Origin of the sequence: Bifidobacterium pullorum DSM 20433, assembly GCF_000771405.1 — a bacterium.
Taxonomy (GTDB): domain Bacteria; phylum Actinomycetota; class Actinomycetes; order Actinomycetales; family Bifidobacteriaceae; genus Bifidobacterium; species Bifidobacterium pullorum.
On record NZ_JDUI01000007.1, the window covers coordinates 115,344 to 173,014 of the forward strand.

The 57,671-nt window shown below is 63.8% G+C and carries 51 protein-coding genes and 6 tRNA genes (2 of these 57 cut by a window edge); 44 read left to right on the plus strand and 13 right to left on the minus strand.

Annotated elements, in window-relative coordinates:
• The 3 genes from OU11_RS04010 to OU11_RS04020 form a co-directional block, all read left to right on the plus strand.
• On the plus strand, window positions 1–587 hold the 3' portion of the coding sequence (locus OU11_RS04010; protein WP_081963432.1) for a D-alanyl-D-alanine carboxypeptidase family protein. It extends 403 nt beyond the left edge of the window; only the last 587 of its 990 coding nucleotides appear in the window; its start codon lies off the left edge, out of view; it ends in the stop codon at window positions 585–587.
• 177 nt (window positions 588–764) lie between these two features.
• Window positions 765–1,607, plus strand: a complete 843-nt coding sequence (locus OU11_RS04015; protein ID WP_033514620.1) for an ABC transporter ATP-binding protein — start codon at window positions 765–767, stop codon at window positions 1,605–1,607.
• Window position 1,608: 1 nt separating this feature from the next.
• Window positions 1,609–2,358, plus strand: a complete 750-nt coding sequence (locus OU11_RS04020) for an ABC transporter permease (RefSeq protein ID WP_033514621.1) — start codon at window positions 1,609–1,611, stop codon at window positions 2,356–2,358.
• Here the strand turns inward: OU11_RS04020 and OU11_RS04025 are convergent.
• Window positions 2,269–3,081, minus strand: a complete 813-nt coding sequence (locus OU11_RS04025) for an ABC transporter permease (RefSeq protein WP_033514622.1) — start codon at window positions 3,079–3,081, stop codon at window positions 2,269–2,271. The genes OU11_RS04020 and OU11_RS04025 overlap by 90 nt on opposite strands.
• 99 nt (window positions 3,082–3,180) lie before the next feature.
• Here OU11_RS04025 and OU11_RS04030 point away from each other — a divergent pair, with 99 nt between their 5' ends.
• Both OU11_RS04030 and OU11_RS04035 read left to right on the plus strand, forming a co-directional pair.
• Window positions 3,181–4,137, plus strand: coding sequence for a LytTR family transcriptional regulator DNA-binding domain-containing protein (locus OU11_RS04030; RefSeq protein ID WP_033514623.1), 957 nt, complete (start codon window positions 3,181–3,183; stop codon window positions 4,135–4,137).
• 182 nt (window positions 4,138–4,319) lie between these two features.
• Window positions 4,320–5,474 carry a helix-turn-helix transcriptional regulator gene (locus OU11_RS04035; RefSeq protein WP_033514624.1) on the plus strand — a complete coding sequence of 385 codons (1,155 nt, stop codon included), beginning with the start codon at window positions 4,320–4,322 and terminating at the stop codon, window positions 5,472–5,474.
• Window positions 5,475–5,719: 245 nt separating this feature from the next.
• On the opposite strand, the gene OU11_RS04040 is transcribed toward OU11_RS04035, so the two are convergent.
• From OU11_RS04040 to OU11_RS04050, 3 genes are read right to left on the minus strand one after another with little or no spacing between them, the layout of a single operon-like run.
• The gene (locus OU11_RS04040) at window positions 5,720–6,646 is read right to left on the minus strand and encodes a LysR family transcriptional regulator (protein ID WP_033514625.1); all 927 of its coding nucleotides are present in this window, start codon (window positions 6,644–6,646) and stop codon (window positions 5,720–5,722) included.
• The gene (locus OU11_RS04045) at window positions 6,643–7,275 is read right to left on the minus strand and encodes an HAD family hydrolase (protein ID WP_033514626.1); all 633 of its coding nucleotides are present in this window, start codon (window positions 7,273–7,275) and stop codon (window positions 6,643–6,645) included. The genes OU11_RS04040 and OU11_RS04045 overlap by 4 nt, the downstream gene beginning before the upstream one ends.
• Window positions 7,276–7,295: 20 nt before the next feature.
• Window positions 7,296–9,068 (minus strand): bifunctional ADP-dependent NAD(P)H-hydrate dehydratase/NAD(P)H-hydrate epimerase, encoded by a 1,773-nt coding sequence (locus OU11_RS04050; RefSeq protein ID WP_033514627.1) that lies wholly within the window; start codon window positions 9,066–9,068, stop codon window positions 7,296–7,298.
• Between the two features lie 151 nt (window positions 9,069–9,219).
• Here OU11_RS04050 and OU11_RS04055 point away from each other — a divergent pair, with 151 nt between their 5' ends.
• Both OU11_RS04055 and OU11_RS04060 read left to right on the plus strand, forming a co-directional pair.
• On the plus strand, window positions 9,220–10,263 hold the full coding sequence (locus OU11_RS04055; RefSeq protein ID WP_052122613.1) for a zinc-dependent alcohol dehydrogenase: 1,044 nt from the start codon (window positions 9,220–9,222) through the stop codon (window positions 10,261–10,263).
• Window positions 10,264–10,268: 5 nt separating this feature from the next.
• Window positions 10,269–10,637, plus strand: a complete 369-nt coding sequence (locus tag OU11_RS04060) for a metallopeptidase family protein (protein ID WP_033514713.1) — start codon at window positions 10,269–10,271, stop codon at window positions 10,635–10,637.
• Between the two features lie 16 nt (window positions 10,638–10,653).
• Here the strand turns inward: OU11_RS04060 and OU11_RS04065 are convergent, their stop codons facing one another.
• From OU11_RS04065 to OU11_RS04075, 3 genes are all read right to left on the minus strand, one after another.
• A complete protein-coding gene (locus tag OU11_RS04065) occupies window positions 10,654–12,315 on the minus strand; it encodes a serine/threonine-protein kinase (RefSeq protein WP_033514628.1) in 1,662 nt (553 codons plus the stop codon).
• 69 nt (window positions 12,316–12,384) lie between these two features.
• Entirely contained in the window at window positions 12,385–12,816 is a 432-nt protein-coding gene (locus tag OU11_RS04070; protein ID WP_033514629.1) for a helix-turn-helix domain-containing protein, read from the minus strand.
• A 216-nt stretch (window positions 12,817–13,032) separates the two neighbouring features.
• Window positions 13,033–13,554, minus strand: a complete 522-nt coding sequence (locus OU11_RS04075; protein WP_223224096.1) for a helix-turn-helix domain-containing protein — start codon at window positions 13,552–13,554, stop codon at window positions 13,033–13,035.
• A gap of 210 nt (window positions 13,555–13,764) precedes the next feature.
• Between OU11_RS04075 and OU11_RS04080 the strand changes: the two genes are divergently transcribed.
• The 4 genes from OU11_RS04080 (at window position 13,765) to OU11_RS09370 (ending at window position 17,437) form a co-directional block, all read left to right on the plus strand.
• Window positions 13,765–15,228 (plus strand): DUF6591 domain-containing protein, encoded by a 1,464-nt coding sequence (locus OU11_RS04080; protein WP_052122614.1) that lies wholly within the window; start codon window positions 13,765–13,767, stop codon window positions 15,226–15,228.
• 45 nt (window positions 15,229–15,273) lie between these two features.
• The gene (locus tag OU11_RS04085) at window positions 15,274–15,513 is read left to right on the plus strand and encodes a hypothetical protein (RefSeq protein ID WP_033514630.1); all 240 of its coding nucleotides are present in this window, start codon (window positions 15,274–15,276) and stop codon (window positions 15,511–15,513) included.
• Between the two features lie 36 nt (window positions 15,514–15,549).
• Window positions 15,550–16,728 (plus strand): SPFH domain-containing protein, encoded by a 1,179-nt coding sequence (locus tag OU11_RS04090; protein WP_033514631.1) that lies wholly within the window; start codon window positions 15,550–15,552, stop codon window positions 16,726–16,728.
• Between the two features lie 223 nt (window positions 16,729–16,951).
• Window positions 16,952–17,437, plus strand: coding sequence for a DUF6591 domain-containing protein (locus tag OU11_RS09370; protein WP_033514632.1), 486 nt, complete (start codon window positions 16,952–16,954; stop codon window positions 17,435–17,437).
• 87 nt (window positions 17,438–17,524) lie between these two features.
• On the opposite strand, the gene OU11_RS04100 is transcribed toward OU11_RS09370, so the two are convergent.
• Together OU11_RS04100 and OU11_RS04105 are read right to left on the minus strand one after the other, a co-directional pair.
• Window positions 17,525–18,031: a hypothetical protein gene (locus OU11_RS04100; RefSeq protein ID WP_033514633.1), complete on the minus strand. Its 507-nt coding sequence runs from the start codon at window positions 18,029–18,031 to the stop codon at window positions 17,525–17,527.
• Window positions 18,032–18,295: 264 nt separating this feature from the next.
• Window positions 18,296–19,897: an ABC-F family ATP-binding cassette domain-containing protein gene (locus OU11_RS04105; protein WP_033514634.1), complete on the minus strand. Its 1,602-nt coding sequence runs from the start codon at window positions 19,895–19,897 to the stop codon at window positions 18,296–18,298.
• Window positions 19,898–20,094: 197 nt separating this feature from the next.
• On the opposite strand from OU11_RS04105, the gene OU11_RS04110 reads away from it, so the two are divergent.
• From OU11_RS04110 to OU11_RS04165, 12 genes are all read left to right on the plus strand, one after another.
• Entirely contained in the window at window positions 20,095–21,300 is a 1,206-nt protein-coding gene (locus OU11_RS04110) for an MFS transporter (RefSeq protein WP_223224095.1), read from the plus strand.
• A gap of 104 nt (window positions 21,301–21,404) precedes the next feature.
• Window positions 21,405–24,401: an excinuclease ABC subunit UvrA gene (gene uvrA, locus OU11_RS04115; protein ID WP_033514635.1), complete on the plus strand. Its 2,997-nt coding sequence runs from the start codon at window positions 21,405–21,407 to the stop codon at window positions 24,399–24,401.
• Between the two features lie 137 nt (window positions 24,402–24,538).
• A complete protein-coding gene (gene uvrC, locus OU11_RS04120; protein WP_420885322.1) occupies window positions 24,539–26,881 on the plus strand; it encodes an excinuclease ABC subunit UvrC in 2,343 nt (780 codons plus the stop codon).
• A 94-nt stretch (window positions 26,882–26,975) separates the two neighbouring features.
• Window positions 26,976–27,956 carry a shikimate dehydrogenase family protein gene (locus OU11_RS04125; RefSeq protein WP_033514636.1) on the plus strand — a complete coding sequence of 327 codons (981 nt, stop codon included), beginning with the start codon at window positions 26,976–26,978 and terminating at the stop codon, window positions 27,954–27,956.
• Complete coding sequence (gene rapZ / locus OU11_RS04130) at window positions 27,953–28,885, plus strand: RNase adapter RapZ (protein ID WP_033514637.1); 933 nt, start codon at window positions 27,953–27,955, stop codon at window positions 28,883–28,885. The genes OU11_RS04125 and rapZ overlap by 4 nt, the downstream gene beginning before the upstream one ends.
• 166 nt (window positions 28,886–29,051) lie before the next feature.
• On the plus strand, window positions 29,052–29,999 hold the full coding sequence (gene whiA, locus OU11_RS04135; RefSeq protein WP_033514638.1) for a DNA-binding protein WhiA: 948 nt from the start codon (window positions 29,052–29,054) through the stop codon (window positions 29,997–29,999).
• Between the two features lie 141 nt (window positions 30,000–30,140).
• Entirely contained in the window at window positions 30,141–31,346 is a 1,206-nt protein-coding gene (locus OU11_RS04140) for a phosphoglycerate kinase (RefSeq protein WP_033514639.1), read from the plus strand.
• A gap of 94 nt (window positions 31,347–31,440) precedes the next feature.
• Complete coding sequence (gene tpiA, locus OU11_RS04145) at window positions 31,441–32,244, plus strand: triose-phosphate isomerase (protein ID WP_033514640.1); 804 nt, start codon at window positions 31,441–31,443, stop codon at window positions 32,242–32,244.
• A gap of 114 nt (window positions 32,245–32,358) precedes the next feature.
• The gene (gene secG / locus OU11_RS04150) at window positions 32,359–32,586 is read left to right on the plus strand and encodes a preprotein translocase subunit SecG (protein WP_033514718.1); all 228 of its coding nucleotides are present in this window, start codon (window positions 32,359–32,361) and stop codon (window positions 32,584–32,586) included.
• An 85-nt stretch (window positions 32,587–32,671) separates the two neighbouring features.
• Window positions 32,672–33,622, plus strand: coding sequence for an L-lactate dehydrogenase (locus OU11_RS04155; protein WP_033514641.1), 951 nt, complete (start codon window positions 32,672–32,674; stop codon window positions 33,620–33,622).
• A gap of 63 nt (window positions 33,623–33,685) precedes the next feature.
• A complete protein-coding gene (locus OU11_RS04160; protein WP_033514642.1) occupies window positions 33,686–34,525 on the plus strand; it encodes an HAD family hydrolase in 840 nt (279 codons plus the stop codon).
• Window positions 34,526–34,645: 120 nt separating this feature from the next.
• A complete protein-coding gene (locus OU11_RS04165) occupies window positions 34,646–36,154 on the plus strand; it encodes an aminotransferase class I/II-fold pyridoxal phosphate-dependent enzyme (RefSeq protein WP_152597061.1) in 1,509 nt (502 codons plus the stop codon).
• 225 nt (window positions 36,155–36,379) lie between these two features.
• On the opposite strand, the gene tal is transcribed toward OU11_RS04165, so the two are convergent.
• Entirely contained in the window at window positions 36,380–37,483 is a 1,104-nt protein-coding gene (tal, locus tag OU11_RS04170; protein ID WP_033514643.1) for a transaldolase, read from the minus strand.
• A 143-nt stretch (window positions 37,484–37,626) separates the two neighbouring features.
• Complete coding sequence (tkt, locus tag OU11_RS04175) at window positions 37,627–39,723, minus strand: transketolase (RefSeq protein ID WP_033514644.1); 2,097 nt, start codon at window positions 39,721–39,723, stop codon at window positions 37,627–37,629.
• 281 nt (window positions 39,724–40,004) lie between these two features.
• Between tkt and hrcA the strand changes: the two genes are divergently transcribed.
• Both hrcA and dnaJ read left to right on the plus strand, forming a co-directional pair.
• Window positions 40,005–41,090 (plus strand): heat-inducible transcriptional repressor HrcA, encoded by a 1,086-nt coding sequence (gene hrcA, locus OU11_RS04180; protein ID WP_033514645.1) that lies wholly within the window; start codon window positions 40,005–40,007, stop codon window positions 41,088–41,090.
• A gap of 52 nt (window positions 41,091–41,142) precedes the next feature.
• Window positions 41,143–42,285: a molecular chaperone DnaJ gene (gene dnaJ / locus OU11_RS04185; protein WP_033514646.1), complete on the plus strand. Its 1,143-nt coding sequence runs from the start codon at window positions 41,143–41,145 to the stop codon at window positions 42,283–42,285.
• A gap of 207 nt (window positions 42,286–42,492) precedes the next feature.
• Here the strand turns inward: dnaJ and OU11_RS04190 are convergent, their stop codons facing one another.
• Window positions 42,493–43,290, minus strand: a complete 798-nt coding sequence (locus tag OU11_RS04190; protein WP_033514647.1) for a fructosamine kinase family protein — start codon at window positions 43,288–43,290, stop codon at window positions 42,493–42,495.
• Window positions 43,291–43,481: 191 nt separating this feature from the next.
• Here OU11_RS04190 and OU11_RS04195 point away from each other — a divergent pair, with 191 nt between their 5' ends.
• Window positions 43,482–44,360, plus strand: coding sequence for an undecaprenyl-diphosphate phosphatase (locus OU11_RS04195; RefSeq protein ID WP_033514648.1), 879 nt, complete (start codon window positions 43,482–43,484; stop codon window positions 44,358–44,360).
• Between the two features lie 101 nt (window positions 44,361–44,461).
• Here OU11_RS04195 and OU11_RS04200 read toward each other — a convergent pair whose 3' ends face one another.
• Window positions 44,462–45,301 (minus strand): PAC2 family protein, encoded by an 840-nt coding sequence (locus tag OU11_RS04200; protein WP_033514649.1) that lies wholly within the window; start codon window positions 45,299–45,301, stop codon window positions 44,462–44,464.
• 195 nt (window positions 45,302–45,496) lie between these two features.
• On the opposite strand from OU11_RS04200, the gene OU11_RS04205 reads away from it, so the two are divergent.
• From OU11_RS04205 to sucD, 18 genes are all read left to right on the plus strand, one after another.
• A tRNA-Gly gene (locus tag OU11_RS04205) sits at window positions 45,497–45,569 on the plus strand.
• 29 nt (window positions 45,570–45,598) lie between these two features.
• Window positions 45,599–45,669, plus strand: a tRNA-Cys gene (locus tag OU11_RS04210).
• 40 nt (window positions 45,670–45,709) lie between these two features.
• Window positions 45,710–45,781, plus strand: a tRNA-Val gene (locus OU11_RS04215).
• A 36-nt stretch (window positions 45,782–45,817) separates the two neighbouring features.
• Window positions 45,818–45,890 (plus strand) — tRNA-Val (locus tag OU11_RS04220).
• Window positions 45,891–45,923: 33 nt separating this feature from the next.
• Window positions 45,924–45,999: transfer RNA gene (locus OU11_RS04225), tRNA-Gly, on the plus strand.
• Between the two features lie 45 nt (window positions 46,000–46,044).
• Window positions 46,045–46,116, plus strand: a tRNA-Val gene (locus tag OU11_RS04230).
• 289 nt (window positions 46,117–46,405) lie between these two features.
• Window positions 46,406–48,109: an ATP-binding cassette domain-containing protein gene (locus tag OU11_RS08795; RefSeq protein ID WP_052122616.1), complete on the plus strand. Its 1,704-nt coding sequence runs from the start codon at window positions 46,406–46,408 to the stop codon at window positions 48,107–48,109.
• Between the two features lie 111 nt (window positions 48,110–48,220).
• Complete coding sequence (gene thrS / locus OU11_RS04240) at window positions 48,221–50,278, plus strand: threonine--tRNA ligase (protein WP_033514650.1); 2,058 nt, start codon at window positions 48,221–48,223, stop codon at window positions 50,276–50,278.
• Between the two features lie 110 nt (window positions 50,279–50,388).
• The gene (locus tag OU11_RS04245) at window positions 50,389–50,982 is read left to right on the plus strand and encodes an HIT family protein (protein ID WP_033514651.1); all 594 of its coding nucleotides are present in this window, start codon (window positions 50,389–50,391) and stop codon (window positions 50,980–50,982) included.
• A gap of 121 nt (window positions 50,983–51,103) precedes the next feature.
• On the plus strand, window positions 51,104–51,754 hold the full coding sequence (gene pgsA, locus OU11_RS04250; protein ID WP_033514652.1) for a phosphatidylinositol phosphate synthase: 651 nt from the start codon (window positions 51,104–51,106) through the stop codon (window positions 51,752–51,754).
• A gap of 174 nt (window positions 51,755–51,928) precedes the next feature.
• On the plus strand, window positions 51,929–52,684 hold the full coding sequence (locus OU11_RS04255; protein WP_033514653.1) for a YebC/PmpR family DNA-binding transcriptional regulator: 756 nt from the start codon (window positions 51,929–51,931) through the stop codon (window positions 52,682–52,684).
• Between the two features lie 7 nt (window positions 52,685–52,691).
• Window positions 52,692–53,273, plus strand: coding sequence for a crossover junction endodeoxyribonuclease RuvC (gene ruvC / locus OU11_RS04260; RefSeq protein ID WP_033514654.1), 582 nt, complete (start codon window positions 52,692–52,694; stop codon window positions 53,271–53,273).
• 110 nt (window positions 53,274–53,383) lie between these two features.
• Window positions 53,384–54,001: a Holliday junction branch migration protein RuvA gene (ruvA, locus tag OU11_RS04265; RefSeq protein WP_033514655.1), complete on the plus strand. Its 618-nt coding sequence runs from the start codon at window positions 53,384–53,386 to the stop codon at window positions 53,999–54,001.
• A 14-nt stretch (window positions 54,002–54,015) separates the two neighbouring features.
• A complete protein-coding gene (gene ruvB, locus OU11_RS04270; protein ID WP_033514656.1) occupies window positions 54,016–55,080 on the plus strand; it encodes a Holliday junction branch migration DNA helicase RuvB in 1,065 nt (354 codons plus the stop codon).
• 72 nt (window positions 55,081–55,152) lie between these two features.
• On the plus strand, window positions 55,153–55,569 hold the full coding sequence (gene yajC, locus OU11_RS04275) for a preprotein translocase subunit YajC (protein ID WP_188599652.1): 417 nt from the start codon (window positions 55,153–55,155) through the stop codon (window positions 55,567–55,569).
• A gap of 58 nt (window positions 55,570–55,627) precedes the next feature.
• Complete coding sequence (locus OU11_RS04280; protein WP_033514657.1) at window positions 55,628–56,212, plus strand: adenine phosphoribosyltransferase; 585 nt, start codon at window positions 55,628–55,630, stop codon at window positions 56,210–56,212.
• A gap of 41 nt (window positions 56,213–56,253) precedes the next feature.
• The gene (gene sucC / locus OU11_RS04285) at window positions 56,254–57,450 is read left to right on the plus strand and encodes an ADP-forming succinate--CoA ligase subunit beta (protein WP_033514658.1); all 1,197 of its coding nucleotides are present in this window, start codon (window positions 56,254–56,256) and stop codon (window positions 57,448–57,450) included.
• Window positions 57,447–57,671: the beginning of a succinate--CoA ligase subunit alpha gene (sucD, locus tag OU11_RS04290; RefSeq protein WP_033514659.1), read on the plus strand. It continues 702 nt past the right edge of the window; 225 of the gene's 927 nt are visible here — the first part of the coding sequence; the start codon lies at window positions 57,447–57,449; the stop codon falls past the right edge of the window. Before sucC ends, sucD begins: the two co-directional genes overlap by 4 nt.

The window sequence follows — 57,671 nt, forward strand, 5'->3', positions numbered from 1 at the left end:
GGGAGCAGAACGCCTCGATGGCCGGCCTGCAGCCGGGGGAGAGCGCCACCGTGGAGGATATGCTGTACGGGCTGATGCTGCCCTCCGGCGCGGATTGCGCCATCGCGCTGGCACGGTATGTGGCCGGCGGTGTCGAGGCGTTCGTCGAGCTGATGAACCGGACCGCCGCCGCGCTCGGCATGTCCGGCACGCATTTCACGAACCCGACCGGGCTGCATGACGCCGACCATTACTCGACCGCGCGGGACATGACCATGCTGTTTGCCCATGCGATGCGCAACGGCACCTTCCGCACCATCGCAGGCTCCCCGTCGCATACGATGTCCAGCGCCAGCCTGCACGACGGGGATTTGACCGTCGACAGCACCGTGTTCGAGGAACTGGGCACGCCGTTCTTCGCCGGCGGGTGGATCGTGGCCGGCAAAACCGGATACACGCCCGAGGCCGGCCTGTGCCTGGCCACCGCCGCTCGGTTCGGCGGCAGGACCTACATCCTGGTCACCGCGGGGGCGCCCGGCGACCACGCCACATCGCAGACGGATGTGGATGACGCGCGCTACGTCTACGGCCAGATCCCCGGACTGTGATCCGTCCGCGGTCCGGCGCCGTCGCAGGCCCGGCGCCGACGACACGTGTCGCCCTCGCTCCGTTCGTGCCCGCGTATGCTCCATTCGTCCGAAAACCGCCTCCCGTCAGGCATTTCCGCCGCGCGGAACGCCCCGATGGCGCAGGATGGTGGCATCGCCTCACGAAAGGAGCATACGATGACGACCATCATGTCGATGGATGGCGTCTGCCTGTCATTCGGCAGCAAGCAGGTGCTGCACAACCTCACCTTCGCCGTGCGGCGCGGCGAGACGTTCGGGTTCCTCGGCCCCTCCGGCGCGGGCAAGACCACCACCATCAAACTGCTGACCCGCCAGCTGGTCAAGGATTCCGGGCGCATCACGCTGTTCGGCCGTCCGATCGAACGCGCGAGCGAATCCGACTACGAACGCATCGGCATCCTCTCGGACACCAGCGCCCTGTACGAACGGCTGAGCATCGCGGACAACCTGCGCTTTTACGCACGGCTGCGCGGCGTGCCGGAGCGCGGCGTCCGGCCGCTGCTCACCCGCATGCGGCTGGACAAGGACGCCAAGACGCCAATCAAGAACTGTTCGAAGGGCATGCGTCAGCGCGCCGCCCTGCTGGCGGCGATGATCCATTCGCCCGAGCTGCTGTTCCTCGACGAGCCCACCAGCGGACTCGACCCCGCCACGCGGGCCGAGGTGCACCGCATGCTCGGCGAGCTGAAGGCCTCCGGCACCACGGTGTTCCTGACCACGCACGACATGGCCGAGGCGGACGCCGTCTGCGACCGCATCGGCATCCTCGCCGAAGGCCATCTGGCGGCCTGTGACGAACCGGAACAACTGAAACTGCGGTTCGCCCGCAACCACGTCACGATACGGACCCGCACGCACGGTACCATCGAAACGACAAAGGACACTGCGGCAGCCGAACAGGTAGCCGGATTGCTGCGGTCGGGGGAGATCCTCTCCATCCATTCCGACGAACCGAACCTTGAGGAGGTTTTCCTCGAACTGACCGGAAAGGAGTTCTGACATGAACGCGAACACCCGCAAGATCGCCGTGCTGTGCGGCAAGGACGCCCGCGACGTTCTGCAGAACCCGACCATGCTGGTCTCCTGCCTCATGCCCATCGGCTTCATGCTGCTGTACCGGTACATGATGCGCCGTATCGGCGGCGACGCGGTGGACACGTCGGCCGGCCGCACGCTCACCGACGGGTTCCTGATGTCCACGGCCGCCATCTTCACCATCGCCATGGTCGGGTCGATGGTGCTGCTCTACGGTCTGGCCGAGGAGAAGGAAAAGCACACGCTGCGCACGCTGATGCTGGCGAACGTGGGCGCCGGACAGATCCTTACCGCCAAACTCGCGGTGACGCTTGCGCTGACCGCGGTCACCGAGGCCGTCTGCTTCCTCATCATCGGCGCGCCGGCCCGCATGCTGCCGGCGTTCCTGGCGATCGGCGTCATCGGCGCGATACCGATCATGCTGGTCTCCGCGCTGCTGGGGCTCCTGTCCCGCGACCAGATGACGTCGGGCCTGTACGCGGTGCCGATGCTGCTGGTGGCGATCGCGCCGATGTTCTCGATGATCGGCGAGGAGGTGTCCAACGTGACGCGGTTCCTGCCGACGGGCGGCACGGATCAGTTGTTCAAGCTGCTGGCCGAGGACAGGCTGCTGAGTATGGACGCGTTACTGCCGGTTGTGGTGACCGTGGTCTGGATCATCGTCTGCACCGTGGCGTTCGGACTGCTGTTCAGACGACTCGCCCGGGACAACTGACCGCACAGTAGCGCGGAACCGCCGCAGGGACCAGCGGAACAGCATCAGGGAGGCCATGAGCCATATCAGGCTGATCGCCGCAACGGGCAACCACCCCATCAGCGGCGATTGGCCTGTGGCCATGGCCATAACCGTATCCATATACAGGTTCGCCGGCAGGAATTCGGACACCATCCGCAGGGAGTAATCCATCGGCGTCAGCATGCCGAACATCAGCAAGGTGACAATAATCGTGGAAGGCAACGATGTATCCGACTGACTGGCAACCACCCCGCCGAACGCCGTGGCCGCGCCGGCGATCGCAACCGCGGCGGGCAGGCACGACAGCCACAGCGCCACGGTGCGCATCACGTCGAATGGGGAGAGCACGGCCAGGGCGATCGCCGACAACGCCATGCTCCAGACGACACCGGCGGCGAACTTCGAACACATCACCATTGCGGGGGAGACACCGGTTCTCGCCAATGTCCGGCAACTGCCGCGTTCACGTTCCTCGACCAGAAGATACAGCCCCGGCAACGTTCCGGCCATCGCGATCGCGAACAACACCGTCAACAATAGCGTGAACGCCACGCCCAGCTGGTCGTCGTCACCACCGGCGACCAGCGTCCGGAACAGCAGTCCGGCAATCAGCGGTATCAGCAGATACATGAGATACGCGGAACGCAGCATCATCGTGATGTCATGCCGCAGCAGCACCAAGAACGCTCGTGGTGCGGTCATGTGATTGCCTCCTGCCTGCGGTTCCCGGTCACGCATGTTCCATCGTAACCGTTTGTTAGGCTGAATCACGACCCCTGTCCGGTACGTGCAAGGAGAACGATGCACAGTTATGATTCCGTGGAATCGCTGATCGACGGTGAGCGCGAGTCGAACATCCATGTGGAATGCAGCCGGCCGGTCACGATGAGGGCGCTTGACACGGTCCGCGGACTGTACAAGAACCGGCGTTGCGCCTTCTATCTGCGCTCCGATCGCGGGTTCGACCGTGACAGCGTGCGCTCATACCTGCGCTTCTTCGGCGCGCTGTCCGGCACCAAGGCGGACGCCGAGACGGCGATCGACCATTTCGGATTGCGGCCCGTGGCGTCGAAACGCATCGGCAAGCTCGACGACGAGCAGCGGGCCATGGTGAATTTCGCCCGCATGAGCCTGGCCGATCCCGAGATCTGCTTCATCGAATACCCGCTCGGCTACCTTGGCTCGGCCGCGCGCTCATTGACGTTGCGATGGATCGCGGAAGCCAGCGAGCGCGGCACGTTGTTCATCACGACGGGACAGCCGTTGCGTGATGCGCTGCTGATGCCCGGCACGGCGTGGTGGATGGAGGACGACCGGTGCATTGCGGCGCAGACGGAAACCGGCGACGCCGACGGCGGGAGTCCGATACCCGGATCCGCGCAGGATCCACAGCAGGACGATGCGGAACCCGACGAGGTGCAGGTCGTCAAGATCGTCTGCAAAAGCGGCACGACGACGTTGCTGTTCGATCCGCGCGAGGTTGACTTCATCGAGAGCATCAGCCGGGCGAACTACGTATCGGTGCGCGGCCAGCGGTACCAGACCGCGCTGACCCTCGACGAGCTGGAGGCGATGCTGGAACGGTTCGGCTTCTTCCGCTGCCATCGTTCCTATATCGTCAACGTGCAGAAGGTCGCCAAACTGGAACGGTTCACCCGCAACAGCTACAACCTCACCCTGTCCGACGCGGCACAGTCCACCATCCCGCTCGCCAAAGGCCGCGTGGCCGACATGCGCGAACACTTCGGCTGCATCTGAAACCCTTGGAATTCCGCCGATGCAACCGCTAGTTGCGAGGAATCTGGTTGCGTTTTGCCGGTGCAACCGAAAGCTGGTGGCACGCAACCGGAGCATTCGGGCAGGATGGAACCATCTGAAGGGCCGACGTGCTCACTGAATGGCACAATGGACGGCATCGGATGCTTAAGGAGGCACCCACGATGAGTTTTCGGGATAATCTGCAGTACCTGCGCGCGCAGCGCAACTTCACCCAGGAGCGTCTGGCCATGCTGCTTGGCGTTTCCCGTCAGGCCATCTCCAAATGGGAATCAGGCAAGGCGTATCCGGAGATGGACAAGCTGCTGATGATGTGCGACCTGTTCGGCTGCACGTTGGACGATCTGGTGCTCGGCGATGTTCGCGTTCCCCGATCCGGGGCTGATGCCGAGCCGGCGCGGACCGATGGTGTGGCGTCGACGTCGACGGGAATCATGGCGGCGGACGCCGTCACCGGTCCGTCGAATGATCCGGCGACGGATCGGCCCTCGGTGCTTGGCGCACCGACGAACCTTTCCGCGGGGCAGCGGGCTATTGCGGTCGCCCTGCCGGAGGATCTGGCCGGATACGACGCCCATGTGAACTCGTTCGCCTGGAAGATCGCGGCCGGCGTCGCGGCGATCATCGCGGGCGTCGCCATCGGCGTGCTGTTCGACGGCAAGGGCACGGTTTCCGGCCTGTTGGTCCGGAGCGAGTTCCTCACCTTCGTCTGCACCATGATTGGGGTGATCGTCGGTCTGGCGCTGCTGATCCCGGCAGGCATGGCGCATGCGGAGTTCATGCGCAGGCACCCGTTCATCGAGGATTTTTACACCGACGATGACCGCTCCCGTCGCGCCAAGGAGCTTGCGGTAGGCGTGGTCGCGGGCATCGGTCTGATCCTGATCGGCGTGTCCGTCACCGTATACGGCGAGGAGGTCCTGGGCATCGAGGAGGGGTGGCCGGCCAGCGTGATGCTGCTGTGCGTGGCCGCGGGAGTGTTCTGCTTCATCTACTTCGGCATCCGCTACGGCATGATGAACATCGATGCATACAACCATGAGGCGGAATCCGACCGCAAGGAGCGTGAGCGTGAGGCACAGGGCGGCGATCTCTACGACAAGGTGACCGGTCTGGTGTGCGGCATCATCATGCTGATCGCCACGGTCGTCGGACTGTGGGTGCTGTTCGCCGGCGGGCCGATCGACGGCGACGGCGGCGAACGGTGGATGTCCGGCAACGGCCTGTTCTGGCTGGCCTGGCCGATCGGCGGCATCCTGTGCGGCGTGGCCACCTGCATCATCCAGATATTCCGTTCCTTCCACGACCACGAGCGCTGATACGACGATCGCTGTCATCGCTTGCACGCAGGTCCGATCGCACTGAAAGCGAGCGGCGTCTGCGCCTGCTCGGGATGGTGTACCGTACGGCAAAACATTCGCACACTGTTATAGCGGTGTGTATAACAGTCGTCCTACTGTTATACACACCGCTATAACAGTGTTCCGCGTTGAAAATACAAGGCAATGAGCGCCATACCGGTGCAATGGGGGACAGGCGGGGGCTGGTTTCCGTTCCTGTTTCGTCAATCCTCGATCAGGTCGTAGCCGTGGGAGGCGATGACCTCGCGCAGCCTGTCCAGGTAGGTCTCGGCCGCGGCGGACAGGCGCGCGCGCTCGTTGGAGATCCAGCCGACCGTCATCGTCTCGTCCGAGTCCAGCGGCACGGTGACGATCTTCTCGTTGTTGAGGTCGCCGTTGTCGATGCCGGTGCACACCGTGTAGCCGTTCAGTCCGATGATGAAGTTGAGGATCGTGGCCCGGTCGGTCACGTTGATCTGCTTGGGGGAGTTCTCCGGCCAGACCGCCTCCTCGGCGAAGAAGAAGCTGCCCTCCTCGCCCTGCTCGAACTGGATGAACGGATAGGGCTCCAGGTCCTTCATCGTCACCCTGTCCCGCCCGGCGAGCGGATTATCGCGCGAGATGAACACCTGCAGTCCGGAGCGGAACAACGGGTGGAACTCCAGGTGCTTCTCGCGCAGCAGCTTGCCGATGACCTGCCGGTTGAATTCCGACAGGTACAGGATGCCGATCTCCGACTGCAGGTTCGCCACCTGGTTGATGATGTCCCGGGTGCGCGTCTCGCGGATCGTGAACTCGTACTCGTCCGACTGCGTGGCGTTGATCATCTCCACGAACGCCTCCACGGCGAACATGTAATGCTGCGTGGCCACCGAGCACAGCTGCTTGCGCGGCTTGGCGTTCTTGTACCGTTCCTCGAGCAGCGCCGCCTGGTCGAGCACCTGGCGGGCATAGGTCAGGAATTCGGCGCCGTCCACGGTCAGCGCGATGCCCTGGGAGGAGCGGGTGAAGATCTCGATGCCCAGCTCCTTCTCCAGCTCGCGCACCGACGCGCTCAGCGCGGGCTGTGAGACATACAGCTCATGCGAGGCCTCGTTCATGGACCCGCATTCGACGATCTTGACGATGTACTTCAGCTGCAGCAGCGTCATAGCGTACAGCCCAACGAGCGCAGATCGGCACGCGCCTGTTCGGCGTCGACGAACCGGAAGGCGTGCCAGCCCACGGCCTGCGCGCCCGCCACGTTCCTGGCCGTATCGTCGAAGAACACGGTGCCGGCCGGCGTCAGACCGAACCGCTGTTCGGTCAGCCGGTAGATGTCGGCATCCGGTTTGTGCATCTTCTCCACGCCGGACACCACCGTGCCGCGCAGCAACCGTTCCAACTGCGGATACTTCTCGAATGCGATGTGGAACGTCTCATGTGACCAGTTGGTCAGCCCCCACACCCGGTATCCGGCGGCGTTCAGATCAACGAGCAGTCGTTCCATACCGGGCAGCATGCGGGGGAGCGCGTCCCCGTAATGCTCGATATAGTACTGGAACACCTGCGCCACCTCTTTGCCATGCTCGCGGACCACATCGGGATAGATGTCCGCGAAATCCTCGCCGGCATCCATGCGATCCTCATAGTGGAAGAACCCGCAGGGGTCATCGTCGGCACAGATCTGGTCCACGAACACTTGCGGCAGGACGCCTTCCAGACAGGCGCGCGTCTGCCAGTCGAGCAGCACGCCGCAGAAATCGAAGACGACATCGGTGATGGGGGTCTGTTCGTTCATACCGCCCAGTCTACCGGCGACTACTGGATAACCTCTTCGAACGCCCGCGGAATAGCCGCCACGATATCGGAGGCGATGACGGGGTGGCCGAGCGCAGGTGCCGGGTCCGCATGCTGCTGTCCGAACACCGTGGGTACCGACCAGCCACGCTGTTCGGAGTCGGCGGCGATGCCGGCGGCCAGACCATGCAGATGCGCGCCGACCGCGGCGAGTTCGATCGTCAAGGTGTCCGCGGGGGAAATGTCGGGGGAGTTCTGGGCGAGCAGCGCGCCGAGCATGCCGGCCAGCACGTCGCCCGCGCCGGCGGTCGCCAGCCAGGCCGGCGCCGAGCCCGCCAGCATGGTCCGCTCCTCGCCGTCCTCCTCGCCGACCAGAATCGTCACCGCACCCTTGAGCAGCACGGTGGCACCGGTCAACGCGTGGACGCGTCGGGCGTAATGCCACGGATCAGCCAACACGTCCTCCGTATCGACATCGTCGCCAAGCCGCTGCAGCAGACGCGCCAGTTCGGCGGCATGCGGGGTGATCAGCACCTGAGGCGGCACGCGATCGGGAAGCAGATCCAGCGCCCCGGCATCGACGACGATCGGCGGCATATCATAGGCGTCGCGCTCCGGTTTCATCCCGCTGGGCGCATCCGGCTCGCCGACGTCGTAATGCCGCAGCAGCCTGCCGATCGTCTCCCGCTGGATGTCGTCGCCGTCCGGATCGTCCGCGGCGGCCGGCACACCGGAACCCACCACCCAGGACTGCACATGCCCCTTGCCCAACACCGCCTCCGGCCGGGCGGCGAGCACCATGTCCTGCGCACGCTGCGGACCCAGATACCGGATCATCCCCACGTTCGCGCGGGAGGCCCCCTTGGCGGTCAACACCGCCGCGCCGGGATACCGGGTCGAACCGGTGACCAATCCGACCACACCGCGCGAATACTTCGAATCGTTCAGCCGGGGGAGCCGGACCAGTTCCCCGGCGATCTCATCGTCGACCATCTCCACTGCGGGATCGACGTCGTCGATAGCGAACCCGAAATCTACCAACGTCAACCGTCCCATGGCATAGCAGGCCGGCGGCATCATCGCGCAGGGTTTCATCGCACCGAACGTCACGGTCACGTCGGCGGGGATGTACGCGCCGGGCAACGTACCGTCGTTCACCCCCACACCGGACGGCGTATCGACCGCCACCACCATCGGGAACCGTCTCGCATTCGCGTAATCAGGCAGGGCGGGGCGTTCGGGCAGCGCTCCCTCCAAGCCGACCGACGCCGCAATCGATGCGGGAATGCCACGCAATCCACCTTCGATGCCGATGCCGGTCATCGCATCGATCAGCACATGCGACTGGGTGATGATCCGCAACGCGGTTTCGAACCGTTCCCCAGCCTCGCCTGCAGTAAAGCCGGCCGTAACACCGAGGATCTCGGCACGCGGATCCAGTACCAGCACCTTGCCGCCGGCACGCACCAATGCGGCGAACGCGGACTCATGCAGGGACCGGCCGACCGCGATCACGGTCACGTTCGCCCCAGCCTCGGCCAGACGTGCGCCCGCATACACGCCGTCGCCACCGTTGTCGCCGGCACCGGCCAGCACCACGATGCGCGCATCGGCCACATCCATATCCTCATCGTCCAGCAGGCGGGCGGCGACTTCCGCCACCGCGTTCGCGGCCATGCGCATCAGTGGCACGCCGTCGTCCAACAACGGACGCTCCATGGCGCGCACCGTGGCGGCATCATAGGCTGAGTGCAGCAGTGTTTCGCGACGGTTCTCATGCTGGTCCGGTACCATGGAATCCCCTTTCAACATCCATGTCGATGGAACACTACTGTACTCGGCCGCGCCGGGTCGTGCACGCATCGACCTGCATCGCGAAACTCCGAATCGTGTGAGGCGTACGACGACCGTAGAGTAGGTGGTAGTACATGGCGAAGGAGCGGATATGGCAACCTCGATTCCGGAAACGATGAAAGCGGTGGTGTTCGAACAGGTCGGACAGTGGGCCGTCAGGCGGGTGCCGACGCCCAAGCTTGAGAACCCCACGGATCTGCTGGTCAAGGTGTTGGCCTGCGGCATCTGCGGCACGGACAACCAGATCCTGCTGGACCCGCCCGGCGCGCACGCCACGCCCGGCGTGATCATCGGACACGAGATGGTGGCTGAGGTGGTGGCCGTGGGCAGTGCCGTGGACGCGTTCAAACCGGGGGACATGGTGGTGGGCGACAACAACCTGCCGTGCGGGCATTGCACGATGTGCCACGGCGGGCAGTACAACGAGTGCGCGTCGCTACGGTCGATGGGCGAGGACATCGACGGGTTCATGTGCCAGTACCAGGTCATGCCGCAGTCGCAGGCGATCAGGCTGCCGGCGGGGACCGCGGTGGACACGGCGGTGCTGACCGAACCGGTCAACTGCGCGATGGGTGCATTGCAGAAGCTCGACCTGCGGCCGGGCAAGTCGTATGCGGTGCTGGGCTGCGGGCCGATCGGACTGATGTTCGTGGCGTTGCTCAAGGCGTCGGGCGCGGCGCATATCGTGGCCAGCGACCTGTCCGCGGAACGGTTGGCGATGGCCGGCGGGCTGGGTGCCGACATCCTGTGCGCCAGCGGCGACGACCCGGCGGTCGCCTGCCGTGACGTGACCGATGGCATCGGCGTGGATGCGGTGATCGACGTGGTCGGCTGTCTGCTGCCGCAGGCGCTGGACTGCGTGCGCAAGGGCGGCGACGTGATCGCCTTCGGTCTGAACGCGCACAGCCGGCAGACCATTGACCAGGCGGATCTGGCGATGCGGGGAGTGACGATCCACGGCACGTTCATCGGCCATTTCACCTTCGAGACGACGGCGCGCATGCTGGCGGCCGGCGTGGTGGACCTGCGCCGGCTGATCACCGACCGGTACGACATCGACGACTTCGGTGAGGCATTGGCCGCGCTGCGCTCAGGTTCCAGCTGCAAGGTCGTGATCTATCCGAACGAACGGTGATCGGCATGCGGATCAGCGACGACGAGTTCGACGCCGCGGTCGCCGAAGCGTTGGACAGCGTGCCGGAACGGTTCAAGGCCGTACTGCACAACATCGCCATCACCGTGGCCGACGAGCCGACGGACCGCGAGCGCGGCACCATGGCCGACCCGCGCGGCGAACTGCTGGGCCTCTATCAGGGCGTGCCGCTGCCACAACGCACCACCGGCTACAGCGGCGTGATGCCGGATATCATCACGATCTTCAAGGGCCCGCATGAGCGGGTCTGCCATACCCGCGCCCAACTGGTCGCGCAGATCCGCCGAACCGTGCTGCACGAGATCGGCCACTACTTCGGTTTCGACGACGACTACCTGCACGCGCACGGATACTGATGCGTCGCGGCAGCCGTCACCACGGCTGCGCGTACACCTCGAAGGAGTCGTATGCCGGCGGGTCGAACACGTCCATCGAGAACGGGCGCGAACCGCCTTCCGGCGGCCAGTCCACGAATGTGGTGTACCCGTAGATGATGGCACCCGCATCGTCACGTAGCACCAACGACACGTTCAATTGGCTCGACTGTTCCCGCACGCGTTCCGAATCCTTGGTAACGAATATATCGCCCGAGAAAATCTCGCCGCCGTATCCGTCGGGTGCGGCGTTCAGGTTATCGACCTTGAAAGATGCGGATTCGCCGGAGTTCACATAGTTATAGTCCTCGGGCTCCAGAATGGTGAAGTCGACGGTGGCGGGAACGGTTCCGTTGCTGTTGCCGGCCTGGGAGCCGAAATAGGTGGTCTCGCCCGGGAACGCGACCATCAGCGCTTGCGTGTGGGAGAACAGCACGGAACCGTCCTCGCTCCTCCCGGTGATCTCGACGGACGGGAATTGTATGCACACACTGTCGCTGGTGTTCCTCAGGCCGAACGCGTAGTGCACGAGACCGGATTCATCCGCCGACCAACCGGTTTCCACCAGTTCGAGCGGATTGTCGTATGCCGCGTCGCCGCGCGTGGCATCGTCGTCCTCGGAATCCTGCGTGGACGAATCGGGGGAGGGAACCATATCGTCGTCATTGTCGTCGGGCGATGTGTTCGGTTGCGGCCCGGCGTTCTGGGAGGTTCCGTTCGCCGCGGTTCCCTCCGCGTCGCCGTTCGCGACCCAGCGCGGGATCAACGTCATCGCCGCCACCAGCGCGACGATGACGATGCCGGCGATTGCAGCGATGATGATGGCGCGCGTCCGTATCCCGCCGTTCGACGCACCCAGCATGGAAACGGGAGCGGGGACGACCGGATCGACCGGATCGGAGGGAGCCGTGAGGGCTTGCGCGAACTGCTGCACACTCTGGTACCGGGCACTGGGCTCGAACGCCGAGGCGCGTTCGACGACCGCGCGCAGTCTGGGGGTGATGTTCGGATCATCGGCCAGCAGTGTTGCATACGAGGCATCATCGGGGTAGATTCCGGTCAGCATGAAGCCGAGGATGCGCCCCAGCGAGAAGATGTCGGACCGGACGTCGGTAGGGGCGAATCCATACTGTTCGGGGGAGGCGAATCCGTAGGTGCCGAGGGCGGTGGTGTCGCGGTTCCGGTTGGCCGTATTGGTGAACGGTCTGGCGATGCCGAGGTCGATGATATGGGCGCCGTCGTCCGCGACGATGATATTCGCCGGGGTCAGATCGCGATGGAGGATGCCGAGCCGATGCAGTTCCTGAACGGCCTCGCAGATCTGCTGCGCGAGGCTGACGGCCTCGTTCTGCTGCAGCCGACCCCGTTCGGCGACGGCCTGTTCCAGGGTGAGGCCGGGTATGTAGTCGAGGACGACGGCCACGCAGTCGGGCAGTTCGTACGTGGCCTCGACGCGGGGGAGTCGCGGGCAGGTGCTGCCGCCCAGGGCCGACCATACGCCACGCTGAGCCAGCACGGTCGGGATCTTCTTGCGGACGAACGGGCCGACGCCGTCGATGGTGACCAGTTCGGTGACGCCGCGCGGACCGCGGGCCAGGACCTGTTCGACGTGGTAGGCGTCGTCGATGCCCATCGCGTGCATGGTCTGGGTGTCGTCCATGATGCTCCTTTATGTATCGCCTGCGCGGTGCCCCTCGTCGGGCGGGACGGCCTGCGCCATGGCATCGCCTCACTTCGATTGTAGGAGGGGTTGCTCGCCCAACCGTTGCAATTCGTTATCCGTGGCGGTCAGGTCGAAACTGTGGTCGATGCACCAGATGATGATGGCGTCGCGCCGCTGTTTGCACCACAGCTCGGAGACCCCCGCCAGCCGGAGCAGACGTTGGGTTTCACGCAGATCGCAGTTCAAACCGATGGAGAGCATGATGGCATGGTCGCGGCCGGGGCGGCTCTTGCCGGAGAAGATGTCATAGACGACGGTGGCGTTCAGACCCGATTCGCGGGCCACTGCGGAACGTTTCATATCGTTGGCTTCACGCAGTGATTCAAGAAATGCAGTCAGAGTCTGATTGCTTGTGACATCCTGATCGAGATACGACTGGATGTCGGAACTGGATATCAAACGATCGAGAAGTTCCTCCGTCAGCAGTTCCCGAGTCATATGCTCTCCTTGCGTTATCAACGTCCTCGTTCCGTCACTCGCCGCCCGTTTGCAACATATATACGTCAGCATATATGGAGCAGCCGGTCATCATCCGGTTTTCGACCGGTGTCGGCACGCGGCGATTCACGGTACGGATAGACACTCGTTCGGACATGACCTGTTGGGTTGTCTGACGATGCGTGATGGTATGTGACCGCTTCGACGGGTTTCCCGTCACACACGCTTCGACATCAAAGGCTTCTCGTTGAACCGAATCAGCTCATGATCTATGGCCACCCTGTCGTACCCCTTGTTCACACACCAGATGATGATGGCGTCACGGCGCTGCTTGCACCACAATTCGGAAACCCCAGCCAAACGCAGCAACCGTTGAGTCTCCTGCAGATCACAGTTCAACCCAATTGAAAGAATAATGGCATTATCCCTACCGGGACGGCTCTTCCCCGAGAACAGGTCATACACCACCGTCGGATTCAGTCCGGAAGCGCGAGCGACGTCGGCACGCGTCAATCCCTGCTGCTCCAACAGATTATGGAGATAGTCGGTCAATTCGATATCGGCAACATGTCCTTCGTCCAAAAATGCGCCGATATCGTTACTGCGAAGGAGTCTATCCAGTAAATCCTCGGTCAGGCGGGCATCAAGCATGACTTTGTCGATTTGAGAAGAAGGATTCTGCCTTGAATCGAATCGTGATTCCCTCTCTTCACGATTCGTCCCTTTGGTAGCAGTCATATCGGTGCTTCCTTCTATGCATACGCATCGTTACAGGGCTGCAGTCGTTAAAACAGTCGGTACCTTAACAAACTCCGAACCGTGCAAATTCAGTCAGCAACTGAATTCAAGCTGCAGGAATTCCGAGAGAATGGTGTCAGTTTTGCGTCCCGGAAACGAGAGAGGAACACCATCGTTTTCGGGCATGGACGACCGAGAGAAGGAACGAGGATGACCTCACCCAACGACGCACCGATGCCGGACAATCAGCCAACGAACGACGGCCAGCCGACAACACCTATGACCCCAGCACCTGCGACAACGATGCCGATTCCTCAAAATCCTGAGTCGACCAATTGCATCGAGCGTCGATACACCCTCAGTGTGCAACAGCTGTTCCAAGCCATTCACGATCAGCTGACAACCGGCGCAACATTCACCATGGACGACGAGGATGCACGCACCGGAACGGTTCGCTTCCACGCATTCGATGGCGCTCAGTGCACCGTGACCGTGACGGCGGAAGGCGCATTGGGTAGTGTCATTCGTTTGTCCGCCACCAACGATGACGGCAATAAGAGGTCCCAGGAATTCTTCGTCAAGCTTGATCAGCGACTTGGCGTGACGCAGACCATTGACCCCTCTGGCGGCAACACCTCGATTTACGCTCCCGTGATGCCGAAGAAGCCTACATCCAAGCTCGCCGTATGGGGCATCATCATCGGCGCGCTGTTCGCGTTTCTCGCGTTTACCTCAGACTCCGGGCCGTCTTGGTTCTTCGGCTTTATCGCGGCGTTGCTGTCGGGCATGTCTCTGTATGCAACTCGCACGAACGGCCCCAAGCAGGGACGGATTCTTTCGTACGTCGGCTTGGGACTTATCTCCATCGGCTTGGTTGTAGGTGGCATCAAAGCCATCGTCAGCAACGCGCAGGATAAGGCGGACCAGATGCCGGAATGCACCTCGTACACGTGGACCGATTCGGAGCTGGCCAAGATGCTTCCGGAACCGGAGTCGAAGCAGGGCGAAGTGACCCAGGATAGTAGCGACCACTTCAGTATTGAAATCTGCGACACCTCCGTTGAGCAGTTCAACACGTATGTCGCCGACGTCAAGGCCGCAGGATTCAACGTCGACTATTCGAAGAGCGACGACTCCTTCCATGCGGACAACAAGGAAGGTTATTCCGTTTCCATTGACTACGAGTTCCTAGACAAAAACGATGTCATGGAAATCAGCATCTCAGCCCCTCAAAACAATACCGATACGTCCACGTCGACGGATGAGGACACCAGTGATTCCGACACCGCGAAAAGCGATGAACCGTCGGATACCGAGGACACGACATCGTTGTCCGATGACAAGCAGTCGGGCTCCTCATCCGAGTCGGAACAGCCCGCTCAGACCGAACAGCCGAGCACCACGGCCGATGATGATTTCAAGGCGACCATGGACTCATACGAGGCATTCTTCGATGAGTGGATTGAATTCATGACCACGTACAACGCGGAAGGAAATCCACTGAGCATGCTGGCCGACTATACACAGATGATGGCGCAATACACCGAGACGATGTCCAAGATGGACGCCATTGATGAGACCACGCTGACTCCTGAACAGCAGCAGTACTTCCTTGAAGTGCAGGGGCGCATCAACGAAAAGATTCTTTCCGCAAACCTGCAACAACAGTACTGAACTGCGCAAAGCGTGCTCCTTCTCAACGGGAAAGGCAAGAATGACATGGCTCGACAACAGGACGACATGAGTCCCTTGGCGCAATTCCTGCCGGGCATCACCGAAGTCGTGGATTCCATCAAGGATGCGTTCGGCACAAGCCAAGAAGCATCGCCGAGTACGGGGCCTCGTACTCCGCGCAATGCCATGACCACGACCTGCGAAGGTTGCGGCGCGCCATTGATAGGGAAACAGCATAGCGTCGTGAAATGCGATTACTGCGACCGGGAAACTCGGTTGCAGTAATCGTTCCAACGACGTATCAGCAGAGGTGAAACGCACATGGCCATATTCAAAGCATTCGGCGGATCAATCAGCGGCGCGTTTGCGGACCTGTGGAAGGAAATCATCACAGCAGGCCCATTCCACGAGCATACGGCCGTGGCTCCGGGGGCTCTCAAACACGTCAACAATGAGCGTGGAGTCAACGAGAACGGCTCGGAAGGCATCATCACCAACGGCTCGCACATCTACGTTCCCGAGAATACCGCAGCGTTCATCTTCTCCGAATCAGGTATCGAGAACGTCATCATCGAACCCGGCGGATACGAGTATCGCAACGGCGAGGAGAGCGTTCTGGCCGGCGATGGCATCGGTTCACTGTTCAAACAGATCGGCGATCGATTTACGTTCGGCGGCCAACCGGTTGAGAACAAATACGTATCCTTTATCAACCTGCGTGAGATTCGTGGCATCAAATTCGGAACCCACGCTCCTGTGGCATATCACGACAAGTTCTACGGAACCGATTTGGAAATCCGATCTCGCGGCACAATGTCATTGAAGGTGACCGATCCGGTACGGTTCGTCCGCAATTTTGTGCCGGCCAACACCACCACGTACTCATTCGATCAGCCCGGAGCCCGCGAACAGATTCTTTCCGAATTCGTTCAATCCTTCATCGTGGCGATCAACTCGTTATCAAACGAATATCGCATCACCCAGCTACCGGCACAGGCCAACTCCATCGCAGAGCAAATCCGCAACGATCAAGCCAACGCCGGTATGTGGGAACAGCGGTTTGGTTTCCGGGTCGTCGGCGTCGGTATCGAAAGCATCGAGTTCACGGAACAGTCGCGACTGCTGGTACAGCAGTATGCGTCAACCAAGATGAACATCGCCGCCTATGAGGGAATCTCGCAACAGGCGGGCAATATCGCGGCTCAACAGCATATCGCGCGAGGTATCGAGCAGCATGGTCTGGGCGAAGGCGGCGGCATGCTGTTCGGCATGAACCTGGCCCAGGCGATGGATCCGTTGACAGCGGCGGCCGCCGGACGTCAACCAACTGTCGCGGCGGGCGCAACGGTGACAACAGACCTTCCGACGCAGGAACCGGATCCTCGGATGAGCATCGAACAACAGATCGATGCGGTGAAGAAACTCAAAGAGCTGCTGGATATCGGGGTTCTCACCCAACAGGAGTTCGATGCGAAGAAGAAGGACATCCTAGGATTGTAGATTCCGCAGGGAGGAACTTCCCTGCAGTGCAGTCGATGGGCACTATACACTTCCGGCGATCAACACATTCAGTTATCAACTGATTATCGGTTATCGGACAACATCGAGAATATGGTTAACCATTCAAATCAACGGCAACGGAACGTGCGAGGTGCAACAAGGCATCCTCGTCATTGTTCGGCGGCGACTAGCCGCACCGCAGCCTTTGAGGAAAGGAACGACCATGAAGAAACCATTGGCCGGCATGCTTGCCATCATCACCGCACTGTCCCTGGCAGCGTGTGGCACGGCAGAAAGCGACGACGCCGACACGCCTGATGAGTCGACGACGACTTCGCAGACTCAAACCAATGACGAGGATGCAGCCGATACCGCAGAAGAAGCGCCGGTTGAGGAGGAGTCGACACCCGACCCTGAACCTGAACCTGAACCTGAACCGGCCCAGTCCGACACTGGCAGCGACTTCAAGGCATACATGGACAGCTACGAAGCGTACATGGACGAATACGTTGCTTTCATGCAGGAATACCAGGACGGCGGCCAACCCGTCTCCATGCTGGCCGACTACATGGATATGCTGCAGAAACAGCAGGAGATGACCAATGAATTCAACAACTACGACCAGTCGCAACTCAGCAATGAGGAACTTCAGTACTACCTCGAAGTGCAGAACCGCGTGAATCAGAAGCTGCTCAGCGTGGCCATGTGAACGATCTCCTCACTCATAACAACAGGGCGTGTCCGCTTACGGAAGCGGCACACGCCCTGTTTCACATCACTGCGGCAGAACCCAGTGTCACGCCGCAGCGGTCTGTTTCCGCATCCGTCTCCGGTCAATCATCGTCCAGATTGCGCAGGCGACGGTAAGGATGAACGCCGCTACATACAGGTACGTTCCCCAGCCGCATGCAAAAGTGTCCGAAGGCACCACGCCACGGTCGGAAAAATCGTAATACTGCAATGCAAACGCGAGCAGCGACAATATATCGAACACCATAACGGCAATGGGCTTGCGCAACAGTGCGAACAGGAGCGCGAACAAAGCAAAAACGCCGATGGCTACGGTAATACCGAGCGTGAGATATGCCTGTCCGCCGGATGTGGACTCAATAGACATATAGATCCGAACGAAATCCACCATCGACGGATTAATCGCGTTCATACCCGTCTCTTCGGTGACATACGTGGCATATTCCATATCCTTGGCCGCGGCATACGGCAGGAACAACGCGATGATTTCAAGCAACGGTCCTGCGGATAATGCCAGCCGATGCAGCCGAGTCCTTGCAATCGGTTCTTTCATAACTGTTCCCTTCCATACTGTCATGTCGCCGCACGCGCGGCGACACCTGATCATGAGCAGCCCGCCACACGGTAATGAACCGCGAAACAACCGCTCATCCCCGTAATGGAAGCGCCTTGGTCAATATAGGCAAAGCCAATGGCCCGCCATTCAGTTGACGACTGAAATACAATTCCGTCTCCGGAGGATAACAGCGAACGCCCACAGGCATTCGCCGCCCACGGCTCAGTTCGAGTAACAGGTCAAGCAACCAGCGAGCGCTCGCTACTCCTCGGCCACCAGGTCCAGGTACTCGTCGTTCCAGAGGTCCTCGTCGCCGTCGGGCATCAGCAGCACGCGTTCGGGGTTCAGGGCCTTGACGGCGCCTTCGTCGTGGGTCACGAGCACGATCGCGCCCTCGTATTTGGCGATGGCCTTCAGGATCTCCTCGCGTGAGGCCGGGTCCAGGTTGTTGGTCGGCTCGTCGAGCAGCAGCACGTTGGCGCGGCTGGTCACCAACGTGGCGAGCGCCAGTCGCGTCTTCTCACCGCCGGAGAGCACGCTGGCCGGCTTGAACGCGTCGTCGCCGGAGAACAGGAACGAGCCCAGGATCGAACGGGCCTGTGTGTTGTCCAATTCCGGCGCCACATGCTGCAGGTTCTCCAACACGGTGGCGTTCAGATCCAACGTGTCGTGCTCCTGCGCGAAATAGCCGACCTTGCAGCCGTGCCCGTACTCCACCACGCCGGTATCCGGCTCCTCGATGTGCGCGAGCAGGCGCAGCGTGGTGGTTTTGCCGGCGCCGTTGTAGCCCAGGATCACCACGCGCGAGCCCTTGTCGATGGCCAGGTTGATGCCGGCGAACACGATGTTCGACCCGTACGCCTTGGAGATGTCCTTGGCCTGGATCGGCGTGCGGCCGCAGGGTGCGGGTTCCGGGAAGCGGATGTCCGCCACCTTCTCCTTCTTCTGCGCCACCTGCGTCCCTTCGAGCAGGCGTTCCGCACGGCGCATCATGTTCTGCGCGGCCACGGCCTTGGTGGCCTTGGCATGCAGGCGGATGCCCTGTTTCATCAGACGTTCGGCCTTCTTCTCGGCCACCTCGCGCTCGCGGCGACGACGCTCCTCGTCCACCACGCGCTGATGCAGATACGCCTTCCATCCCATCGAATACATGTCGATCTGCCCACGCTGCGCGTCCAGATGCCAGACCTTGTTCACCACCTCGTCCAACAGTTCGGTGGAGTGGGAGATGACCAGGAATCCGCCCTCATACCTCTTCAGGTAGCCGCGCAGCCATTCGATCGAGTCGGCGTCCAAGTGGTTGGTCGGCTCGTCCAGGATCATCGTGTCCGCATCGGAGAACAGGATGCGCGCCAGCTCCACGCGGCGGCGCTGGCCGCCGGAGAGCGTGCCGAGCGGCTGGTTCATGACCTCCTGCGGCAGTCCCAGCGATTCGGCCATCGCGTATGCCTCGGACTGGGCCGCGTATCCGCCGGCCTTGTCGAAGTCCTGCATCGCCTTGTCGTAGCGGTTCATGGCCTTGGTCATCACGTCCGGGTCCGGGTCGGTCATCTCCCGCTCGGCCTTGCGCATGCGGCTGATAATGGTGGCGATGTCGCGCGCGCTCATCATCCGGTCGAGCGCGGTCTGGTTCGGATCGTCCGCGTGCGTGTCCTGCGGCAGGTAGCCGAGTTTGCCGGAAACGCGCACCTTGCCGCCCGCGGGCAGCACCTCGCCGGTGATCACGCGCGTCAGCGTGGTCTTGCCGGCGCCGTTACGGCCGACCAGACCGATCTTGTCTCCCTTGGATACGTGGAAGTCGGTGGGGTGCAGCAGCGTGCGTGCACCGATCTGAATCTCCAATCCCTGCGCCTCGATGGCCATCGTCTCACCCTAACCTGCGACTCGTGTCCGTCATGTTCTGCATACAGTTTCTGCAACGCCAACCGTCCATCATACCGAACCCCGGATATCTGGCGGTTTGCCGTCCGACGTATCGTGGTATCCGCCCCGGACCGCACGGCATATGGTCGTCGGACGACGACCGTGCCGGAACGGGAGAGGCGGGAAGGAGACGCACGATGGGCGAACGGAGCGAGGAGCGGCTGTTGAACCGCGATGTGGTGCTGGTGATGGCGGCGACGTTCTGCTTCATGGCCAGCAATATGCTGGTGTCGCCGCTGATGGCGGGATTCTCCGAAAGCCTGGGCGCGGGCGGCGCGCTGATGGGATTGGTCACGGCTGCGATGAACTTCGTCTCGCTGTTCTGCCGTCCGATCGCCGGCAACCTGTCCGACCGCATCAGCAAGCGGACGATTGTGTCGTTCGGTTCCGCACTGTATCTCGCATCGAGCGTCTGGTATGCGCTGGCCTCCGACCCGGCATCGCTGATCGCGGCGCGCATGCTCAACGGTGTGGGCTTCGCGTGTTGCTCGGTCTGTCTGGCCGCCTGGATGGCCATGCTGCTGCCGATCCGCCACATGGGTGCCGGCATGGGCCTGTACGGCACGATGAACGCGCTGGCGATGGCGATCGGTCCGGCCGTCGGCATCCGCGCGCAGCAGGTCATCGGATACCGTCCGACGTTTCTGATTTCCGCGGCATTGGCCGTGCTCATGGTGGTGTCGGTGGTGTTCGTACGCAACGGAGGGCATCCCATACGGCAAGGCGGCGCGGATGCCGCCGGGACCGACGCAAGGCCCGCCGCACGCCGGTTCACGCTGCGTGCCATCGTCGAACCGCGCGTGGTGCCGTTGTCGCTGGTATTCATGTGTTTTTCGATCCCGTACTTCGCGAACCAGTCGTTCCTGGTCGAAGTCGCCGACGCACGCGGCCTGGATGTGGACGTCAGCCTGTTCTTCCCGCTGTACGCGGCGGCGCTGCTCGTGCTGCGGCTGGCGTTCAGGAACCTGTTCGACACCAAGCCGTTCCGTCTGTTCTTCATCGTGGGCACGGTGGCGATGGTGGGCATGCTGCTGTGCCTGGCGCTGATGCGCAACGACTGGGTGCTGCTGCTCGGCGCGGTCCTGACCGCGTTCAGCTACGGCATGATGAGTTCGGTCACGCAGGCCGAGGCCGTCGTCATCGCGGGCAAGGAGCGCAGCGGCATCGCCAACAGCACGTACTACATCGGCATCGACCTGGGCATGTCGCTGGGGCCGCTGCTGGGAGGCCTGATCTACGGCGGACTGCCGATCGCGTGGTTCTATCCGCTGTTCATGATTACGATGCCACTGGCTTGGATCATCCACCTGTCCACCGCGCGCTTCGTCGCCCGCCACGGATGACGCGGAACACGCCGTCGAACAACTGTTCGAATCATCGCGCCGAATGCGGTATCCTTGGCATGATATAACGGGCGACCAATCCATATCGGCATAAGGAGGCTGCGGTGGCTGCGAAACGTACGGCGTCGAAGAACGGCACGGTAACGGTGGAACGGGTGCTGACCAGCGACTCGTTCCTCGCGCGCGAGCTGGCCAAGGCCCCGATGAGGCAGAACGGCACCTCGCTGATCGCCGACCTGGGGCAACTGCCCAATGACCTGAAGATCGTGATCCAGGGCGCCCGCGAGCACAATCTGAAGAACGTCGACCTGGAAGTGCCGCGCAACCGCATGGTGGTGTTCACCGGCCTGTCCGGATCAGGCAAATCCTCCCTGGCGTTCGACACCCTGTTCGCGGAAGGCCAGCGGCGCTATGTGGAGTCGCTGTCCGCCTACGCCCGCCAGTTCCTAGGGCAGATGGACAAGCCCGATGTCGACTTCATCGAGGGTCTGAGCCCCGCCGTGTCGATCGATCAGAAGACCACGAACCGCAACCCGCGTTCGACGGTCGGTACCATCACCGAAATCTACGATTACCTGCGCCTGCTGTTCGCCCGCACCGGCATCCCGCATTGTCCGGAATGCGGCGCCTTGGTCAGCGCCCAGACCCCGCAGCAGATGGTCGATACGCTGTTGGCGTACCCGGAGCGTACCCGATTCCAGATCCTGGCGCCGGTGGTCCGTGGCCGCAAGGGCGAGTTCGAGGACCTGCTGGAGATGCTGCGAGGCGACGGCTACGCGCGCGCGTTGATCGACGGGCAGATGCATCAGCTGTCCGACGAGATCAAGCTGACCAAGCAGAAGAAGCATACGATCGAGGTGGTCGTCGACCGTCTGGTGATCCGTGACGGCATCCGCCAGCGTCTAACGGATTCGATCGAAACCGCGCTGCGCCTGGCCAAGGGCGTCGTCGTGGCCGATTTCGTGGATCTGGACGAGAAGGACCCGGACCGCCGCAAGCCGTTCTCGGAGAAACGCGCGTGTCCGAACGGCCACCAGTTGGAACTCGACGAGATCGAGCCGCGCACGTTCTCGTTCAACGCCCCGTACGGTGCCTGCCCGGAGTGCACCGGCATCGGCTACAGTCTGGAGATCGACCCGGAGCTGGTGATTCCCGATCCGGACAAGACGATCAACGAGGGCGCCATCGAGCCGTGGGGGCTGACCAAGGGCACCGGCGACTATTACCGGCATGTGCTCGAAGGGCTCGGCGACGAGATGGGCTTCGACCTGGACACCCCGTGGCGCGAGCTGCCTGAGGATGTGCGGCAGGCCATCATGTACGGCCGCAACTTCAAGGTCAAGGTCTCGTACCGTAACCGGTGGGGTCGTCTGCGTGAATATTCGACCGGATTCGAAGGCGTGGTGCGCACGCTGATGCGCCGCCACGAGGAGACCGACTCCGACCAGATGAAGCAGTACTACGAGTCGTACATGCGCGAGGTGCCGTGCCAGGCCTGCCAAGGCAGGCGCCTGCGCCCCGAGGTGTTGGCCGTCACCGTGGGAGGCAAGTCGATTGCGGACGTGTGCGACATGGCCGCCGAGAAGAGCCTCGCATGGGTCAACTCGCTTGAATTGGAGGGATCGGCCGCGCAGATCGCGGGGGAGGTGCTCAAGGAGATCCGTGCCCGTCTGGGATTCCTCAACGACGTGGGCCTGAACTATCTGACGTTGTCCCGCGCCGCCAAGACGCTCTCCGGTGGCGAGGCGCAGCGCATCCGTCTGGCCACGCAGATCGGCTCGGGATTGGTCGGCGTCATGTATGTGCTTGACGAACCGTCGATCGGCCTGCACCAGCGCGACAACGAACGCCTGATCGAGACGCTGCACCATCTGCGCGACCTCGGCAACACGCTGATCGTGGTGGAGCACGATCAGGAGACCATCGAGAAGGCCGACTGGCTGGTCGACATCGGCCCGGGTGCCGGCGAGCATGGCGGCGAGGTCGTGTATTCCGGCCCGGCCACCAAGCTGGTCGAGGCGCCGCGGTCGATGACCGGCGACTACATCGCGGGCCGTCGCCGCATCGCGGTGCCGGAGTCCCGACGCAAGGTGCATCGTACCAAGCAGCTCAAGGTGGTGGGCGCGCGCGAGAACAATCTGAAGAACCTCACCGTGTCGTTCCCGTTGGGCGTGTTCACCTGCGTGACCGGCGTCTCCGGCTCCGGCAAGTCCACGCTGGTGAACACGATCCTGTACCCGGTGCTGGCCGACAAGCTCAACGGCGCGCGCATCGTGCCAGGCAAGCATACGCGCGTGGAGGGGCTCGACCAGTGCGACAAGGTGATCCATGTGGATCAGAATCCAATCGGCCGCACGCCGCGGTCCAATCCCGCCACCTATACGGGCGTGTGGGACAAGATCCGCACGCTGTTCGCCAAAACCACCGAGGCGCAGGTACGCGGCTACGGCCCCGGACGATTCTCGTTCAACGTCAAGGGCGGCCGATGCGAGGCCTGCCATGGCGATGGCACGCTGAAGATCGAGATGAACTTCCTGCCCGACGTCTACGTGGAGTGCGAGGAATGCCATGGCAAGCGCTACAACCGTGAGACGCTCGAGGTCAAGTACAACGGCAAGTCCGTGGCCGACGTGCTGGACATGCCGATCGAGGAGGCGGCCCGCTTCTTCAAGGCATACCCCTCGATCTCACGGTACCTGGACACCCTGGTGCAGGTGGGACTGGGCTATATCCGCCTCGGCCAGCCGGCGCCCACCCTCTCGGGCGGCGAGTCCCAGCGCGTCAAGCTGGCCACCGAGCTGCAGCGCCGTTCCACCGGCAAAACCGTGTACATCCTGGACGAGCCGACCACCGGCCTGCACTTCGAGGATGTGCGCAAGCTGCTGCTCGTACTGCAGGGGCTGGTGGACAAGGGCAACACGGTCATCGTGATCGAACACAACCTGGATGTGGTCAAGTCGGCCGACTGGATCATCGATCTGGGGCCGGAGGGCGGCGACGGCGGCGGCACGATCGTGGCCGAGGGCACGCCCGAGCAGGTGGCCGGGAACCCCGACTCGTGGACCGGCCGGTTCCTCAAGCCGATGCTCGGCGGGAGGTGAACGGCATGACGTCGGGTTTGGTCGAACGGCACAGTCCCGAGGTATGGCGGAAAACCGCCGTGTCCCTGCAGTCGTCGTACGCCGGCGCGTCCGGCGCCGACGGTCCGGATACGGCGGCGCCGGACGCCGCCGCGGAGGTGAACGTCAACGGCGCGCCGCTGCTCGGCGACACCCGCGACCTGTTCCGTCCGAAAACCAGCGACATCCCCGCCAAACCCGGCGTCTACAAATGGCGCGACGGCGAGGGCCGCGTCATCTACGTGGGCAAGGCCAAGAACCTGCGCAACCGCCTGAGCAACTACTTCCAGCCCCTGTACCTGCTGCACCCGCGCACGCAGACCATGGTGCTCACCGCCCGCAGTCTGGAATGGACCGTGGTCGGCACCGAACTGGAGTCGCTCACGCTGGAGTACACGTGGATCAAGGAGTTCGAGCCGCGCTTCAACATCAAGCTGCGCGACGACAAGACCTACCCGTATCTGGCGGTCTCGATCGGCGAGCAGGTGCCGCGCGTATGGGTCACGCGCAGCCGCAAGCGCCATGACACCAGGTACTTCGGCCCCTACGCCAAGGTGTGGGATATGCGCAAAAGCCTGGACCGGCTGCTCAAGGCGTTCCCGGTGCGCACCTGTTCGCCGAACGTGTTCCACAAGGCGCAGCTGACGAACCGTCCCTGCCTGCTGGCGTCGATCGGCAAATGCTCCGCCCCCTGCGTCGGCCGTATCAGCCCGAAGGAGCATCGACGCATGTGCGAGCGGCTGGTCGGCGTGATGACCGGGCGTCTCGGCAGGTCGTACATCGCCCAGCTCACCCGGGAGATGAAACAGGCCAGTGCCGAGCTGGAATTCGAGAAGGCGGCGCGGCTGCGCGACGAGATCCAGATGCTCGGCAGCGTGGTGGAGCAGAACGCCGTCGCATTCGATCAGGATGTGGACGCGGACGTGTTCGGTTTCGCCTCCGACGAGCTGGAGGCCTCCGTCCATGCGTTCTTCGTGCGCGCCGGCGCGATCCGCGGCGAACGCAACTGGAGCGTGGAGCGGGTCGAGGACATCGGCGACGAGGATCTGATAGCGGAGATGATCACCCAGGTGTATGCCGACATCCTCAACGAAACCGACGCGGAGATGTCACGGCCCGCATCCGGGGCCCCCTCATCGGATGGCGACGACGACGCCCTCGACAGCGCCGCGGATGATGCCGTGCACCGCGCGACGTCCGATGCGCCGATCGTGCTGTCCACCATGCGCGACGCGATCGGCGTCACGCAGTCCGTCACCGCCGTCGACGCGCAGTCGCGGGCGCAGGCCACGCGCCGGCGCAACCAGCGGCAGGACCAGACCGGCCGCGACGATTTCCTCGCGCCGATCGCCCCGGTGCCGCGGGAGGTGATCGTGCCGATCGAACCCACCCGCCACGAGGAGCTCGAACGGTGGCTGAGCGACCGCCGCGGCGGCGCGGTGACGATTCGCGTGGCGGCGCGCGGCGAGAAGAAGGCCCTGATGGACCGCGCCAACGAGAACGCCGCACAGGCGCTCCAACGCAGCAAGATGAGCCGCATCAGCGACATGGCCACACGCAGCCGCGCCATGAACGACGTGGCGGATGCGCTGGGTCTGGACGAGGCGCCGCTGCGCATCGAATGCTATGACATCTCGAACACGGTGGGCGGCGCCTTCCAGGTCGCCTCGATGGTGGTGTTCGAGGACGGCATCGCCAAGAAGTCCGAATACCGGCGGTTCGCCATCCGCGGTGCGGACGGCAACGGCGCGCTCGACGATCTGAGCGCGCTGTATGAGACGTTGACTCGGCGGTTCCGGCACGGCAACATCGCCGGCGACTCCGGCGAAAGCATGGATGCCGAGCAGCGGGCGGCCAAGGCGATGCGGCAGCCGCGCGACACCGGCACGGATGACGCATCCGCGGATGCCGACACCGACCGGACCGCACAGCCGGACACAGCGATCATCCAGCAGAACACCAATCGCCGTCATTTCGCCTACCGTCCGAACCTGGTGGTCGTCGACGGCGGCAAACCGCAGGTCATGGCCGCCGCCAAGGCGCTTGAGGACTGCGGCGTGGACGACGTGGCGGTCTGCGGCCTGGCCAAACGGCTGGAGGAGGTCTGGGTGCCGGACGACGACTATCCGATCATCCTCAGGCGCCAGTCGGAAGGCATGTACCTGCTGCAGCGCGTCCGTGACGAATCGCACCGCTTCGCCATCACCTACCACCGCCAGACCCGGCGTAAGGGGGCGCTGCGATCGGCGCTCGACGATATCCCGGGCATCGGCGCGACGTACCAGAAACGACTGCTCAACCATTTCGGTTCGGTGCGCGCCATGCGCGAGGCCACCGTCGAACAGCTGGAACAGGTCAAGGGCATCGGCCACGCCAAGGCCGAGGCCATCTTCACCGCCCTGCACCCCGGCGACGGGGGAGCGGCGGCAACGTCCGAAGCCGGCGGTGAGGCATCGGACTGAGCCGCTGCGGGCGGCCGCGCCTGTCCACATTTACCTCCCCGAATCACAGGCGACATGGTTTTCGGCTAGCATGGATACCGATGGAAGGAGGGCTATGTCGGTAGTGAATCATCGGTGCGCGGTGCTGGGCAAACCGATCGCGCATTCGCTGTCGCCGGTGCTGCACAATGCGGCATACCGCGCGTTGGGGCTGGACGATTGGACCTATGACCGGCACGAGGTGGGACAGGACGATCTCGATGGTTTCCTGCACGGGCTCGACCCGAGTTGGGTGGGTCTGAGCCTGACCATGCCGTTGAAGAAGACCATCCAGCCGTACGGCGTCCCCACGAGCTTCTGGGCCATGCAACTGGGTGTGGCCAACACGGCGATGTTCGATTGGTCCGATATGGAACACGGGCGCGACGGCCTGCCGGCGATCCGCCTGTACAACACGGATGTCATGGGCATCGTGCTGGCCATCGACCATGCGCTGGATCGGCCGTCCTCAACCGACATCGATGCGTTGCTGGATGCGGATTCCTCCGGGCCGGCTTCCCGGCGGGCCGGGGACGACAGGCCGGCACGGGCCGTCATCCTCGGCAACGGCAACACCGCCATGTCCGCGGTGGCGGCCTGCACGATGGCGTTGGATTCCCGCATCGGCCATATCACCATCGCCGCGCGGCACCCGGATCGCAATCTCGGCCCGGCGGCCGACCTCGGCGCACGATTGGGCGGCGTCACCGTTGACGCCATGCCCCTGGCGGAAGCGGCCGCCACGGCCTGCGAGGCCGATCTGGTCATCAGCACGCTGCCCGCGCACGCCGCGGACCCCTTCGCACATGCCGTGGCCGACATGTCGGGCCCGGCCCCGCGCGGCATCCTGCTCGACGTGGTCTATGATCCGCGTCCGACGGATCTCATGCGGGTATGGTCGGACCGGGGCGCGCTGGCCGTCGGCGGGCAGGAGATGCTCCTGTACCAGGCCATCCTGCAAGTGGCGCGCATGACCGGATCGGGGTCGATTGCGGACCTGGAGGTTCTGGACACGATCGAACAGCCGATGAGGCAAGCATTGGAGGAGGCGCTATGACATCCGCAACGTCACGCGAACCGGCGAGCAGGGACGCGCTGTCGTCCGTGCCGGAGCCGGCCGACGGCTTCGAGGTCCTGCTCATCACCGGCATGTCCGGCGCGGGCCGATCGCAGGCGGCCAACAGCATCGAGGACATGGGCTGGTACGTGGTCGACAACATGCCGCCCAAACTGCTGGTGCCCCTGGTCGACATGATGACCAATTCCGTGTCCAAGATCCACAAGCTGGCCTGCGTGATCGACGTCCGGTCGCGCAGCTACTTCGATGATCTGGCGCAGGTGCTCGGCCATCTGGACGATCTGGGGGTCAAGACGCGCATCCTGTTCCTGGACGCCAACGACGAGGTGCTCATCAAACGCTACGAGTCGGTGCGTCGTCCGCATCCGCTGCAGCACGGCGCGCGCCTGATCGACGGCATCAACGAGGAGCGCGCCCTGCTGGCGAACCTGCGGGAGCGGGCCGACATCGTCATCGACACCTCGAATCTGAGCATCCACCAGCTGAGCACCAAACTGTACGAAGGCCTGCTGGGGGAGGGCCCCTCAACCGTGGCCGTGCACATCTTCAGCTTCGGATTCAAGCACGGCGTGCCGATCGACGCCGACTTCGTGGCCGACGTGCGATTCCTGCCGAATCCGTTCTGGGTGCCCGACCTGCGCGAACTGACCGGATTGGACAAGCCCGTGAGCGACTACGTGCTCGCCAGTCCGGGGGCCACGGCCTTCCTCGACGCCTACGAGCAGGCGCTCGCCGTGGCGATCGAGGGGTACGCGAAAGAGGACAAGCACTTCGTCACCATCGCCGTGGGCTGCACCGGAGGACAGCATCGTTCGGTCGCCATGAGCGAGGCCTTGGCCGCGCGACTGCGCGCACGGGGACTGCAAGTCACCGTTTCCGCACGGGAGCTATCCAAACGGCACGGGTGAATCTGGTACGGTAGCCGTATGGCGGACGCAACGGGACCGAACTGTGAGAAGGACGACCGGCCTTGTCCAAGTCGTTGGGTATCACAGATTCCCGGTACGTTCGCGGAAACGGGCACCGTAACCGATGGAGTACACAGAGAAGTATGGGATAGTAGGAGGTTGGCTCTTGGCTCTTCTGGATGACGTCAAAAGCGAACTGGCTGCAATCGACAACGAGCTGCCCGCCGCCAAGAAGGCACAGGCCACGGCGATGATCCGCTTCGGAGGAGGCTTGCGCCTCGTCCAGCGCCAGATCATCGTGCAGGCGCAGTTCGATTCGTTGGATGCCGCCAAGTGGCTGCAGTCCACCATCAAGAATCTGTATGGCCATGAAGCCACGCTGACCCAGGTGGCCCGGCAGACCCCCAACGGCATGGTCCAGCGGTATCTGGTGCAGGTCGAACGCGGCGGTGCGGCATTGGCGCTGCAGACCGGCCTGCTCGACAGGCGCAAGCATCTGGTGCTGGGATTGCCGGCCGACATCATCAGCGGCAACATCGCGCAGGTCAAGGCGGCATGGCGAGGTGCCTTCCTTGCCCATGGAGGCCTGTCCGACCCGGGCAAGGCCAGCTATCTCGAAATCGTCTGCCCCACCAATGAGGCCGCGTTGGCGCTCGTCGGCGCCGCCCGCCGCCTGGGGGTGACCGCCAAGCCGCGCCAGCTGCGCAGCTCCGAACGCGTGACGCTGAAGGACCCCGACGCCATCGAACGCATGCTGATGCTCATGGGGGCCCCGCTTTCCGCCCGCGAGTGGACCGGCAAGCGCTCCGATGGCGAGGCACGTGGCAAGGCCAACCGTCTGGCCAATTTCGATGACGCCAATATGCGCCGCAGCGCGAAGGCCGCGGCCGAAGCCAGCGACAAGGTGCGCAAGGCCTTCGAGATTCTGGGTGATGACATCCCCGAGAATCTGCGTGCCGCCGGCCAGCTGCGTCTGGACCATGGCGACGCCAGCCTGGAGGAGCTTGGCCGTCTGGCGAACCCGCCGATCACCAAGGATGCGATCGCCGGCCGTATCCGCCGTCTGCTGCAGCTGGCCGACAAGACCGCGAAGGCCCGCGCCCAGCAGGAATAGGACATGTGCATGGAAAGGAGCCTGCCGTCGAGGCAGGCTCCTTTTTCGTTGTCCTTGCACACATTGCTCACATAGTGGTGTAGGATTCGTAAGTGGCAGACCATGCCATTCCACGCATTCTGCGGCTAGGAAAGGATATACATGAAGACACTCAAGGATCTTGGAGATCTCAAGGGCAAGCGCGTTCTGGTGCGCGCCGATTTCAACGTTCCGCTGGACGGCACCACGATCACCGATGATGGTCGTATCAAGGCCGCCCTGCCGACGATCAAGGCTCTGCGCGAGCAGGGTGCCAAGGTCATCCTGATGGCCCATCTCGGCCGCCCGAAGGGCAAGGTCGTCCCGGAGCTGAGCCTGGCCCCGGTCGCCGCCCGTCTCGGTGAACTGCTCGGCATCGATGTGCCGCTGGCCGAGGACACCTACGGCGAGGACGCCCAGGCCAAGGTCGCCGCGATGAACGACGGCGATGTGGTGCTGCTGCAGAACGTGCGCTTCAACCCGGAGGAGACCAGCAAGGACGCCGAGGAGCGTGCCGCCTATGCCAAGAAGATCGCCGCTCTGGGCGACGTCTTCGTCTCCGACGGCTTCGGCGTGGTGCACCGCGCCCAGGGCTCGAACTACGACGTTGCCGCCGATCTGCCGGCCGCCGCGGGCCTGCTGGTCGAGAAGGAAGTGACCGCGCTGTCCAAGGCCACCGAGAACCCGGAGCGCCCGCTGACCGTGGTGCTCGGCGGTTCCAAGGTCTCCGACAAGCTCGGCGTGATCGAGAACCTGCTGGGCAAGGCCGACCGTCTGGTCATCGGCGGCGGCATGGTGTTCACCTTCCTCAAGGCCAAGGGATATGAGGTCGGCACCTCGCTGCTCGAGGAGGACCAGCTCGACAAGGTCAAGGGCTACATCGAGACCGCCGAGAAGAACGGCGTCGAGCTCGTGCTGCCGACCGACATCGTGGTGAACCCCGGCTTCCCGGCCGGCGACACCCCGATCGCCCCGGAGGTTGTGGCCGCCGACGCGATCCCGGCCGACAAGATGGGTCTGGACATCGGCCCGGAGTCCGCCAAGCTCTTCCACGACAAGATCGTGGATTCGAAGACCGTGGTGTGGAACGGCCCGATGGGCGTGTTCGAGATCGCCGAGTTCGCCGACGGCACCCGTGCCGTGGCCCAGGGCCTCGTCGATGCCACCGCGGCCGGCGCGTTCACCATCGTCGGTGGCGGCGACTCCGCCTCCGCGGTGCGCAACCTCGGCTTCCCGGAGGACGGCTTCTCGCACATCTCCACCGGTGGCGGCGCCTCCCTCGAGTTCCTCGAGGGCAAGCAGCTGCCCGGCCTGACCGTGCTCGCCTGATTGCATTCACAGGACTCCCGCCGGCGGGAACCATCGTGCCACACGGCACACGGTTCCCGCGCAGGCGGGAGCCTTTTGCCTTGAAGGAGGATACATGGGTTCGAAACGTATTCCGCTGGTGGCCGGCAATTGGAAGATGAACTTCGACCACCGCGAGGCGACGTATTTCGTGCAGAAGCTGGCCTGGCTGCTGCGCGACGCGAAATTCGACCATAAGCGGTGCGAGGTCGCCCTGTTCCCCTCGTTCACCTCGATCCGCAGCGTGCAGGTGCTGGTCGAGGCCGATCACCTGCGCATCCGGTACGGCGCCCAATCCGTATCCGTCACCTCGCAGGGTGCCTTCACCGGCGACGTCTCGGCGGACATGCTGGCCCATCTGGGCTGCTCCTATGTCATCGTCGGCCATTCAGAACGCCGCAAATACCATCCCGAAGACGACGCGAACATCGTCGATCAGGTCCGTGCCGTGCTCGCCGCCGGCATGCAGCCGATCCTGTGCGTGGGGGAGAGCTTCGAGGAGCGACGGCAGGGCATCGAGCTCGATTTCGCCGTCGGCCAGGTCAACGACGTGACCCGCGACCTCTCCGACGAGGAGGCGGCCAAGCTGATCGTGGCCTACGAGCCGGTCTGGGCCATCGGCACCGGCATGGTGGCCACCCCGCAGTCCGCGCAGGACGCGGCAGCGGCCATCCGCGACCACATGGCCACGATGTTCGGCACCCGGACCGCCGAGGCCGTACGCATCCTGTACGGCGGCTCGGTCACCTCGAACAACGCCGTCCAGCTCATCACCCAACCGGACGTGGACGGCTTCCTGATCGGCGGGGCCTCACTGGACCCGGAGGAGCTGGCGCTGATCGCCCGCCTGACGCTCAAGACCGACTCCTCTCGCCGCTGACCCGCGCCGCATCGTCAATACGCCACTTTTTCACCGGGTTGGGGTATTGTAGTTGGCAGTGTCTTATGAACTGGAGGTTCACCTGTGAACGCTTGGGAAGTTGTCAAGCTGGTTATGCAGATCGTGCTGGTCCTGCTCAGCGTGCTGCTCACGCTGCTCATCCTGATGCACCGTGGTAAGGGCGGCGGCCTGTCCGATATGTTCGGCGGCGGCCTGACCCAGAACGCCGGTACCTCCGGTGTGGCGGAGAAGAACCTGAACCGTTGGACCGTCATCATCGCGCTGCTGTGGGTGGCCATCATCATCGCCCTCGGTCTGATGACCAAGTTCGGCGTGATCTGATCGAATGTCAACCGTTGAAGACCCATGATGCCCCGGCACCGTGGGTCTTTTCATGTTTCCCTGACTTGATGGTGAAAGGAATCGCATGGCCACGATGAATCGGAACAAGGTGGTGGTCGTAGGCGCCGGCACCGTGGGATCCACGGTCGCATTCGGCCTGGTCAGCCACGGTCTATGCAACGAGGTGGCGCTGATCGATCCGATGGCGGAACGGGCGTTGGGGGAGAGCCATGACCTCGACGACGGCAGCGAGTTCTTCGAGCGTCACGTCAACGTGCATGTCGGGGACTACGCCGACTGCGCCAATGCCGACATCGTGGTGGTCACGGCCGGACGGCGTCCGCCGCAGGGGTCGAACCGGCTGCAGGAGCTCGGGTTCACCGTCGGCATCGTCGGTCAGATCGTCGACGACATCATGGCCTCCGGGTTCGACGGCGTGCTCATCATGGTCTCCAACCCCGTGGATGTCATGGCCTGGTACGCGTGGAAGCGCAGCGGGCTGCCCCGTTCGCAGGTGCTCGGCACCGGCACGGCCCTGGACACCTCGCGCCTCAAGACGATCATCGGCGAGGAGACCGGATTGGATCCGCGCAACGTCGGCGGATTCGTGATGGGCGAGCACGGCGATTCCCAGTTCGTCCCCTGGTCCACGGTCTCGCTCGGCGGCAAGCCGTTCGCACGGTTCCTCTCGGACAACCGCGACCGGTTCTCGTCGGTGTCGACCGACGAGCTCGAGCGCAAGACCCGCGACCGCGGCAATGAGATCAAGGATGCCAAGGGCGGCACGAACTACGGCATCGCCTCCACGGTCGCCGGCATCGTGCAGACGATCCTGTGGGATGAGCGCCGCATCGTGCCGGTTTCGACCCTGCTGGACGGCGAATACGGCGAGCATGACGTGTTCCTCGGCGTGCCGACCGAGCTGCGTGCCAACGGCGCCAACGAGATCGTGGAGCTCGAGCTGACGCCGTACGAGCAGGAGAAGCTGCACCGCTCGGCCGAGATCGTGCGCTCGTACTGCACCGGGCTGCTCTGACGCCCGCGTTCCCGCCGTCCCACAGTCCGTCCACCTCCGCAGGACCCCACAAGGAGATCTCCCATGACCGACGCCACGTTGCCCCGGCTGATCGTCGCCGACCTCGACGGCACGCTGCTGCACGACGCCGACACCTTCGAAGGTAGGTTCATCAGCCAGCGTTCCGTCGACGCGATCCATCTCCTGCACGAGCGAGGGTTCGCGTTCGCCATCGCGACCGCGCGTCCGGTGAGCACGGGATACCAATTCGTCGAGAAGCTGCCGGTGGACGCCTGCATCTATCTCAACGGCGCGCTGATCGACCTGTCTCCCGAACGTTCGGACTACGACATGCTGACCAGCGGCGTGCTGCCGCAGGACGGCCACCTGCTGAAGATCGGGTTCCCCGCCGAACGCGCCGTGCAGGTCTGCCGGTATCTGCTCGAGGCGATGCCCGGGCTCAAGGTGGGCATCGTGATGGACGACATCCGGTATGTGAACTGGGATATCAGCGAGATGTGGAAGTCGCAGGAGTACGTCATCACCGATTTCTCCGACGTGCCGCCCGGCATCGCCGACAAGATCATCGCCGTGCCCAGGCCGGACCAGTGGGATACGCTGCGCAGGCTTGTGCCCCCGGATTTTGAACTCAGCGTCAGCGAGAACACGCTGGCCATGCTCATGAATCCCCTGGCGAACAAGGAGCAGGCGTTGCACACGCTCTGCGCCCGCATGGAGGTGCCGTTGTCGGATACCGTCTCGTTCGGCGACGATCTCATCGACATCGCGATGCTGCGCGAATCCGGTACCGGCGTGGCGGTGGCCAACGCCAATCCCAAGGTGCTGGCCGCGGCCGACGAGGTCTGTCCCTCGAACAACGAGGACGGCGTGGCGCAATGGCTGGAGCGACTGCTGGGGGAGTGAGGGCGTCGCCACCGCCCGCATATTGAACTCGACGCTCACCGAATTGAACTTTCGTCCGCCGCTCACGGTACAGTGTTGAACTGGCAATGACGGCAATTGAACCGGAAGTGGGGCGTGGACATGGATCGTACGTCGGTATTCGCGGCACGATTGAACTCGGCGATGCAGACGCACGGATTCAAGCAGATCGACATCGTCCGCCGCGCCGAGGAGAACGGCGTCAAGCTCGGGAAAAGCCACATCAGCCAGTATGTCAGCGGAAAGACCATGCCGCGCCCCGATATCGTACGATTCCTTGCGGCCACGCTGCAAGTCGATGAACGCTGGCTGCGCGGTGAGGACACCACGGTACCGCAACAGCCGTCATCCGGCACCGCCGCCGCATCCATCGAAGGCCAATCGAAAGGAAAGCCCATGCGCAGGTTCCCCAAATCCTCCAAGCTCGACAATGTGCTCTACGACGTCCGCGGCCCCGTGGTGGACGAGGCCGCCCGCATGGAGGCCGACGGCACCAGCGTGCTCAAGCTCAACATCGGCAATCCCGCACCGTTCGGATTCCGCACCCCGGACGAGGTGGTCTACGACATGCGCCAGCAGCTGACCGACTGCGAGGGGTATTCCCCGGCGAAGGGCCTGTTCTCGGCGCGCAAGGCAATCATGCAGTACGCCCAGCTCAAGGGTCTGCCGAATGTCACGATCGAGGACATCTACACCGGCAACGGCGTCTCCGAGCTGATCAACCTGTCGATGTCGGCGCTGTTGGATTCCGGGGACGAGGTGCTTGTGCCGTCACCGGACTATCCGTTGTGGACGGCCTGCGTGAACCTGGCGGGCGGCACCGCCGTGCACTACGTGTGCGACGAACAGTCCGAATGGTATCCGGACATGGACGACATCCGCGCCAAGATCACCGACCGGACCAAGGCCATCGTGATCATCAACCCGAACAACCCCACCGGCGCCCTGTATCCGCGCGAGGTCCTGCAGCAGATCGTCGACATCGCGCGCGAGAACCAGCTCATCATCTTCTCGGACGAGATCTACGACCGCCTGGTCATGGACGGCCTCGAGCACATCTCGATCGCCTCGATGGCGCCCGACCTGTTCTGCGTGACGTTCTCAGGCCTGTCGAAGTCGCATATGATCGCCGGATACCGCATCGGCTGGATGATCCTCAGCGGCAACAAGCGCATCGCCGAGGACTACATCGAGGGGCTGAACATGCTGTCCAACATGCGTCTGTGTTCCAACGTGCCGGCGCAGTCGATCGTGCAGACCGCGCTGGGCGGACATCAGAGCGTCAACGACTACATCGTGCCCGGCGGCCGCATCTACGAGCAGCGCGAGTACATCTATGAGGCGTTGAACTCGATTCCGGGTATCACCGCCGTCAAGCCGAAGGCCGCGTTCTACATCTTCCCGAAGATCGACACCAAACGGTTCAACATCACCAATGATGAGCAGTTCGCCTTGGACCTGCTGCGCGAGAAGAAGCTGCTGGTGGTGCATGGCGGCGGGTTCAACTGGCATGAGCCGGACCATTTCCGCGTGGTCTTCCTGCCCCGGACCGAGGTGCTCAAGGATGCCGTGGACCGTATGACCGACTTCTTCGACCACTACCGGCAGTGAAGCCCGATTCACATTCCCGGCTCAGCCGGGTTGTGCATGTGCAGTCTGTGCACGACCATACGATACCGCACACCTGATGTGCCGAAATGACGGCAATGTCCTCATGAAACGGACACGGAGGCCGGTTCACCATCTCACGAAGGACGGGACGGCGAACCGGCCTCCTGCATAGCGAGAGGGGCGGCCCCGAAGGACCGCCCCTCTGTGCGTCGGATATCAGTTCAATCAGCCGTTGACGCGGTCGATGCCGGACTGCACGTCGGCGATGACCGTATCCCAGGACTTGATGAAGGAGGCGACACCGTCAGCCTCGAGCTTGTCGGTGACATCCTTGATGTTGATGCCCAGCTCGGCGAGCTTGTCCATCACGGCGTGGCTCTCCTCGTAGGTGCCCTCGATGCTCGGGGCGCCGTTGCCGTGGTCGGCCAGCGCGTTCAGGGTCTTCTCCGGCATGGTGTTGACAACGAACGGGGCGACCAGCTCGTCGACGTACTTGCAGTCGGAGTAGGCGGCGTTCTTGGTGCCGGTGGAAGCCCACAGCGGACGCTGCTTCTTGGCGCCCTTGGCCTCGAGCTCGGCCCAGCGCGGATCCTCGGCGAACTTCTTCTCGAACAGCTCGTAGGCCAGGCGGGCGTTGGCCACGGCGGCCTTGCCCTCGAGGGCCTTGGCCTCATCGGTGCCGATCTCCTCGAGCAGCTTGTCGACCGCGGTGTCCACGCGGGAGACGAAGAAGGAGGCGACGGAGCCGATGTGCTTGAGGTCATGGCCGTTGGCGTCGGCCTGGGCGATGCCCTCGATGAAGGCGTCGATGACCTGCTCGTAGCGCTCGAGCGAGAAGATCAGGGTGACGTTCACGGAGATGCCCTTGGCCAGGGTGGCGGTGATGGCCGGCAGACCCTCGAGGGTGGCCGGGATCTTGATCATCGCGTTCGGACGGTTGACCTTCTCCCACAGCTCCACGGCCTGCTGCTCGGTGGCTTCGGTCTCGTGGGCCAGACGCGGGTCGACCTCGATGGAGACACGGCCGTCGACGAAGTCGGTCTTCTCGGCGATCTCACGGAAGATGTCGGTCGCATTGCGCACGTCGGTGGTGGTCAGCTCGCGGATGGCGGTCTCCACGTCGACCTTGCCGAGCTCCTTGAGCTGGGCGTCGTACGGGCCGACCTGGCTCAGGGCCTTCTGGAAGATGGACGGGTTGGTGGTGACACCGACCACGTTCTTCTCGGCGATGAGCTCCTGCAGGCTGCCGGACTCGATGCGGGTGCGGGACAGGTCGTCCAGCCAGATCGAGACGCCGGAGTCGGACGTACGCTGCGTTGCTTCAGTCATTTGTTGTTCTCCTTTTGATTCCGATATGGAACAAATCCATGCTGTCAGGCCGCCGGAACGGTTGTCGTTCGTTGACGCCGTCTCCGGCGGCCTGGCTATTCAGTTATTCGATGGCTCAGACCGGTCGCGGACCGGTCCGGGACTCACTTGGCTTCGTCGATGGAGGCCTTGGCGGCTTCGACCACGTGCTCGGCGGTGATGCCGAGGTCGATCATGTTCTGCGCGCCATCGCCCTGCAGGCCGAACTGCTCGATCGAAACCGGCTTGCCGTAGGCGCCGAGGTACTTGTACCACGGCATGGCCAGACCGGCCTCGACGGAGACGCGGGCCTTGACACAGGCCGGAAGCACGGACTCCTTGTACTCGGCATCCTGCTCCTCGAACCACTCCATCGAGACCATGGACACGACGCGGGCCTTGATGCCCTCATCGGCCAGGGTCTTGGCGGCGGCCACGGCCCACTGGACCTCGGAGCCGGAAGCCATGATGATCACGTCCGGGGTGCCCTCGGTGTCGACGAGCACGTAGGCGCCCTTCTTCACACCGTCCTTGGCCTTCTCGGCGGTCTCGGCGAGGGTCGGCACGCCCTGGCGGGTCAGGATCATCGCGGTCGGGAAGGTGTTCTCCTTCTCGAAGAACGCGCGGTAGGCCTCGGCGGTCTCCCACTGGTCGGCCGGGCGGACGACCTCGAACTGCGGGATGGCGCGGAAGGAGGCCAGGTGCTCGATCGGCTGGTGGGTCGGGCCGTCCTCGCCCAGGGCCACGGAGTCATGGGTCCACACGTAGAGGTTCGGGACCTCCATCAGCGCGGCCAGACGGCAGGCGGCACGCTCGTAGTCGGCGAACTGGAAGAAGGTGCCGTTGAACGGACGGGTGTCCGAACCGAGCAGGATGCCGTTGGTGATGGCGCCCATGGCGAACTCGCGCACGCCGAAGTGCAGCTGACGGCCGTAGATCGAGCAGTTCGGATGCTGGGTGGTGGCGAACTCCTCCGGCACGAAGGACGCGGCGCCCTTGATGTCGGTGTTGTTCGAGCCGCCCAGATCGGCGGAACCGCCCCACAGCTCGGGCATGACGGCGGCCAGGGCGTTGAGCACGGCGCCGGAGGCCTTGCGGGTGGCGACCTTGGCGCCGACCTCATAGCCGGCCTCCAGATCGTCGATGGCCTTGTCGAAGTCCTCGGGCAGCTTGCCGGCGTGGATGCGCTCGTACAGGGCGGCCTTGTCCGGGTTGGCGGCGGCCCACTTGGCGAAGGCCTCGTCCCACTCGGCATGGGCCTTCAGGCCACGCTCGGCGACCTTGCGGGCGTTGGCCAGGGCTTCCTCATCAACCGGGAAGTCGACATCCGGGTCGAAGCCGAGGGTCTCCTTCAGGCCGCGGACGGCGTCAACGCCGAGGGCGGAGCCGTGCGAGGACGGATCGTTGGTCTTGCCCGGGGTCGGCCACGCAATCAGGGTGTCGACCTTGATGAACTTCGGACGGTCGGTGACCTGCTCGGCCTTCTCGAGCACGGCGGCCAGGCCCTCGATGTCCTCCTTGTAGGAGCCGTCGGGCTGGATGAAGCTGATCTCGTCGGTGTACCAGCCGTAGGCCTCGTAACGCTTGAGGATGTCCTCGGCGAAGGCGATCTTGGTCTCACCCTCGATCTGGATGTGGTTGGCGTCGAAGATCACGGTCAGGTTGCCGAGCTTCTGGTTGCCGGCGAGCGAGCAGGCCTCGGAGGAGACGCCTTCCTCGACGTCGCCCTCACCGCAGATGACCCACACCTTGTGGTCGAACGGCGAGGTGCCCTCGGGGGCGTCCGGATCGAGCAGGCCGCGCTCATAGCGCTGGCCGTAGGCGAAGCCGACGGCGGAGGCCAGACCCTGGCCCAGCGGGCCGGTGGTCATCTCGATGCCCGGGGTCAGGCCGACCTCGGGATGGCCCGGGGTACGGGTGTCCTTGCCGCCGCGGAAGTTCTTGATGTCGTCCAGGGTCACGCCGTAGCCGGAGAAGTACAGCTGCACGTACTGGGTCAGCGAGGCATGGCCGCCGGAGAGGATGAAGCGATCACGGCCGGCCCACTTCGGGTCGTTCGGATCGTGCTTGATGAAGCGCTGATAAAGGGTGTAGGCGATCGGAGCCAGCGACACCGGGGAGCCGGGATGGCCGTGACCGGCCTTCTGAACGGCGTCCGCAGAGAGCACCTTCGCCATCTTGATGGCGCGCTCGTCCAATTCAGACCACGTGTTATCGGTCATAGATTCTACTTTCCTTCCAATACGTCGAACGCCACGCCTTCGGCTTGTGCCGGGCCATGAACGTCCTCACATTGCTCTTACATCCTAACTTTCAAGACCGACGTGGCAAAGCATTGTTCGCGTGTTTTCGGCCATTTTGCAGTGTTAGCGTTCACAATTCAGCGGGCGTTCACTTCCGACGAACGGATTAGCACTCAAATACGTAGACTGCTAATACAATGGGTATGTTCCGCAGCGCGTAGACCAACACGCTGAGACACGCCGAACGGAAGGAGGAGGGCATGACACAGAACCGACGCATGCTGGTGCTGCGCGCCGTCGTCGAGGACTACATCCGCTCCCAGGAACCGGTCGGATCCTCGGCGCTGGCCCGCGACCACGACCTCGGCGTCAGCTCGGCCACAATCCGCAACGACATGGCCGCCCTGGAGGACGAGGGATACCTGACCCAGCCCCATACGTCCGCCGGGCGCATCCCCACGGAGAAGGGATACCGGTATTTCGTCGACCGGCTGGCCACCGTGGCGCCGTTGTCCGAAGCCCAGCGTCGCGGCATCAACAGCTTCCTGTCCGGATCGGCCAATCTGGAGGACACCCTGCAGCGTGCGGCGCGTCTGCTCGCGCAGATCACCGGGCAGGTCGCCGTCGTGGCCTCGCCGTCGCTGTCCAAGTCCACGCTGCGCCACGTCGAAATCATCCCGGTATCCATGACCACGCTGCTGGCGGTGGTGATCACCGACACCGGCCGCGTGGCCCAGCATCTGCTGCAGACCCGGCACATCCCAGACGCCGAACGGCTCTCCCGTTTCTGCGATCGGGTGAACGCCGGCTGCGCGGGGCAATCCCTGTCCCGCTCGGCCGCGACCGTACGGGACCTGGCGGCGGAACCGCAATGGCAGGAGCTCCGGATGCTCGCCGAATCCCTGGCCAGGGCCTTCGCGGCGATGGCCGACGACGAACGCACCAGCGAGCTGTATATGGCCGGAACCTCACGACTGGCCCATCAGCGCACACTGTCCGATCTGGCGCCGCTGTTCGACGCGCTGGAGGAACAGGTCGTGCTGATGAAGCTGATGACGGCGCTCAGCGAGGAGGTGCACGAGAACGGCGTCAGCGTGGCCATCGGCTCGGAGACGCACACGCCCGGGCTGCTGCACGCCTCCGTGGTGACCAGCGGCTATGGCCCGGAATCCGCCGCGCGCGACGGCGGCAGACACCAGGCGGCGGACGACGCCGAACCGGTGGCATTCGTCGGCTCCATCGGCCCGACGCATATGGACTACGCCACCACGATGGCGGCGGTCCGGGCCGTGGCCCGCTATCTTTCCGCCTTCCTGGCCCACGATGGGTCTGGGGCGCATTCCTGACCCAACCTTGTGGCACAATGGCACGCGAACATCCAAACGGAGGAACGAACCAGTGGCAGATTACTACGAAGTGCTGGGCGTAGACCGCTCGGCCAGCGACGACGAGATCAAGAAGGCCTATCGCAGGATGAGCCGCAAATACCATCCCGACATCGCCGGCCCTGAGTTCGAGGAACAGTATAAAGAGGTCAACAACGCCTACGAGGTGCTCTCCGATCCCGAGAAACGCCGCATGTACGACGCCGGGGTGGACCCGAACAACCCGAACGCCGGCGGTTTCACCGGCGGTTTCGGCATGGGGGATATGGGCGACATCTTCGGCCAGTTCTTCGGCGGCGCGTTCGGCGGAGGCGGGCAGGGGCCCGTCCCGCGCACCCAGCCGGGCCGCGATTCGCTGGCCAGCGCGTCGGTGGACCTCAACACCGTGGTCTTCGGCGGCACGGCGCATGTCAAGATCAACACGTTCGGCCTGTGCCAGGAGTGCGGCGGCTCCGGCGCCGTCGGCGGCGCACAGCCCTCCACCTGCCCCGACTGCCACGGCCAGGGATTCATGCAGAAGGTCGTGCGCACGATGCTCGGCCAGATGATGACCTCGGCCCCGTGCGAACGCTGCGAGGGCCACGGCACGATCATCACGAACCCGTGCCCGTCCTGCATGGGCCACGGCCGTGTGCGCACCACCCGTACCGTCGGCGTCACGATTCCCGCCGGCATCGGCGACAACACCCGTCTGCGCCTGGCCAACCAGGGGGAGGTCGGCGAGGGCGGCGGCGCCGCGGGCGACCTGTATATCGACGTGCGCATCAAGCCCGACAAGCAGTACACCCGCAACGGCGACGACCTGCACTGCTGGATCCAGGTGCCGATGAGCTGGGCCGTGCTGGGACACGACCTTGCCATCGACACGTTCGACGGCAAGCGGAACGTGACGATTCCCGCCGGATGCCAACCCGAGGACACCGTCACGCTCAAGGGACTGGGCGTGACCAGGATGCGCTCCAACGGCGAGCGCGGCGATCTGATCGCCCATGTGGCCGTGCGCATCCCCACGAAGCTCAACGACGAGGAGCGCGAGCTGATGGAACGGTTCGAGGCGAGCCATGACGCCGACGCCACGCATGTGGCGCAAAGCTCGCGTCCGACCGCCGGCACCAAGAAGGGCTTCTTCTCCAAGCTCAAGGACGCCCTGAGCTGACGCCGATCGCACCCTTGCGGACCGATTTCCGCCCCCTCCGACGAAGGGGCCTGTTTTATTCATGCCTTCCGAGGGCCGGTTTCCGTTTCCACCGGCGAGGGGCCGGCGAGGGGCCGCCAGCCGCGATCGAACAGTCGACCGGGGGAGAGGCTCGTACCCAACCCCGACTCCGGACGTATCCCGGCCCCGCCCCGGTCAGAGGTGCCCTCAGAGCTGCGCCAGCAGGGAGCGGCACATGGAGCGGTATTCGCTCACGTACCCGCCGCCGAAGAACACGCAGTGTCCGGCGATCGGATACAGTTGCCACAACGTGCGCCGCTTCAGGTACCCGGCCTTCAACGGATGCACGGACTGGTAACCTTCCATGATCTCGGTCAGGTAGGTCATGCCGAACAGGTGCAGCATCGCCAGGTCCTCCTCGCGATGCCCGCCGTGCGCGGCCGGGTCGATCAGCACGGCCTCGCAGGTGCCTGAATCATCCGTCCACATCACGTTGCCGCTCCACAGATCGCCGTGGACCCGGGCCGGCTTGTCGTCCGCGGCGCGTCCCAGCAGCCGCGGCAGCGCTTCGATGACGCGCTCCGTCAGCTCGAGGTCCCGATGGTCGAGTTCGCCGCGGGCGATGCCAAGCTCGACCATCGGGCGCAGACGTCCCTCGGCCAGATACGTGGCGGCATCGTTCCAGGTTCCCGTATCCATCGGCACCGGGTCCTGCAACGGCCCGAAATAGCACGTTCCCTCGTATCCGTCCGGCGCTGAACCGAAGTATTCGGCGCCCGCATCGTGCATCCGCGCCAGCGCCGCGCCGAACGCATGGGCGGCGTCACGGGTGGGCGCGCAGGACGAGACCCGTTCGATGTCCAGATATCCCTCGCCCCAACCGTAGACGTCCACCACGCGCGGGCCTCCCTGCGCATGGGCCGCGCCCAGCCATTGCAATCCGCGCCCCTCGCATTCGAAGAACCCCTTAGGAGTGAACATCCTGCTTTTGTGGTACGTCGCCATGCCGTCCGCCGCCTTTCCTGCCAGTGGCCGCCGACCCACGGCCGCGACCCTTGATTCCGGAACGATGCCACCATTGTGGGCATGCAGCCCGACATCGCCGGTTCCGCCAGCCTCAAGCGGCGGCCCTGTTGCGCCCTAGCGGTAGGGTTGTGTTCGTATCGATGGTTTCATTCAATGAATATGAGGGACTGATGAATTTCTTCGAAGCGATCATACTGGGCCTGGTGCAGGCGCTGACCGAGTATCTGCCGGTCTCGTCCAGCGCGCATATCCGCATCCTCGGCGATCTGATGTTGGGGTCGGATCCGGGCGCGGCGTTCACCGCCATCATCCAGTTGGGCACCGAACTGGCCGTACTGCTGTATTTCCGCAAGGACATCATCAACATCCTGACGGCCTGGTTCGGCTGCCTCTTCGGCCGGGAGGGCGGCGATTGGCGCTCCCGCATGGGCGCCAGGAACAAGGACGCGCGACTGGGCTGGTACATCATCCTGGGCACCCTGCCGATTCTGGTCTGCGGCCTGCTGTTCAAGGACATGATCGAGACCACGCTGCGCAACCTGTGGATCACGGTGACGGTGCTGCTGGTGTTCGGCGTTCTGCTGTGGATCGTCGACGCCAAGTCCCGCCAGATCAAGACGATGGACGAGATGAGCGCCAAGGATGCGCTCCTGTTCGGACTGGGCCAGATGATGGCGCTGATTCCGGGCGTCTCCCGTTCCGGCGGCACGATCACCGTGGGACGCGCGATGGGATACACCCGTGAGGCGGCCGTGCGCGTGAGCTTCCTGATGGCGATTCCCGCGGTGTTCGGCGCGGGCATTCTGGAGACGATCAGCGCCATCAAGGACATCAACGAAGGCAACGCGGGCATGTTCCCGGGCTGGGGACCGACGATCGTGGCGGCCATCGTGAGCTTTGTCGTCGGCTATATCGTGATCATCGGGTTCCTGAAATTCGTCTCGACATTCTCGTACAAGGCGTTCGCGATCTATCGGATCGCCCTGGCCGTGATTGTCGCCATCCTGCTGATCGCGGGCGCGGTGCCGCCGATCGAGGCGGCGGCCTGACGGGTTCCGCGGGAACCACGGGTATCCGATACGTTGGAGGCCTTCCCACACGGGAAGGCCTCCAACGTTTTCCACGTCATATCGAAACGAGACAACCTCGGTTATTGCAGGGAGGCGCCCCCGCAGTCCTTGAGGAATTCCTCGGCCTCCCGCACCAGCTGCTCGGCCTGGGGGGCGTCCATCGCCTCCGCGTCATGCAGACGCGTCTCGTCGTCGTATTCGCTCTCCAGCTTGTGCACGTACCCGGCAAGTTCGTCGTTGCACTGCATCAGCGTCGCGGCCCTGCAACACCATTGTTCGGCCCTCTGTGCCAGATCGCCCGTATGCAGCGAAACCCCCAACGCCATGGACAGGTGGTCCAGCAGACGCAGCGTCGCCTGGGGGCACTCATCGCACCCGAGATACTGCGGGATGGACACCCACATCGTCGTGGTGTCGTATCCCTCCTCGCAGGCCATGGCGTCCAGGATGGTGGGGATGCCGACCGGGCCGTTGTATTCGCGATCCATCCGGCATTGGCATCCGTTATCGGAAACATCGACCGGCAACGGACGGGTGTGGGGACAGTCCGCGAACATGGCGCCCATGGTGATGATCCGATCGACCTCGAACTCCTCGGCGATGTGCAGGCTCTGATGACAGTACTCTCGCCACCGGTAGTTCGGTTCCGGGGCGATCTGGGCGAGGATGTGCAGGGCGGGGGAGACCGCGATGTCGTAGAACGTGGTCTGGGGCCACAGGATGCGCCGGCGTCCCTGAATGCTGCAGGTGATGGGCCGGGCGACCTGGTAATCGTAGAACCCGTCGCAGCGGATGTGGCGGACCTCGGTCGATTCATACGTGGCCACCAGGTGGCGGATGACGTCGGTGGCCGACTGGCCGGCGTCGTTCCATCCCTCGAACGCCGCCAACATCACGGTTGTTCTCTGCACTTCACTCATACCTCATAATGTATCGTGTCCAACCCCCTGGCGACGACTGATTTGCCGTCGGTGAAGCGGATGCCCGCAAACCGTTGGAATTGCAACGAATTCACATGGTATCCGACAACGCGACACGCCACGTTTTGCAAATCACACGAATGTCGTTATAGTAGTTACTCGTGCTCAGGCGGCGGGAACGCTGCGGAGAGCATCGCGGACATAGCTTAGTTGGTAAAGCGCAACCTTGCCAAGGTTGAGACCGCGGGTTCGAGTCCCGTTGTCCGCTCTAAGGTCCGAAGAGTTGACGACCTTTACGGTGGGTTAGCCAAGCGGTTAGGCAGCGGCCTGCAAAGCCGTATAGACGAGTTCGACTCTCGTACCCACCTCTCGGTGGCGGGCGCAAGTCCGCCGGCGAGACGCAGACCCGGGCGGTTGGCGCAGTGGTAGCGCACTTCCCTGACACGGAAGGGGTCACAAGTTCGAATCTTGTATCGCCCACTCACGGAGGAGACTCCGTATAACTGAAGAGATTACGGGTGATTGGCGCAGCGGCTAGCGCACTTCCTTCACACGGAAGGGGTCGTAGGTTCGATTCCTACATCACCCACTGGGCTCCCACTTCTCACGGTGGGAATCCTTTGCGGACATAGCTTAGTTGGTAAAGCGCAACCTTGCCAAGGTTGAGACCGCGGGTTCGAGTCCCGTTGTCCGCTCCATGACTGGCCGTCATGCCGGATGGTATGGCGGTTTTTTCATGCCCCGGGCGGTTGGCGCAGTGGTAGCGCACTTCCCTGACACGGAAGGGGTCACAAGTTCGAATCTTGTATCGCCCACCCATACTCTCCCGATGGCGCCGGAACCGGAGTCCGGCACCATGTGCGTCGCGGTATGCGGTGAACTGCTGTTCCGCGACTGAACAGGCTCTTCCGGCTTGCGTGGTAATAATAACGGTTGGATATGCAGAGCCAGTCAAACGAAGAGAACATGACTTCGGCAATTTGACAGGCAATCAATCTGCTTTCGATACCATTGTCGGGGGTAAGAATGGTCAAGTCCAGAAATGCTGGAAATGATTCCGTTTCGCCTGGTCTGGCGAATCTGATTGATTCGTGTTGTTGGAGCGTGCGCAACGCGTTTTCGACGTGTCCGGCGCTGTCCTTGATCGCCACGGTGGTCACGGTGCTGATATCGCTGGTGCCGAGCGCGCAGACCGTGTTCGTCTCCCGGATGGTCTCGCATATCGCGGACCCGGGCCGGGCGATGTTCTGGGCCTGCGCGACGGGTTTGGTCGTGGCGGGCTACCTTGCCGCGCAGCAGATCATGTATACGGTCCAGCGGATGGTGCAGATATCGGTCGGGGCACGCTGCCACGAACGGATCGACCACGTCTACGCCGCGTTGGATCCACGCGAGATCGCGAATCCCGACGTGATCGAGCTGGGCAGGCAGGCGCGTGAATCGATCGATTCCGGGAAGCTGCCGATGCAGCCCGTGTCGCTGCTGTCGACGCTGTTCTCCCTGCTCGTGTGCGGCTCGCTGACCGTGACGCTCTGGCGGACCAGTTGGATCGCGGCGCTGCTGGTTTTGGCGACCTTGTTGCCGTTGACCGTTTCCATGATGTTCTATTCGAAGGAGGACGCGAAACGCTGGCCCGGAATCACCACGGAGCAGCGCGCCGCGGAATACCGGGAGTCCATGCTGACCTACCAGAGCACGGCCCAGGAGCTGTCGCTCTATGACGCGTCGGACACCGTCGCCGACTGGGCGTCGCGGCACCGGAGAGGATATCGGGACCTCAGGCTCGGGTTGGAATCGTTGTCGATCGCCAGCGACGGTGCCGCCGGCATCGTCTCCGTGGTGCTGCTCACCGGCGCCCTCGCCTCGATGATCGCGTCCGGGGCGTCCGCGTCCATGATCGCGGGCGGCACGACCGGCATCCTGTCGGGCATCATCGCCACCAGCAACGTCGGATACTCGATAGGGGAGCTGCTGACCTCGTCCACGGCGGTCGCGGCCTTCCGTCGCTTCATCGGTCTGGACGTGCACGCCCCGCACGCCCGCATGAAGCCCGCGGCGCCGCACGCCGACTCGATCGCCGTGCGCAACATGGACGTGTTCTACCCGAACAGCGCCACTGCCACGGTCACCGGTGTCAGCCTCAACCTGCGCAAGGGCGAGATGGTCGCTTTCGTGGGAGCCAACGGCGCGGGAAAGACGACCACGGTCAAGGGGCTGCTGGGCATGCTCGATGTCAGGTGCGACGCACTGGAGATCGACGGCGTCGACATGACCGGTTCGGGCTACAGCCAACGGCACCGGTACTTCGGGGTCGTGCCTCAGGAGTACGGCCGGTACGAGCTGACGGTGCGCGACAACCTGTCCCTGGGCGACCGGCAGGCCCGGGACGACGACCAGCGGCTATGGCGGGCCCTCGAGGGGGCCAGGGCGAACGGGGTCGTGGCCGGACTGCCCGACGGACTGGACTCGCAGCTGGGCAACCAGTGGGGCGGGGCCGGACTGTCCGGGGGCGAATGGCAGCGCCTGGCGCTGGCACGGATGGGACTGCGGAACGCGCCGATACGGATCCTGGACGAGGCCACCAGCAACGTCGACGCCGAAACGGAGGAATCCCTCTTCAAGGACCTGCGCGACAGCGCGAAGGATTACATCACCATCGTCGTCTCCCACCGCGTATGGACTCTGCGGGACATGGACCGGATCTACGTGTTCGACCACGGACGAATCGTCGAAACAGGCACCTACGAGCAGCTCAGCCACGAGGGCACACGATTCGCCGAACTGTTCTCATTCCAGGAACACGAGTGAGTTTCATGCTCATGGCCACTTGTCGTGCGCGCCCCCTATCGTGTGTGCTGTCAACACCACAGTCCAGGTCTGCACATTGGTACCGCGGACCCCGATAGCAAAGGACATCCCATGGCTGAACAGACCATCTCCATCACGATCAACGACGAACGGAAGGAGGTGGAAGCAAGCCTCACCGGAACCGAGCTGTTCGCGGAGAACAAGGACATCATCGCCGTGCGTCTGAACGGCGAACCGCGCGACCTGTACACGCCGCTGCATGACGGCGACGTGGTCGAACCGATCACCATCGACAGCGAGGATGGCCTGGCCATCATGCGCCATTCGGCCACCCATGTCATGGCGCAGGCCGTGCAGGAGATCCGCCCGGATGCCAAGCTCGGCATCGGCCCGGTCATCAAGAACGGCTTCTACTACGACTTCGATGTCAAGGACCCGTTCACCCCGGAGGATCTCAAGGAGATCGAGAAGCGCATGCAGCGGATCATCAAGTCCGCGCAGTCGTTCCGGCGCCGTCCGGTCACCGAGGAGGAGGCCCGCGCCGAGGAGGCCGACCAGCCGTATAAGCTCGAGCTGATCGGCGACAAGGAGGCCGCGCTCGATCCGGAGGCCGCCACCGAGGTCAGCCAGGCCGAGCTGAGCATGTACGACAACGTGGACCGCGAGGGCAACACCGTCTGGAAGGATCTGTGCCGCGGCCCGCACCTGCCGAACACCCGTTTCATCAAGGCGTTCAAGCTTGAGCGCGTGGCCGCCGCCTACTGGCGTGGCTCCGAGAAGAACCCGATGCTGCAGCGCATCTACGGCACCGCTTGGGCCAGCAAGGACGACCTGAAGGCCTACATGCAGCGCATGGAGGAGGCCGCCAAGCGCGACCACCGCAAGCTGGGCCAGGAGATGGACCTGTTCTCCTTCCCGGAGGAGCTGGGCCCGGGTCTGGCCGTGTTCCATCCGAAGGGCGCCGCGATCATCAACGCCATGCAGGACTACTCGCGTGAGATGCACCGCAAGCACCACTACAGCTTCGTGCAGACCCCGCACATCACCAAGGGCCATCTGTATGAGATCTCCGGCCATCTGCAGTGGTACAAGGACGGCATGTACCCGCCGATGCGCATCGACGAGGAGAAGGACGAGGACGGCAACGTCATCAAGCAGGGCTTCGACTACTACCTGAAGCCGATGAACTGCCCGATGCACAACCTGATCTTCCGTTCCCGCCAGCGCTCCTACCGCGAGCTGCCGCTGCGCCTGTTCGAGTTCGGCACGGTCTACCGTTATGAGAAGTCCGGCGTGGTGCACGGCCTGACCCGCGTGCGCGGTCTGACGCAGGACGATTCGCATATCTACTGCACCCGCGAGCAGATGCGCGACGAGCTGAAGAACCTGCTGACCTTCGTGCTGAACCTGCTCAAGGACTTCGGCCTGAACGACTTCTACCTGGAGCTGTCCACCAAGGACGAGCACAAGTTCGTCGGTTCCGACGAGATCTGGGAGGAGGCCACCAACACGCTGGCCGAGGTGGCCAAGGAGTCCGGGCTCGAACTCGTGGCCGATCCGGGCGGCGCCGCGTTCTACGGCCCGAAGATCTCCGTGCAGGCCCGCGACGCGATCGGCCGCACCTGGCAGGTCTCCACGATCCAGCTCGACTTCAACCTGCCGGAGCGCTTCGGTCTGGAGTACATCGCCGCCGATGGCACGCATCAGCGTCCGGTGATGATCCACCGTGCGCTGTTCGGTTCGATCGAGCGGTTCTTCGCCATCCTGCTGGAGCACTACGCGGGCGCGTTCCCGGCGTGGCTGGCCCCGGTGCAGGTGCTCGGCATTCCGGTGGCCGACGAGTTCGCGCCGCATCTGGCCGGGTTCGTCAAGTCCCTGGAGGACGAGATGGTCCGTTGTGAGATCGATTATTCGGACGACCGTTTCGGCAAGAAGATCCGCAACGCCTCGAAGTCCAAGGTGCCGTTCATCCTCATCGTCGGCGAGGAGGACATGTCCAAGAACGCGGTGAGCTTCCGTTTCCGCGACGGCAGCCAGCTCAACGGCGTGCCGGTGGATCAGGCCAGGGCCTGGATCCTGGAGGCCATCGCCAAGCGCGTGCAGATCAACACCGCGGACGATTTCAAGGCCGCGGTCGGCGAGCCGGTCGAGGCCGCCGACGCCGAGTGACGGCATAGCACCGACGACTCGATGACAACGGGGATGGAGCGGGCTGCTCCATCCCCGTTCCGTTAGACGTCGCCTACAATATGTGATGGCGGTCAACGAAGGAGGCAATCATGGTTGATGAGACGACGCGCGTGGACGATCCCGCACAGTTCCCGCCGCAGGAGGATACGGTCGAACGCCTGTGGACACCGCAGCGCATGACCTACGTACTGCGCAACGACGAGGGCAAGGTCACCAAGCCGAAATCCAAGGAATGCCCGTTCTGCGCGGGACCGAAGAAGTCCGACGAGGACGGTCTGATCGCCTGGCGTGGCACGCATGTGTTCGCCATCATGAACCTGTATCCGTACAACGTGGGGCATCTGATGATCTGCCCGTACCGCCACGTCAGCTTCATCACCGATCTGGACGACGCCGAGCTGTTCGAATTCGAGAAGGCCACCACGCTGGCGATGACGGTGATGAAGGAGGTCTCGCACCCGGACGGCTGGAACATCGGCATCAACCAGGGCGAGGTGGCCGGCGCCGGCATCGCCGCGCACCTGCATCAGCATGTGGTGCCACGCTGGAACGGCGACGCGAATTTCATGCCGATCGTGGCGCAGACCCGCACGATGCCGATTCTGCTGTCCGACCAGCGCGCCGCCTACGCCGAGGCGTTCGAGCGGCTTGCGCCGCAGTTCGACCTGCCGTATCACGGCTGAGGCTCGGCGACGGGCGACGATCCGCGCCGCGCATGCTCTCTGCATCGCATGATCGCCTAGGCCGGGGTGCCGTGCAGGACGACGGCGGCAGGCGGCTCGCAAGGAATGAGAAAGGTATACAGTGGAACGGTTTCGCAGCGGTTGGAAACGCATCATCGAGCCGATCGCACGCCTGTGCGTGCGCCTGGGCGTCAGCGCGAACGCCGTGACCGTCATCGGTTCGGTGCTTTCGATTCTGGTGGCGCTGCTGACCGGTGTGACCGGATGGCTGTTCTGGGGCGCATTCGTGCTGACGCTGCTGGTGCTGTTCGACTCGCTCGACGGGTCGGTGGCCGCGTTGTCGGGCGGCGGTACACGGTTCGGCGCGTTCCTGGACTCCACACTCGACCGCATCGCCGACTGGGCCACGTTGGCGGGAATCATCCTGTACGTCAACCTGCACAGCGACCTGTGGTACGACCCGACGGAGACGTCGTTCCCGGACTACATGACCCCGTACATCACCGGCGTCACGCTGTACGCCATCATGACCTCGTTCGTGACCTCCTACGCCCGCGCCCGCGCCGAATCCGTGGGTTGCGAGGCCAAGAACGGCGTGGCCACGCGTGCCGACCGTCTGACGATCATCCTGATCGGCATGGCGCTAACCGGACTGACCGGCCAGATCGTCATCCTCGCCGTGGCGATGACACTGCTGGCCGTGCTCGGCACCATCACCGTCGTCCAGCGCATCCTGGAGGTGCGCCGGCAGATGGAATCCACCGGACTGTGACACATCGTGACCTATCCATCGTCACGCACCGGAATACATTGGACTTCCGACACATCGTGACCGTGATCCATCATCACACCGCGTGTGCGTCGGTGAGCGAAATCCGGGCTTTGTCAGCGAATCGCCTTACAATCGTTTCGTTTGCATACTATCCGTCCATCATGAGGAGCATTCATGTCAGGTCATTCCAAGTGGGCGACCACCAAGCACAAGAAGGCCGCCATCGACGCCAAGCGCGGCAAGCTGTTCGCCAAGCTCATCAAGAACATCGAGATCGCGGCTCGTCTGGGCGGCGGCGATCCGGATGGCAACCCGACCCTGTACGATGCGATCGTCAAGGCCAAGAAGGCCTCGATGCCGGCCGACAACATCAAGCGCGCCGTCAAGCGCGGCTCCGGTGAGGAAGCCGGCGGCGCCAACTACGAGGAGATCGTGTACGAGGGCTACGCGCCTGCCGGCGTGGGCCTGATCATCGAGTGCCTGACCGACAACCGCAACCGTGCGGCCGCCGACGTGCGCTCCACCCTGTCCAAGGGCGGCGGCTCGCTGGCCACCACCGGCTCCGTGAGCTTCAACTTCGAGCGCAAGGGCCAGATCGTGGTACCGGCCGAAGGCGTGGACTACGACAACCTGTTCGAGATCGCCGCCGAGGCGGGTGCCGATGACGTGGCGGACGAGGATGAGGTCTACACCATCACCACCGAGCCGAGCGATCTGGTTCCGGTCCGCAAGGCCCTGCAGGAGGCCGGCATCGACTATGATTCCGCCGATATCGTGCAGATGCCGAAGAACGAGGTCGAACTGAGCCTCGAGGATGCGCGCAAGGTCTCCAAGCTCATCGACAACCTGGACGATCTGGACGACGTGCAGAACATCTACAGCAACTGGACCGCCTCCGACGAGGTCATGGCCCAGCTCGACGAGGAGTGATCCGCACGTGATCATCATGGGCGTCGACCCCGGGCTCACCCGCTGCGGGGTCGGCGTGATCGAAGCCGGCGTGACCCGCCGGCTTTCCTTTATCCACGTGGATGTGGTCCGTTCCGATCCGAAGCTTTCGCAGGATCTGCGGCTGCTCGCCATCTACAACGGCCTGGTGGAGAAGATCGAGCGCTTCGCGCCGGATATGGTCTCGATCGAACGCGTGTTCGCGCAGGAGAACCGCAACACGGTGCTCGGCACCGCGCAGGCGGCCGGACTGGCGATGCTGGCGGCGGCGCAGCGGGGCATCCCAGTAGCCCTGCACACGCCCACCGAGGCGAAGATGGCGATCACCGGCAACGGCAAGGCCGAGAAAATCCAGGTCGAACGCATGGTGGCGCGCGTGTTGGGGCTCAATACGTTGCCGCAACCCGCCGACGCCGCCGACGCGCTCAGCGTGGCCATCTGCCATGCACTGCGACCGCAGGGCGCGCTACAGGGCGGCGAGCGCGAGCAGCATCTGACGCCGGCGCAGCGCCGTTGGGCCGAAGCCAATCAGAAGGCCGCCCGGCGCCACGGCGTCCGACGCGACATGTAAGTGATGTGCCAGCGTCACGATGTGTCAGAGTCCGCCGGTGTCCACGGCGTCCGACATGACATGTAGACTGTCGAACAGATGTTCGACCGCTTGTTGACCGGAGGTGAACGATGATCGGTTTGCTCAACGGCCGCGTGGAATCGGTGGATGCCGATGCCGCGCTGATTGACGTGGGGGGAGTGGGCTACGAGGTCCGCATGCCCGCGGCCGAGCTGTCGGCGTTGCACGCGGGGCAGGAGACCCGCGTGTTCACGTCCCTGAACGTATCCCAGGATGCCGTCACGTTGTACGGCTTCCTGACCCAGGCGTCCAAACGCATGTTCCTGCAGCTGCAGAAGGTCAGCGGCATCGGCCCGAAGGTGGCGCTGTCATTGCTGTCGACGCTGCCGCCGGACCGCCTGGCCAGGGCGGTGGCCGACGGGGACGCCACGGCGTTGGCCAAGGCTCCCGGACTGGGTAAGAAGGGCGCGCAGAAGATCATCCTGGAGCTCAAGGGATCGATTGATCTCAGTCAGATCGAGGGCGCGTCGGCACCTGCCAAGGCGCAGGTCGACACCGGTTCGATGCAGGTGATCGAGGGCCTCATGTCGCTGGGCTGGAGGCAGCAGGACGCCGAGCATGCCGTGCATGAGGTCTGTGTGCAGGAGCATATCGAGACGCCTCTGTCGGATCGGGACATACCCCGTGTGCTCAAGTTGGCGCTGAGCGCCTTGGACCGTGGAAGGTGAGGTGACGCATTCCCATGGCGGAACACGCATTCGCGCAGACCGACAACAGCGGCGCGAACGAGGAATCCCTGCGCATGGTCTCGGCCACGCCGATAGGCAACGAGCCCGTCAGCGACGAGGAGCTGCGCCCCCATGTGCTCGACGGCTTCATCGGCCAGCCGACGCTGAAGGCGCAGCTGCAGTTGTTCCTGGATGCGGCCCGCAAACGCGAGGTGCCGCCGGACCATATCCTGCTGGCCGGTCCTCCCGGTCTGGGCAAGACCACGTTGGCCATGATCGTGGCCAACGAGCTGGGCGTGCCGATCAGGGTCACCTCCGGCCCCGCCATTCAGCATGCGGGCGATCTGGCCTCGATCCTGAGCTCGTTGGACGCCGGCGAGGTGCTGTTCATCGACGAGATCCACCGTCTGCCGCGTGCCGCCGAGGAACTGCTGTACATCGCGATGGAGGATTTCCGCGTCGATGTCATGGTCGGCAAGGGGCCTGGCGCCACGTCGATCCCGCTGACGCTGCCGCGGTTCACGGTCATCGGAGCCACCACGCGCGAGGGCATGCTACCCTCGCCGCTGCGCGCCCGATTCGGATTCACCGCGCATCTCGATTTCTATCCGAAAGAGGAGCTGGAGAAGCTCATCGAACGTTCCGCCTCGGTGCTGGGTGTCAACCTGTCCGCAGGGGCCGCCGCCCAGCTGGCCATGCGTTCGCGTGGCACGCCGCGCATCGCCAACCGTCTGCTGCGCCGTGTGCGCGACTGGGCGGTGGTCCACGATCTGGACACCGTCTCGCCGGATGACGTCTGCGAAGCGTTGGCGCTGTACCAGATCGACATCGAGGGACTGGACCGGCTCGATATCGCCGTGCTCAACGCCATCGTCCGGCACTTCAACGGCGGCCCGGTGGGATTGAACAACCTGTCGGCCATGGTGGGCGAGGAATCGGAGACCGTGGAGACGGTATGCGAACCGTATCTGGTGCGCGAGGGCTTCCTGATCCGCACCCCGAAGGGGCGTGTCGCCACTGCCAAGGCGTGGGAGCATCTCGGCCTCAAACCCCAGGATGATGTCAGCAAGCTATTCTAAAATCTGAGTTTTGGACATTGTAACGGCGCTCGCGCCGGCACTCGTAAGGAGATATTCGTGGATATCGTGTTTATGATCGTCATTCTCGTCGCCCTGATCGCCATGATGTGGTGGCAGTCCCGCAAGGCCAAGCAGCAGCAGCAGGAGCGCAAGGATTTCCGCGAGAACCTGCAGCCGGGCACCGAGATCATCACCATCGGCGGCATCATCGGCAAGGTCGTCTCGGTGGATGCCGAATACGAGGAGATCGTCATCGATTCCGAGGGTTCGCTGCTGCGCTTCGGCTTCAACGCGATCAGCCGCGAGTACACGCGTCCGGCCTTCATCCATGACGACGAGGTGGACGAGAACGGCAACCCGCTGCCGCAGGACTCCGACGACGAGGCCCAGGTGCCGGTGGATGACGCCATTGAATCCGCCGATCAGAATATGGACACCGTGGCCGAGGATGCGGCCGAAGCCGTGGCCGAGGACGATCAGGCCAAGTGATTCGGCATTAGGCATCTGAACGCAAACGCATACAAATCAAGAAGGGCAGGGACATCGCATGACCGCGCAATCGGATATTCGCATCAACCGCCTCGAGCTGGTGGGGGAGGAGAACGCGGGACATGTGATGTCCCTGATTCGTTCCATCCCCGGGTTCCCCAAGGAAGGCATCATCTTCCGCGACTTCATGCCCATCCTTGCCGATGCCCGGGGGTTGGGCATCCTGATGGACGCCCTGGAGGCGGCACTGCCCGTGCCCGCCGACCAGTTCGATGCCGTCGCCGGCCTGGAGGCGCGTGGCTTCCTGTTCGGCCCGGCGCTGGCCGCGCGTCTGGGCAAGGGGTTCATCGCCGTCCGCAAGGCCGGCAAGCTGCCGCCGCAGACCGTACGCGAGGATTACGCGCTCGAATACGGCACGGCCAGCATCGAGATCGAAACCGATGCCATCACGCCGGGCCTGCGCGTGCTGGTGGTCGACGATCTGATCGCCACCGGCGGCACGGCCAAGGCCGCCGCCGATCTCGTCGAGAAGTGCGGCGGCACCGTGGCGGGATTCAGCTTCGTCATGGAACTCGAGGGACTTTCCGGTACCGACGTGCTGTCCGACTATCCGCTGAGCACGTTGGTCACCATGCCGGCCTGACCGCCGGCGGCATTGCATACCATTGCAGAGGGGAGTGATTGATGGATCTCTATGAATATCAGGCCAAGGAGCTGCTCGACGAGCAGGACATCCCGACGCCGCGCGCCATCTTCGCGCAGAACTCGCATGAGGTCGCCGAAGCGGCCGACGCACTGGGGTACCCCTGTGTGATCAAGGCCCAGGTCAAGATCGGTCACCGCGGGCAGGCCGGCGGCGTCAAGCTCGCCCGCACCCGCGATGAGGCCGTGCTGGCCGCGGAGCAGATCCTGCCGATGACGATCCACGGCCATAAGGTCCACGGCGTGCTGGTGGCGGAAGCCAAGAACATCCTGCACGAATACTACGTGTCGATCTCCGTGGACCGTTCCTCGCGCGACTTCGACGTGCTGGCCACCGCCAACGGCGGCACCGAGGTGGAGGAGATCGCCAAGGAGCATCCCGAAGCGGTCAAGCGCCTGCACATCACCTCCCTGGAGGATTTCGACATCGAGGCCGCCCGCCGCATGGCCAACGACATCGGCTTCTACCATGCCGACGAGGAACAGGCCGCGCAGATCCTGCTCAAGATGTGGAAGTGCTTCAAGGACAACGACGCCACCTTGGTGGAGATCAATCCGCTGGCCAAGATCGGCGACCCCGAGGACGAGTCCTCCAAGTCACTGTGCGCACTGGACGCCAAGATCTCCCTGGATGGCAATGCCTCGTTCCGGCATGACGGCTGGCACCGATTCGAGGACCCGGTCCATGAGGATCCGTTCGAACGCCGCGCCAACGAACACGGCCTGCATTACGTGCATCTTGACGGTGAGGTCGGTGTGATCGGCAACGGCGCCGGTCTGGTCATGAGCTCGCTCGACGCCGTATCCGGCGCGGGCGAGGATCAGGGCACCGGCATCAAACCCGCCAACTTCCTCGACATCGGAGGCGGCGCCTCGGCCGAGGTCATGAAGGAAAGCCTGCAGATCGTGCTGTCCGACCCCCAGGTGGAGTCGGTGTTCATCAACGTCTACGGCGGCATCACCTCCTGCGAGCAGGTGGCCGAGGGCATCCTCGAGGCGGTCGAGGCCCTGGAGGGCACCAAGCCCCTGGTGGTGCGGTTCGACGGCAACGCCGCGGCCGAGGGTCTGCGCATCCTGAAGGATGCCCGTAACGCCAGCATCCACGTATGCACCACCATGGAGGAGGCGGCCCAGCTCGCCGCCCGGATCGCCGCTGATGTCAAGGAGGCACAGGCATGAGTACGTTCATCGAGGACAACGCCCCGGTCATCGTCCAGGGCATGACCGGGCACCAGGGTATGACGCATACCGCCCGCATGCTCAAGGCCGGCACCAACATCGTAGGCGGGGTCAATCCGCGCAAGGCGGGCACCACGGTCACGTTCCCCGGCGCCCGCGACGGTGCCGACGCGCAGGTTCCCGTGTATGCCACCTGCGCCGAGGCCCGCGAGGCCACCGGC

What these genes read in the sequence shown, in the direction of transcription:
- OU11_RS04015 (WP_033514620.1), top strand. Translation starts at nt 765, where the DNA reads ATGACGACCATCATGTCGATGGATGGCGTCTGCCTGTCATTCGGCAGC.
- OU11_RS04020 (WP_033514621.1), top strand. Translation starts at nt 1,609, where the DNA reads ATGAACGCGAACACCCGCAAGATCGCCGTGCTGTGCGGCAAGGACGCC.
- OU11_RS04025 (WP_033514622.1), bottom strand. Translation starts at nt 3,081, where the DNA reads ATGACCGCACCACGAGCGTTCTTGGTGCTGCTGCGGCATGACATCACG.
- OU11_RS04030 (WP_033514623.1), top strand. Translation starts at nt 3,181, where the DNA reads ATGCACAGTTATGATTCCGTGGAATCGCTGATCGACGGTGAGCGCGAG.
- OU11_RS04035 (WP_033514624.1), top strand. Translation starts at nt 4,320, where the DNA reads ATGAGTTTTCGGGATAATCTGCAGTACCTGCGCGCGCAGCGCAACTTC.
- OU11_RS04040 (WP_033514625.1), bottom strand. Translation starts at nt 6,646, where the DNA reads ATGACGCTGCTGCAGCTGAAGTACATCGTCAAGATCGTCGAATGCGGG.
- OU11_RS04045 (WP_033514626.1), bottom strand. Translation starts at nt 7,275, where the DNA reads ATGAACGAACAGACCCCCATCACCGATGTCGTCTTCGATTTCTGCGGC.
- OU11_RS04050 (WP_033514627.1), bottom strand. Translation starts at nt 9,068, where the DNA reads ATGGTACCGGACCAGCATGAGAACCGTCGCGAAACACTGCTGCACTCA.
- OU11_RS04055 (WP_052122613.1), top strand. Translation starts at nt 9,220, where the DNA reads ATGGCAACCTCGATTCCGGAAACGATGAAAGCGGTGGTGTTCGAACAG.
- OU11_RS04060 (WP_033514713.1), top strand. Translation starts at nt 10,269, where the DNA reads ATGCGGATCAGCGACGACGAGTTCGACGCCGCGGTCGCCGAAGCGTTG.
- OU11_RS04065 (WP_033514628.1), bottom strand. Translation starts at nt 12,315, where the DNA reads ATGGACGACACCCAGACCATGCACGCGATGGGCATCGACGACGCCTAC.
- OU11_RS04070 (WP_033514629.1), bottom strand. Translation starts at nt 12,816, where the DNA reads ATGACTCGGGAACTGCTGACGGAGGAACTTCTCGATCGTTTGATATCC.
- OU11_RS04075 (WP_223224096.1), bottom strand. Translation starts at nt 13,554, where the DNA reads ATGACTGCTACCAAAGGGACGAATCGTGAAGAGAGGGAATCACGATTC.
- OU11_RS04080 (WP_052122614.1), top strand. Translation starts at nt 13,765, where the DNA reads ATGACCTCACCCAACGACGCACCGATGCCGGACAATCAGCCAACGAAC.
- OU11_RS04085 (WP_033514630.1), top strand. Translation starts at nt 15,274, where the DNA reads ATGGCTCGACAACAGGACGACATGAGTCCCTTGGCGCAATTCCTGCCG.
- OU11_RS04090 (WP_033514631.1), top strand. Translation starts at nt 15,550, where the DNA reads ATGGCCATATTCAAAGCATTCGGCGGATCAATCAGCGGCGCGTTTGCG.
- OU11_RS09370 (WP_033514632.1), top strand. Translation starts at nt 16,952, where the DNA reads ATGAAGAAACCATTGGCCGGCATGCTTGCCATCATCACCGCACTGTCC.
- OU11_RS04100 (WP_033514633.1), bottom strand. Translation starts at nt 18,031, where the DNA reads ATGAAAGAACCGATTGCAAGGACTCGGCTGCATCGGCTGGCATTATCC.
- OU11_RS04105 (WP_033514634.1), bottom strand. Translation starts at nt 19,897, where the DNA reads ATGGCCATCGAGGCGCAGGGATTGGAGATTCAGATCGGTGCACGCACG.
- OU11_RS04110 (WP_223224095.1), top strand. Translation starts at nt 20,095, where the DNA reads ATGGGCGAACGGAGCGAGGAGCGGCTGTTGAACCGCGATGTGGTGCTG.
- OU11_RS04125 (WP_033514636.1), top strand. Translation starts at nt 26,976, where the DNA reads ATGTCGGTAGTGAATCATCGGTGCGCGGTGCTGGGCAAACCGATCGCG.
- rapZ (WP_033514637.1), top strand. Translation starts at nt 27,953, where the DNA reads ATGACATCCGCAACGTCACGCGAACCGGCGAGCAGGGACGCGCTGTCG.
- OU11_RS04140 (WP_033514639.1), top strand. Translation starts at nt 30,141, where the DNA reads ATGAAGACACTCAAGGATCTTGGAGATCTCAAGGGCAAGCGCGTTCTG.
- tpiA (WP_033514640.1), top strand. Translation starts at nt 31,441, where the DNA reads ATGGGTTCGAAACGTATTCCGCTGGTGGCCGGCAATTGGAAGATGAAC.
- secG (WP_033514718.1), top strand. Translation starts at nt 32,359, where the DNA reads ATGCAGATCGTGCTGGTCCTGCTCAGCGTGCTGCTCACGCTGCTCATC.
- OU11_RS04155 (WP_033514641.1), top strand. Translation starts at nt 32,672, where the DNA reads ATGGCCACGATGAATCGGAACAAGGTGGTGGTCGTAGGCGCCGGCACC.
- OU11_RS04160 (WP_033514642.1), top strand. Translation starts at nt 33,686, where the DNA reads ATGACCGACGCCACGTTGCCCCGGCTGATCGTCGCCGACCTCGACGGC.
- OU11_RS04165 (WP_152597061.1), top strand. Translation starts at nt 34,646, where the DNA reads ATGGATCGTACGTCGGTATTCGCGGCACGATTGAACTCGGCGATGCAG.
- tal (WP_033514643.1), bottom strand. Translation starts at nt 37,483, where the DNA reads ATGACTGAAGCAACGCAGCGTACGTCCGACTCCGGCGTCTCGATCTGG.
- tkt (WP_033514644.1), bottom strand. Translation starts at nt 39,723, where the DNA reads ATGACCGATAACACGTGGTCTGAATTGGACGAGCGCGCCATCAAGATG.
- hrcA (WP_033514645.1), top strand. Translation starts at nt 40,005, where the DNA reads ATGACACAGAACCGACGCATGCTGGTGCTGCGCGCCGTCGTCGAGGAC.
- OU11_RS04190 (WP_033514647.1), bottom strand. Translation starts at nt 43,290, where the DNA reads ATGGCGACGTACCACAAAAGCAGGATGTTCACTCCTAAGGGGTTCTTC.
- OU11_RS04195 (WP_033514648.1), top strand. Translation starts at nt 43,482, where the DNA reads ATGAATTTCTTCGAAGCGATCATACTGGGCCTGGTGCAGGCGCTGACC.
- OU11_RS04200 (WP_033514649.1), bottom strand. Translation starts at nt 45,301, where the DNA reads ATGAGTGAAGTGCAGAGAACAACCGTGATGTTGGCGGCGTTCGAGGGA.
- thrS (WP_033514650.1), top strand. Translation starts at nt 48,221, where the DNA reads ATGGCTGAACAGACCATCTCCATCACGATCAACGACGAACGGAAGGAG.
- OU11_RS04245 (WP_033514651.1), top strand. Translation starts at nt 50,389, where the DNA reads ATGGTTGATGAGACGACGCGCGTGGACGATCCCGCACAGTTCCCGCCG.
- OU11_RS04255 (WP_033514653.1), top strand. Translation starts at nt 51,929, where the DNA reads ATGTCAGGTCATTCCAAGTGGGCGACCACCAAGCACAAGAAGGCCGCC.
- ruvA (WP_033514655.1), top strand. Translation starts at nt 53,384, where the DNA reads ATGATCGGTTTGCTCAACGGCCGCGTGGAATCGGTGGATGCCGATGCC.
- ruvB (WP_033514656.1), top strand. Translation starts at nt 54,016, where the DNA reads ATGGCGGAACACGCATTCGCGCAGACCGACAACAGCGGCGCGAACGAG.
- yajC (WP_188599652.1), top strand. Translation starts at nt 55,153, where the DNA reads ATGATCGTCATTCTCGTCGCCCTGATCGCCATGATGTGGTGGCAGTCC.
- OU11_RS04280 (WP_033514657.1), top strand. Translation starts at nt 55,628, where the DNA reads ATGACCGCGCAATCGGATATTCGCATCAACCGCCTCGAGCTGGTGGGG.
- sucC (WP_033514658.1), top strand. Translation starts at nt 56,254, where the DNA reads ATGGATCTCTATGAATATCAGGCCAAGGAGCTGCTCGACGAGCAGGAC.